This is a genomic window from Isoptericola haloaureus (assembly GCF_036689775.1).
GTDB classification, from domain to species: Bacteria; Actinomycetota; Actinomycetes; order Actinomycetales; family Cellulomonadaceae; genus Isoptericola; species Isoptericola haloaureus.
Genome location: NZ_JBAGLP010000117.1, coordinates 168,440 through 224,873, shown reverse-complemented (window position 1 = coordinate 224,873; position 56,434 = coordinate 168,440). Strand labels below are relative to the sequence as shown.

Here is a 56,434-nt window from a genome sequence, read left to right as displayed (position 1 = left end):
CTCGACCCCGACTTCCCGGCCGAGCCGACGCCCGTCGTCGACTACCTGTCGGCCAAGAAGGGGCTGCCGGTCGAGCAGGCCCGGCAGATGGAGGACCAGGTCGCCGACCTGGCCCGCGCCGAGGGGCTCGCCTACGCGCCGAACCACCCCGTGCAGAACACCCTGGACATGCTGCGCCTGGTGCACCTGGGCAACGAGCACGGCGTCGGCTGGCAGTACATGACGGCGATGCAGGCGGCCCTGTTCAGCGGCGACCCCGAGGCCTTCGCCGCCGACACCCTGGTGCGGCTCGGCACCGAGCTGGGCATCCCCGAGGACGAGATCCGCGACGTGCTCGCCGGCGACCGCTACGCCGACGCGGTCCGCGCCGAGCACGACGAGGCGATCGCGCTGGGCGCCCGCGGCGTGCCGTTCACGGTGCTCGGACGCCGCCTCGGGATCCCCGGCGCCGTGCCGACCGAGGCCTACGGCCGGGCGATCGCGCAGGCGTGGGAGCAGGTCGATGCCTGATCACGCCGCGGGACCGCTGACGTTCGTGGCCGCCGACGGCGCCGCGGTGTGTGACCCGGTCACCGGCGTCTGCTCGCCCGTGGCCGGGCAGGAGAGCGAGGTCGAGACGGCCCCGGGTGCGGCGGACGGCGACGACGGCGACCCCGGTCTAGATACCCCTAGGGGTATCTAGTAGACTGCTCCCGGGACGGAGGCCGACTCCGTCCGACGACAGACGGGAGCAGTGAGCATGGTCAGGATGTCGATGCTGGGAATCGGGCTGGCGCTGGCGGGGACCGTGGCGCTCGCCGCGTGCGCGCCGTCGGGCGACGGCGAGACCGCGACGCTGGAGACCGGGACGGTGGTGATCGACGTCCGCACGCCGGCCGAGTTCGCCGGCGGCCACCTCGAGGGTGCGCTGAACATCGACGTGCAGTCGCCGGACGCCACCCAGCAGCTCGCCGACCTCGACCCGGACGGCTCGTACGTCCTGTACTGCCGCTCGGGCAACCGCGCCGGTGCGGCCCTCGACTTCCTGCAGGCGCAGGGCTTCGACGACGTCGTCAACGCGGGCAGCGTCCAGGAGGCGGCCGACGAGACGGGCCTCGCGATCGTCGACTGACGGCGCGGGCTGCTCAGTCGTCCCGCGACGGCCGGGACGAGCGCATCCGCTTGGTCGCGGACCGCTGCTTCTTGGCCTTGAGCCGGCGCTCCTGGGACCCGCGGGTGCGCCGCGTCGCCCGACGCCGGGGGCCGGGCGGTGCGACAGCGTCGGCGACGAGCGCGGCCAGTCGATGGGCTGCCGCGTCCCGGTTGCGCCGCTGCTCGCGGTGCTCGGACGCCGTGACCGTCAGGACGCCGTCGACCAGCCGGTGACCTGTCCGGGCGACGATCCGCTCGCGCTGGACACGGCTCAGCACCGCCGAGCGGTCGACGTCCCAGGACAGCTCCACCCGTGAGTCGGTGGTGTTGACGCCCTGACCACCGGGGCCGGAGGACCGGGAGAACCGCTCGGTCAGCTCGGCCCGGGGGATCGTCAGGGACGGGCTGACGACGAGTCCGTCGCGGGTCGGTGAGGGCATGCCTCCATGGTGCCGCGGCCGCTGGCCCGGTTTCTACAGGGTCACCAACAGCAAGGAACCCGCGAAGAGACCGAACCCGAACTGCAGCCAGTCGTTGAGGATGTGTGCGCCGGCGCTCACCCAGAGATTCTTGGTGATCAGGAACGGGATGGTCAGGATGACGCGCGCGATGCCGATGACGACGAAGCACTGCACGAAGTTCCAGTCGTAGGTGGGCAGGTGGACCGCCCCGAAGAGCAGCGCCGTGCCGAGCCACGCCACGATGATGGTGGCGCGCCGGGAGCGGCCGAGCTTGGTCACCCCCAGGTACAGCAGCGCCAGGAACGGCAGGATCGTCAGCAGCTCCTCGCCGATGAGCTGAGGGACCATCGAGGCGAACATCAGCACGCGCTCGCCGGTCCCCATGTCCTGGAGCGCCCCGCCTACGGGGTTGGCGTCGGCGCCCGCCGTGGAGATCACGATGGAGCCGACGACGAGGCTGACCACCGTGTTGAGCACGGCGAAGCCGACCATCATGCCGACGTCTTTCCACCCCACACGGTGGAAGAGCGCCGTCCAGTGCCGGCCGGCGACCAGCGCGAGCGCGGCCAGCGGCACCGCCACGAACAGCAAGGCGCGGACCCACTGTCCCAGCAGCGGCGGACCGGGCACGGGCAGCAGGGAGAGCAGGGCGAAGGCGACGGCGACGCCGAGCAGGACGACCGCCCACTGTCGCCCGCGCAGCAGAACAGGGTTTCCGGCGTAGAAGGGGAAGTCTCGCTTCGTGGCAGCCTGTGCCGTGGTCGGTTCGGTGGGCTCCGTCGTCGCCATGAGTTCCTCGTCTCCTCAGAATGCGGCAATGGCATACAACTACCATTGATTCACTATGGGTGCGACAGAAGATGTCGGTTCCCTCAAGTCCGAAAGAGCAGATTCTGTTGTCGCGGTAGACAGTGGGGGCGATTCTCTTTCGTCGGGCCTAGGTGTCTGATCGTTGATAGCGTCTTTTCCAAGGTCATCCCTGTGGAGAGGCGTGCTCATGATCGAGGTGTCCGGACTGACCAAGACCTACGGCCCCAAGCGAGCCGTCGACGACATCTCCTTCCAGGCACCACCAGGTTCGGTGACCGGGTTCCTCGGACCCAACGGCGCCGGCAAGTCGACGACGATGCGCATGATCATGGGCCTCGACCGGCCGGACTCCGGCACCGCGACGATCGAGGGCAAGCCGCTGGCCGACCACGTGGCGCCGATGCGGGCCGCGGGCGCGCTGCTCGAGGCCAAGTCCGTCACCCCGGGCCGAACCGCCCGCAACCATCTGCGGGTGCTGGCTGCCTCGCACGGGATCGGACGCCGACGCGTCGACGAGGTCATCCAGATGACCGGCCTCGACACCGTCGCGAACAAGCGCGTCAAGGGATTCTCGCTGGGGATGGGCCAGCGGCTCGGGATCGCGACGGCGATGCTGGGCGACCCGTCGACGCTCATCATGGACGAGCCGGTCAACGGCCTCGACCCGGACGGTGTGCTGTGGGTGCGCAACCTCGCCCGTCAGTTCGCCGCCGAGGGCCGCACCGTGCTGCTGTCCAGCCACCTGATGAGCGAGGTGCAGCTCACCGCGGACCGGGTGGTCGTGATCGGCAAGGGCCGGATCCTGGCCGACGCGTCCATCGCCGAGTTCACGGCCCAGGCGGCCTCGGGAGCGGTCACCGTGCGCACCTCCGACGACGAGCAGTTCGCGGAGATCGTCGGGGCCGAAGGAGCACGAGCCACCCGCACGAGCGAGGCGCTGGTCGTCGACGGCCTCGAACCTCCTCGCATCGCCCACCTCGCCGTGGGAGCCGGACTCGACCTGCACGAGCTGGTCAAGACCAACGCCACCCTCGAGGAGGCGTACCTCAGCCTCACGGCCGACGCCGTCGAGTACCACGCCACCGCGCAGGAAGGAGCGGCTCGATGAGCGCCACTCTCGCCGACGCCCGCCTGACATTCGGCCACGCCGTGCGTGCCGAGACGCTCAAGCTGACCACGGTGCGCGGCATGTGGTGGGTCGCCGTCGCATCGATCGTGCTCGGCCTGATGATGGTGGCCACGTCCAGTCGTACCGTGCCCGAACCGGGCAACGAGCTCGACTGGACCATGGCGAGCATCGCGAGCGCCATCGTCACACCCTGGGTCATCGTCTCGGTGTTCGCGGCGCTCCAGGCCACCGGCGAGTGGAGCTCGGGCATGTACCGGGTCTCGTTCGCCGTCGTGCCGCGCCGTGGCCTGTGGCTCGCGGCCAAGGCGACCGTGCTCGGCATCTATGCGGGCGTGGTGTCGATCGTGGTCGTGGCGGCCTCCACCGCCATCATGCTCGCCCGCTACGGCAGCGACGGCGCCGTCGTCGACCTCGGTGCGGCCCGCACCTGGGACGTCTTCATCGGAGTGCCGGCGGTGTGCATCGCCACGGCGGTCATGGCGGTCGGCATCGGTGCGCTCGTGCGTTCGAGCGGCGTCGCCGTGACGGTGGTCGTGGCGCTGCTTGTCGTGCTCCCGTTCGCCGGCATCATCGGTCTTGACTGGCTGGCGCACATCACCTCCTACCTGCCCAGCGGCGCCGGCGACTCGATCGTGCGCAGCGGGGCGTTCGGCGCCACGACCGACGACCTCGGCGTCGCGTTCGGCTCCGTCGTCATGCTCGCCTGGGCCGTCGGCGCCTGCCTGATCGCCGCCGTCGCGATGAACCGCCGCGACGCCTGAACCCAGCTTCCTCGACGCCCCGCCGGGACTCCCGGCGGGGCGTCAGCGCGTGGACCGAGCGGCGGCGACCAGGTCCCTGGCCCGCGCCTCGGGCAGGTAGCACCGCACGAGCGCGATGCCGACCAGGGGCAGGGCGGCGGGGTCCGGGACCACCAGGTAGAGGGGGACGGAGCGCGGCTGGAACTTCAGCTTGAACCGGTGCAGCGAGCTGAACCCGTAGAGCGGTTCCAGGGTCGTCGAGAGCTGGTCGAGCACGGCGTCGATCCCCTCCGGCTCCTCGTCGCCGGACCGTGCCAGCGGGCTGCCGGACAGCGAGACCTCGAGCGCCCCCTCGTCGCGGAAGGCCGTCAGCGCCGACGCGATGAGCAGCTCCATCGTGTAGCGGAACGAGTCCGGGGCGCGGCGCATGACGTCGAGCGTCCAGCCGACGACCTTGCCCCCGGGGGCGTGCACGGGCAGCCAGCTCGTCACGCCGTGCACCCGGCCGTCAGCATCCACGGCGAGCCCGATGCGCACCGCAGGGTCCGAGGCCTCACGGAGCCCGCCGAGCGTGAACGCCATCTCCGGCAGGTCGCTGTCGCCGAGCCACGCCGCGGAGATGGCACGCAGCTGGTCCCGGATCTCCTCCGGCTCGTCGGCCCACCGGGTCATCCGGTGCTCCACGCCGTGCTTGCGCGCCTGGTTGATGGCCGTGCGCACGTCCTGCCACTTCTTGCCACGGAACTCCAGTCCGGGGAGGTCGACGACGGCCTCCTCGGCCACCTGCACGGTGGTCCAGCCGCGTTCGACGGCCAGGTCGGCCAGCTCGGCGCTGCAGGAGAAGAAGCAGGCGGTCAGGCCGGAGTGCCGAGCGGCGGCGACGAACGCGTCGGCCAGCTCGCCGCGCCCCTGCGGCCCGTCGCCGACGGGGTCGGTCAGCCCGACGGCGACGCCGGAGTGCACCTGGTGGGTGACGTAGCCGTCGGGAATGCCCGGTGCCCAGCGCTGCGAGCCGTCCCACGTCGTCATCCACGCCAGCCGCTGGCCGGCGCCGAGACGGACGAGTGTCTCGCGGGCGTCCTCCTGGTCGAAGGAGTCGTCCGTCCCGGCGAGGCCCGCCCCGCGGCGGTTGCGGAAGGCGTGGCGGCGCACGACGAGCAGGACGAGCGCGCCGGCGTCGAGCAGCAGCATGACGACGACGAGCGGGAGCTCGTGGGGTTCGGCGACGACGGCGGCCACGAGCAGCAGCGAGAGCAGGACGAGCGAGATCGTGGTGAGCACCAGCGCCACCCGCCACCAGAGCCGTCGGCCGCGCAGGAGTCCGACGGCCAGGACCAGGTCCACGACGACGCTGAGCAGTCCGGTCGGCCAGTCATCGCCGCCGACGGTGCCGAGCGGGCCCTCGGCGGCGGTGGCGAACCCGGCCAGCACGGTGATCAGGGCGGAGATCCCGAAGTATCCGGCGGCATGGACGCGGGCCAGCCGGACGCCTCCGGCCGGCGCGCGCACGCCGAGGGCCGGGTGGACGACGACGGGCACGAGTGCGAGCGCGGCGAGCCACCCCACCAGGTGCTCGACGTCGGCGATACCGCCGAAGAACACGACGGAGACCAGCACGTAGGCGGCGACGACGGCGGACAGCCGCCCGCGCCAGGGCGGGCGCAGCGTCCAGAGCGCGACGGTGACGGCGCCGACGGCGCCGGCGCTGAACCCGACGTCGAGCACCTGAGAGGTCTGCTGGGCCCAGGTCCAGGTGGTCCGGCCGAGGAGCCCGAGCAGCAGGGCGGAGCCCACGACGCCGGCGAGCTGGCAGACAGCGGTGACGAGCGCGGCACGGCGGGTGCCGAGCCGGAGCTCGGCGAACCCGACCAGCACCAGGAAGCCTCCCGCGACGGGGACGTACTCCCACGGCACCCGCGCGAACAACGACCCGGTGACCGGTGTCCACCAGTGCCCGTCCGCGAACGCCGGTGCGCCGAACGCGACGGAGGCGAACCAGTCCGAGTCCTCGAAGGGCGACCACAGGGCCTGGCTCACCAGGCCCAGCACGAGCATGGTCGCGACCACACCCAGAGTGAAGGGAAGACGGCGCGCTGTCCGGCCGAGCCAGCTCACGACGGGCCGCTCAGTCGCGCTCGACCCAGCGGTCGATCGCCCACACCACGGCGAGCGCGAGGCCGACGTCGATGCCGTCGGCGACGTCGAGGGTGTACGAGTCCCGGATGGTCACCCACTTCTGGGTGATCTGGACGACGTGACGTCCGCCGGCGCTGACCGAGTAGTTCTTCTCGATGAAGGACCCCTCGAGGCTCCACGGCTCGCCACCGGGGACCTCCATGGTCATCTTGTCCTTGATCATGGAGAAGGCCTTGGCCCGCAGGGAGGCGACCTCGCTGCCGTCGGCGGTGGCGATCGTCATCTGCTTGGGGATGCCGAACATCTTGCCGGTGACGGTGTAGACGACGTTCCCGGCAGCGTCCTGGACATCGGCCTTGGGGCGCATGCCGACCTTGCCGTCGACGAACCAGACCTGTTCCTCGGTGTCCGGGTTGAGGACGGCGAAGTCGCGCCCCATCCCGAACTTGCTCTTGAGGATGTAGCGGGACCAGCCGGCGGGGGGCGGGGGGAGCGGCATCGGAACCTCCGGGTCGACGTGCCAGCAACGTAGCGCAGCGCACGTATCACAGCACGTGGAGGGCCACGCAGCCCGCGACCGGAGCGACGGTCAGGCGCGGAGGAGTCGACGCAGGTCCTCGATGGCGGCGGCCTCGGCGTCGGACACCTTCTCGGACCCGCCCTTGTCCTTGGACGCCCCGGCGACCTTCTCGGCGATGCCGATCAGCCAGGCGCGTACCTGCTCGGCGACGTCGGCCGGGAGCGCGGCGATGACGGGCAGCGACGACTCGACGAGGCGCTGCCCGTCGGCGCGGAGGGCGTCCTTGTCCTCGGCGTCGATGGTGGGGCCGGAGTCCGACCGGTCCGACAGGTGCTGCCGGGTGGCGCTGATGAGGTCGTGGCCGGGGCCGTGCGGCACGTCGCCGGCGGCGCTGCGCATGGCGAACACCTCCTTGATCATGCCCCACTTGCCCGCCAGGCTGTGCGCCATCACGTACTCGGTGCAGCCCATCGCGGCGTCGGCCAGCTTGTCCACCTGCTCGGTCGTCACGCTCACAGCAATCGTCCTCCGGGTCATCGACAGCGATACGTCCGTCGAGAAGGATGCTGGCACGGCGCCGACGACCCGGCGACCGGAGGTCGTCCGGCTACTCCTCGATCGCCGAGCCCAGCTCGTGCAGGACGGCGGCCCGGGCGTCGCGTCCGCGTTCGCCGCGCCGGGCGACCAGCACCTCGACGAGCGCCTTGATCATGAGCATGTCGGCCAGCAGCTCGGCGGGTCGGCCGCGCGAGCTCGCGGGCGACGGCGACGCGCAGCTGCGGGTAGCCCTCGTAGCCGAGGGTCTGCGCGGCGCGCACGACGGTCGGTGGCCGTCGTGCAGCCGACGACGGCCACCGGTGTCCACGCCGGTGCGGAGCGGTACCCCTACAGGTGGATCGCACCCGTGGCCAGCAGGACGACGCCGACGACCGCGCACGCGAGGACCGTCAGGAAGGTCGCCAGTGCCGGGCCCGTGAAGACCCTGTTCCGTCGCTCGCGTCGAGCGACGACGTACAGCACCGTGGCCGGTGCCAGCAGGAGGCACGCCAGGAAGAGGAACACGTAACCCGCTGCCCAGAGGAGGAACACCGTGTAGACGGTCGCCACGCCGGCGATCGCGAGCTCGAGGCGCCGGGTCCCTCGGGGGACGCCGTCATAGCCGTCACGGCGGACCGCGATCTTCACGGCGTAGGCGGCCGCCAGCGCGAACGGTGCCAGCGAGAGCGCTGCCGTGAGGTCCAGCGTGAAGTCGAGGGCGTTGTCCACGAACTGCACGGCGAACAGGATGAGGGTGACGAAGACCGAGGTCCACAGCACGGCGTTCTGCGGGGCCCCGCGGCGGTTCTTCCGGGCGAAGTACTTGGGCAGGTCACCGTCCTCGGCCGCGGCGTACACGACGTCTGCCGCCAGGAGCTGCCAGGCGAGATAGGCGCCCAGGACCGAGACGATGAGTCCGATCCGGATCAAGGTCCCGCCCCACGGCCCGACGGCGGACTCCAGCACGCCGCCGATCGACGGCTGCTGCAGCTCGGCGATCTCGGCGCGCGGGAGGATCCCGAAGGACAGGATCGAGATGCTCGCGAACAGCGCCAGCACGGACGTGAAGCCCAGCACGGTGGCGCGACCGACGTCGCGCCGCTTGGTGGCGTACCGCGAGTAGACGCTCGCGCCCTCGATCCCCAGGAAGACGAAGACGGTGATCAGCATCGTGCCCTGTACCTGGGAGAACAGCGAGTCGCCTCCCGGCAGGTCGTACCCGCCGGTGAGGTTGCCGGTGAACACGTTCCAGTCGAAGGCGAAGACCACCAGGACGAGGAAGAGGACCAGCGGGACGATCTTGGCGATGGTCACGACGAGGTTGACGACCGCGGCCTCCTTCACCCCCCGTCGGATGAGGGTGTAGAAGCCCCACACGGCGGCGCCCGACAGACCGAACGCGAGCCAGGTGTTCCCCTCGCCGAGAGCGGGCTCGAGTCCCGGGAAGAGCTGGGACACGGTGGTCATGATGAGCACCCAGTAGAACGCGTTGCCGGCGCAGGCGGACGCCCAGAAGCCGAACGCGGAGAGGAAGCCCGGGTAGGCGCCGAAGCCTTCCCTCGCGTAGACGTACACGCCGTTGTCCAGCGTCGGCTTGCGCAGCGCGAGCTTCTGGAAGACGAACGCGAGCGCGAGCATGCCCAGACCGGCGATGCCCCAGGCGATCAGTGCCCCGTAGACGCCGGTCTCCCCGGCGAATCTCGAGGGCAGCTGGAACACTCCCGCGCCGACCATCGAGCCCACGACCATCGCGGTCAGTGCGGGCAGGCCGAGGGTGGCGGTGCGAGAGGTCGTCGAGGCCCGGCCAGCACCCTCGATGCTGTCGGCCGGCCGGATGTCGGTCGTCGTCATGGTGATCTCCGGTCAGGGTGGCGCGTCAGACGCGCGGGAGCGGGTGGGTGGGAGCGAGCTCGCGCACGAGGTCTGCCAGGTCGATCTCCTCGCCGAGCGAGTCGAGATCGAGATCCGCCTCGGGCGGCAGGAGACCGCAGTCCATCTCGCGGACGAGACGGAGCGCCGCCTCGATCTGGTGGAGCTCGGGGAGGTCGTGGAGCGGGTCGAGGTGCAGGGTCATGGGTCTCTCCGTGTGGTGGGGGGCGCTCGGTCGGCGCGCTCGGTCGTGATGACTGCTCCAGCCTGCTGTCCTCGAGGGCGCCCGGGAGGGGGTTCCCGGTGGATTCGCCCCCGGCTTCACCCCGCGGGGCGGGCGAGGCCCCGCGGGACGGTCGGATGCCGGTGACGCGCGGTGCGGCGGGCCGTCGGTGGGGCGCTCGTGGGGCGCTCGTGGGGCGCCGGTCAGAGCTGCCGGGCGCCGGCAGCACCGTCGACGGGGCGGCGGCGGACCGCGGGGGCGAACCCCGGGGTGAGATCGCCGTCGGTCGGGGTCGGGCCCTCCCCGAGGCGCGGAACCTTGAGGTGTCGGACCGGCGATGACGCGTTCGGAGCCCGGTCCCGACAGTCCCTTCCCTTCGCATCCTCGTGAGGTACCCCGTGACCAGCTCCCTGATCGACCAGTCCGCGGCCCTGCCGCTCGTCCCCTCCGCCCTCGGCGCGGACGCCTCCGCGACCACGGTCGGCGTCCACTCCGAGGTGGGGCGGCTCCGCAAGGTGCTCGTGTGCCGCCCCGGCCTCGCGCACCGCCGGCTGACCCCGACGAACTCCGACCAGCTCCTCTTCGACGACGTCCTGTGGGTCGACCGGGCGATGGAGGACCACGCCCGGTTCGTCGGCGACCTCGACTCGCTCGGCGTCGAGGTCCTCGAGCTGCACGACGTGCTCGCCGAGACGATGGCCGCCCCGGGGGCCCGCGACTGGCTCCTGGACCGACTCGTCGTGCCCGACGCGGTGGGCACCGGCCTCGTGGACGCCACCCGTGAGCACCTCGAGCGGATGGCGCCCGACTGGCTCGCCGAGCACCTGATCGGAGGGCTGGCCACCAGCGACGTCCCGGACCTGCCGGCCGGGTACCGCGCGCTCGCCGAGTACTCGCCCGACTCGCGCGAGTACCTGCTGCCGCCGCTGCCCAACACGCTCTTCACCCGGGACACGACCACGTGGCTCTACGGAGGCGTCACCCTCAATCCCCTGTACTGGCCGGCCCGGCACGGCGAGACGATCCTCATGAAGGCCGTCTACCAGTTCCACCCCGAGCTCGGCGGCTCCACGGTCTGGTGGGGCGACCCGGAGACGGACCACGGCCAGGCGACCTTCGAGGGCGGTGACATCATGCCCGTCGGCAACCGCACCGTCCTGATGGGGATGAGCGAGCGGACCTCCCGCCAGGCCATCACGCAGGTGGCCTCGGCGCTGTTCGACGCCGACGTGGCCGATCAGGTGGTGGTCGGCGGCATGCCGAAGCTGCGCGCGGCGATGCACCTGGACACCGTGATGACGTTCGTCGACGTCGACGCCGTCACGGTCTACCCGCGCATCGTCGACGCGATCCACCCGTTCGTGCTGCGTCCCGGCGGCCGGCCGGGGCAGGTCCACGTCAGCGACGAGGGGAACCGTCCCTTCCTCGACGTCGTCGCTCGAGAGCTCGGCCTGGGCTCGCTGCGCGTGATCGAGACCGGCGGGGACGTCTACGAGGCCGAGCGTCAGCAGTGGGACTCGGGCAACAACGCCGTGGCGCTGGAACCTGGGGTGGTCTTCGCCTACGACCGCAACACCACGGCGAACGCCGCGATGCGTGCCGCGGGGATCGAGGTGCTCGAGATCGCCGGAGGCGAGCTCGGCCGCGGCCGCGGCGGCGGGCACTGCATGACCGGCCCGATCGTGCGCGACCCCGTCTTCTGACCCCTATCCCGCCCCGTCGACATCCCGGAGACCACCATGAACACCCCTGACCGCACGCATCCGCCCACCCGCCGACGCCGACGCGCCCGCTGGCGCCGACGCCTGGCCCCCGCGGTCGTCACCACCATCGCCGGAGCCCTGCTGGTCACCGGCGGGGCCGCCGTGTTCGCCACGGGCGACACGCCGGACGCCGATCCCCTCGTGGGTCGGTCGTTCACGGCCGTCCCGGCACCCGGAGCCACGGGCCCGGCCGAGCCGGTCACGATCCGCTTCGAGGAGGGCCGCGTCGCGGCGTCGGCGGGCTGCAACACGCTCGCCGCGCAGGCGCGGTGGGACGGTGGCCGGCTGGAGCTCGAGGGTGCCCTCGCGACGACCGGCAAGGCCTGCAGTCCCGCGCAGGAGGAGGCCGAGCAACGGCTCGCGACCTTCCTGCGGTCGGCCCCGGCGCTGCAGGTCGACGGTGAGACGATCCGGCTCGGCGATGCGCACGAGATGGTCCTCACCCGGCCACGCGCTGACCGGCTCGGCGGCGTCGTGTGGCGGGTCACCCATGTCCAGCGGGACGGACGCGAGACGGCCGTTCCCCGCACCGTGCAGGCCGAGGTCTGGTTCACCGAGGAGACGATGCGCCTGCGCACGGGCTGCAACAGCGGCGTCGGGTCCGTGACGGTCACGCCCGACGTCGGCGCGGACCGGGGCACGCTCGACGTCGACCGGTTGCTCACCACGACGGGCGCCTGCACCCCGCAGGAGACGCCCGTCCAGGCCGCGGTGATCCGCACCCTGCAGGGGGCGTCGTCCTTCGAGGTGTCGGGGGAGGAGCTCCGCCTCGACGGCGGCGCGGACGGGCTGGTGCTGACCCGGCTGGGCTGAGGATCCGTCCCGGCCGCACCGTGTCCGCGGGCCCCGACGCCGGCGGCGTCGGGGCCCGTTCGCGTCGTCAGGCGTCGACGTCCTCCAGCAGCCCCAGGTCCACGGCCCGTGTCAGCGCCTCGGCACGGGTCCTGGCGCCGAGCTTGGCGTAGAGCGTCCGGAGCTGTGCCTTGACGGTGTTCACCGAGACGACCAGCTCGGCGGCGATCTCGGTCCGCGAGTCCGTCCCGGCCAGCGCGTGCAGCACCTCCCGCTCCCGGGGTGTCAGGGCAGGAGCCTGGGCGCGCTGCCACAGCCGTCCGTCGACGACGGCGGGCACCCGGGCGAACGCCAGCGCGAGCGTCGTCGCGGCGTCCTGAGCACCGTCCTGCTCGAGCGCCGCGAGGACCCCGGCACGGTCCTCCTCGGCCAGGAGCGTGACGGGCCAGTGGATCCCGTGCTGGTCCATCAGCGCGGCGAGGGTGGTGCCGAACGCCGTGGCGCTCACGGCGGCGTCGGTCCGCTGCGCCACCGTGACGCCGGCCACCGCCACGAGCGCGTCCTGCAACGGGGTGCCGATCGCGCCCTGCGCCTGCGCCAGGAGGGCGACGGCGTCCTCCTCCTGACCGCGGGCCGCGGCGATGATCGACCGCAGGGCGCTGTCGGCCGCCTGGCCGCGACCGCGCAGGCGCTGGCGGGACTCCTCTCGCGCGGCACCGGTGGCGAGCCGCAGGATCGTGCGCATCGCTCCCAGGCGCCCGACGACGCTGGGCAGCGTCGTCGGGCGCACGCGCTCGCGGCGCACCTGTCCCAGTCGGCGCTCGGCCTCGGAGGCGTGCCCCTGGAGCGCCTGGGCGACGGCACCGGCAGCGACGGCGAACTCCCAGTGCTCCAGGGTGTCCAGGTGCGGGGCGAGGGGTTCGAGCTCGGCGAGGGCGGCCTCGGCGTCGCCGTCGTCGATGTGCACCCAGGCCTGGGCGATGCTGCGGAACGCGCCCTGGTAGCCGTCGACCCAACCCGTGGGCCAGGCATCGGGCTGCACGACGGCGAGCTCGGCACGGGCCGCGACGAATCGCCCGTCCAGGACGTCGGCCATGGCGCGGCCGCACGCCGCGACGTTCGCCAGGTGCGGCCAGTCCCGCTCGGCGGACAGCGCGGTCAGCGCGTCGTACGCCTCCCGGGCCGCGGGGAGGTCGTCGCCGAAGAAGAGGCTCGTGGCCGCCTGGGAGACGGCCAGTGCCGCGGCCCCGTCGATCGACGGGGCGCCGTCCAGGTCGTCGTCCTCCCGGGCCAGGGCCAGCTCGCGCACGGCGCGTCGGGCCGTGTCCAGCATCCGGGTGCGCTGGCCGAGCAGCCGCCAGGCGGCGGTCTCGAGCCCGTACAGGACGACCCGTTCGGCCGGTGGCGCCGAGGCGATCCGCTGGTGCGACGCCTGCACGGCCGCCGCCAGGAACTCGGTCGCCCGCCGCTGCGTGCCCGGCCGGGCGTTGAGGACCAGTGCCAGGAACATCGCCAGGAACGGCTGGGAACGGACCTGGGCCGCGGGCATCGCCAGGAGCATCCGTGCCAGCCGTGCCGACTCCTGCGGCGGCAGGGGGAAGACCCGCACGAGCAGGTGGTCGGCGAAGCCGAGGTCCCCCGCGCGCAGCGCGTACTCGACGGCGGTCGCGGCGTCGTGACGCTGCTCCCACAGCCAGTGCGCCGCGGTGTCCAGGACCCGTGGCACCAGCGTCGGGTTCGTCTCCGCGAAGCGGGCCGCCGCCACCGCCCGCACCTGGTCGCTCAGCCGGAGCACCGGTGTGCCGTCGGGCTGCGTGGCCCAGTACCCGAGGCCCAGGCGCCCGAGGGTCGCCAACGGGTCGACCGCGGTCTCCGGGTCGGCGGGGGCGGCGACGACGCGCTCGAGCCGCTGCGCCAGCGCGGCGTCGGCGTACGGTGCCAGGGACACGGCCCCGAGCAGCTCGAGCAGGTGCGGGTCCCGGACACGCGCCGACAGGTCCTGTCGCACCCCGGCCGCCAGCGCCTCGGCGGCCTGCGCCGCGGTCAGGGGGCGGCCGGGCGTCCGCGAGGCGCTCGCGGGGAGGCCGGCGAGGACGTCCAGCGCGTAGCGCAGCTCCAGGACCGACCGCCGTGCGGTGGACCGCAGCAGCACGTCGACGGCGGAGTCGTCGAGCCGGACGTCGCTGCTCGCCACGACGGCCCGCGCCTCGTCCACGGTGAGGGCCAGGTCGTCGTCGGCGAGGACCACGGCCCCGAGCGTCCTGCGCGCGGCAGGGCCTTCGAGCACGGTCGGGAACCGGCCCGCCACGGCGCACCGTGCCGTCCGGACGCCCTGCAGGACGGCAAGCAGGTCGAGGCCGACGTCGTCCCAGAAGTCCCCGGCGGACGCGAAGTCGTCGAGCACCAGCAGCACCGGAGGCGCCGACGACAGGCTCCGGGCGATGGCGTCGCGCACGGAGGCGGCCGCGTCGGCGACGGTCACCAGCTCGCGGTAGAAGGTGCCGTCGTCGACCAGGCCGGCGCGATGCAGGCGGGAGAGCACGTGCACCCAGAACCCGGCCCGCGACCGGATCTGGGCGTCCAGGGTGATCCATACGACGGCCTCGTCACCGTCGTCGTGAGCCGTCACCCACTGGGCGAGCAGCGTCGTCTTGCCCGATCCGCCCGCGCCCCGCAGGACAGTCAGGGGCGCGCCGTCGTCGAGGCGGCTCAGCAGCCGGGGCCGGGCGGCGAGCCACGGGGGGAGGCGTGGAACACCCGAGAGGTCGCCCATGCAGCACCTCGCTCCCGGTCGCCGAAGCCCCCCGGCTCCACGGTACGTCGCGGAGCCCGTGCACGGGCGTGCAGCGCGCGAACCGCCCGGGTGCCGCGCCGACGACCCGGCGACCGGAGGCCGGTCGCCTACTCCTCGATCGCCGAGCCCAGCTCGTGCAGGACGGCGGCCCGGGCGTCCCGCCCGCGTTCGCCGCGCCGGGCGACCAGCACCTCGACGAGCGCCTCGATCATGAGCATCAGTGCCGCGCGGGAGGTGTGCAGCAGCTCGTCGCGGAACGACTCGTTGACCGGCGGGACGACGAGCACGGTGTCGGCGAGCTGGGCGACGGGGGACTGCGCGAACGAGGTGATCGCCACGACCGGGGTGCCGCCGTCGTGCGCGGCCCGCATCACCTCCAGCGTGGCCTCGTTGGCCCCGGAGCCGGACACGACGAGGCAGACGGCCTCGGGGCCGAGCTGCCGGGCGGCGATGCGCTGGGCGAGGGCGTCGGCCAGCAGCTCGGCGGGCCGGCCCGCGGACGTCAGGCGCAGCACGAGGTCGAGGCCGAGCGGGGAGGAGAGCCCGTTGGCGACGACGAGCACGCGCCGCGCGTCGTCGAGGACGCGGACGAACTCCTGCAGGCCGTCCTCGGTCAGCCCGGCCACGGTGTGCCCGAGGCGGGCGGCGAACCGGTCGACGGACTCGCGCACCGCGCCGAGCATGGTGCCGTCGGGCGAGTCGTCCGACGCCGGGCGCAGCGCGAGCTCGCGGGCGACGGCGACGCGCAGCTGCGGGTAGCCCTCGTACCCGAGGGTCTGCGCGGCGCGCACGACGGTCGCCCGGCCGACCCCGACGTCGTCGGCCACCTGCTGGGCGGTGCGTTCGACGGCGGCGTCCAGGTCGGCGGCGATGGCCTCGGCGGCGCGGCGCTCGCCGGGGTGCATCGACGGCGCGAGCGCCACGATGCGGGCGGTCAGGGGTGCGTCGGCCGAGCCGGTCCAGGTCACCTCAGGCCCCTTCCATGATGCGGCGGCGCAGCGCGCCCGAGACGGCGTCGACGGCCATGGTGGTCACGACGACCACGATCAGCAGCATGCCGACCGTGTCCCATTCACGATAGTTCGTGTAGTTGGCCAGCATGCTGCCGATGCCGCCGGCGCCGACGATGCCGAGCACCGCGGACATGCGGATGTTGATCTCGAACCGGTACAGCGCGAAGGACAGCAGCGCAGGCAGAGCGGCGGGCCACAGCGCCCAGCGGACGACGGCGGTGCGGCCCCCGCCCGCGGCTCGGACGGCGTCGGCGGCGCCGTCACGCAGCGTCTCGACGGTCTCGTAGGTCCACTTGCCCTGCGTGCCGATCCCGGCGATGCCGAGGGCGAGCGCGCCGGTGAACGGCGTGAGCCCGGTGACGGTGAGCAGCACGAGGGCGATGATCACCTCGGGCACGGCGCGGATGACGGCGAAGAGCCCGCGCAGGGCCAGGCGCAGCCAGGCCGGCCCGACGCCTTGGGCGGCGAGCATGCCGAGCGGGATCGACACGACCACGCAGAGCATCGCGCCGAGCCAGGCCATGGAGATCGAGCGCCACATCTCGAACAGGGCGCGCGGCAGGCGCGACCAGTCCGGGTCGGCGAACATCAGCGCGGCGTACTCGGCCACGGCGGCGGGCAGCCCGCGCAGGTCGGACCACTCGACGTCCAGGGTCGCGGCGGAGACGAGCAGCACGAGGCCGACGACGGCGGTCGCGACGGTCTGCCCGAGCCGCGACGGGCGCGGGGGCAGGGCCGAGGCGGGCCGCTCGCCGGCGGGGCGTGACGTGGCGGTGCGGGACCGTGAGGCTCGGTTCTGCAGGATGCCGCTCATGCGAGCCTCCGGCGCAGCACGTTCGAGGCGGCCTCGATGAGGAGCACGACGACGAGGATCTCCAGGATGATGACGGACACGTCGCCGTAGGCGAAGAACCCGAACCGTTCGTCGAGCAGCCGGCCGATGCCGCCGGCGCCGACGATGCCGAGGATCGCCGAGATGCGGACGTTCAGCTCGAGGGCGTAGAGCCACTGGTTGCTGAACAGCGGCAGGCTCTGGGGCAGCGCGAGGGCGCGGTTCATGCGGCCCTGGGTGGCGCCGCCGGCGCGGGCGGCCTCGAGGTAGGGGTGGTCGGTCGAGTCGATCGCCTCGGAGACGAGCTTGACGACGATGCCGACGTCGAACAGCACGAGGGTGAGCAGGCCGGGCAGCGCGCCGACGCCCACCATCGCCACCAGGATGGTCGCCCAGACGAGGTCCGGGACGGCGCGGACGACGTTGATGACGGCGCGCACCGCGGTGCGGGTGACCGAGTTCGGGTTGGTGGGTCGGGCCGCCCACAGCGTCAGCGGCACGGACAGCGCGGCGGCGATCGCGGCGCCGACGAACGCCATCTGCAGGGTCTCCAGCATCGGCTGGATCGTGCGCGGGAGGAACGACCAGTTCGGCTGCAGCAGCGCGGACAGGTTGGCCGCGCCGTGGCGCCAGTTCCGCGCGATGGCGCCCAGGTCGATCTCGACGCCGCCGATCGCGGGCAGGCAGGTCGCCACGGTGAACGCCGCCAGCGCCGAGACGACCAGGGTGCGGCGCGGCCAGGTGCGCGGGCGCGGCGGGACGTCGAGGCGCGGGGCGGGTTCCGCCGTCGTGCCCGGGCTCACGTGCGGTCCCCGAGCCGGTCCTGCGGGCGGATGCGGCGGCCGTAGATCTGCTCGAAGTCGGCCTCGGTGGCCTCGGCCGCGGGGCCGTCGTAGACGAGCTCGCCGTCGCGCAGCCCGATCATGCGGCGGGTGTACTGCCGGGCGAGGTCCATCAGGTGCAGGTTGACCAGCACCGTGAGGTGGCGTTCGGCGTTGATGCGTTCCAGCTCGGACATCACGGCGTGCGCGGTGGGCGGGTCGAGGCTGGCGACGGGCTCGTCGGCGAGCATGATGCTCGGCTCCTGGGACAACGCCCGGGCGATGGCGACGCGCTGCTGCTGCCCGCCGGACAGCGCCCCGGCCCGCGACCAGACCTTGTCGAGCATGCTGACGGTGTCCAGGGCGGTCAGGGCGACCTCGCGGTCGCGGGCGCTGGTGACGCCGAGGAGCGTGCGCAGCCGCCCGGCGCGGGCGAACCGGCCGACCAGCGCGTTGCGGTAGACGTCGACCCGGGTGGCCAGGTTGAAGCCCTGGAAGATCATGCCGACGTGCCCGCGCACCTCGCGCAGGCGGCGACCGTGCAGACCGGAGACCGTGTGCGGGCCGACGGTCACGGTGCCGGAGGTGACGGGCACGAGGCCGTTGATGGTGCGGATCAGGGTCGACTTGCCCGAGCCGGACAGGCCGACGATCGAGACCATCTCCCCGGCGTCGATGTCCAGGGAGACGTCGCGCAGGGCGGTGGTGCCGTTCGGGTAGGTGACCGAGACGCCGTCGAGGCGGATCGGCCACGCGGCGGAGGCCGGGGCGTGCCCGGCCTCCGCCGCCTGGCTGTCGTGAGTCATGGCAGTCAGCCGGCGAACTGCTCGAGGATCTCGCCGTAGCGGGCGATCTCGTCGTCGGCGGTCTCGGCCGTCCAGTCGGACAGGCCGACGAGCTCGAACATGACGTCGGCGGCCTCGTCGGAGGAGTCGGCGTAGTCGTCCATGAGCTGGGTGAGCTCGGCGACGAGGTCGTCGGGCAGGGTGTCGGTGACGGCGACGCCGCCGTTGGGGATCATGTCGGTGTAGGCGAAGGCCACGGCCTTGTCGGCGATGTCGGGGACCTCCTCGGTGACCGTGGTGCGGGCGTCCCAGTAGGCGAACCCGACCTCGGCGTCGCCGTTGGCGACGGCGAGCACGGCGTTGTTGTTGCCCTCGACGGGGATCTGGGTGATGTCGGCGTCGGTGTCCAGGCCCGCCTCGCGCATAAGCACCACCGGGTACTGGTAGCCGGCCGGCGAGGTGGCGGCCTGCAGCGCGACGTCCGCACCGGCGAGGTCGCCGAAGACGTCGGTGGCGGCCGGGCCCTGACCGGTCGCCGCGGCGCCGGCCTCCTCCAGGCCGTTGCAGTAGGACAGCTCGATGCCGCTGGCCTCGTAGGTGGCGAGCACGGGCTCGTCCTCGCAGTACTTGTCGGGGTTGTTCGTGTACGCGACCGACGCGTAGGACGTGGCGCCGAAGCGGACGTCGCGCAGGACGAGCTCCGCGCCGTAGCGCTCGGTCGCCTGGTACAGCGAGCCGGCGTCGGTGATGATCACCTGCGCCTGGTCGGCGCCGAGCGCCTCGACCGTGGCCGTGTAGTCGTTCGCGACGACGCCCTCGACCTCGATGCCGAGACCGTCCGAGAGGTAGGTGGTCAGCGGGTCGAGCGCCTCGGCGAGGTTCTCGCCCTCGACGGACGGCACCAGGGACATGGTGATCGACTCGGGCCACTCGGTGCCGGCGTCGGTCGAGTCGGCGTCGGCGCTGCTGCCGGCGTCATCGGCTCCGGCGCAACCGGCGAGCGCGAGGACGAGCGCCGCGGCGGCACCGGGAGCGAGCAGGGACTTGCGCATGGGGAGGGTCACCTTTCGAGGGAGTCGGCCGTGCCGGTCGGCACGGACTCGGGGTGGTTCGCGGGGGTGGCTTCAGTGGGGGCTGTGGTGGTGGCTCGGCGGGCCCACGCCGTGATGTCGGGGGCGAGGGCGTCGAGCGTGCGGGCGTGCATCGTCACGCTGGCGGGCGGTGTGTCGGCCGTGGGGCCGACCAGCGCCGTCGCGGCGCCGAGCGCCGTGGCGGGTGCCAGGTCGTTCTCCACGATGTCTCCGACGGCGAGCACCGGGCCGTCGGCGAGGGCGGCCTCGACGATCGGGGTGAGTCCGGCGGGCTTGCCGACGTCGTAGTGCAGGGCGGCGAAGCGCTCGCGGACGCCCCAGGTGGTCAGGAGGCGTTCGACGCCGACGCCGGGGGCGTTGGTGGCGAGGACGACGCGGACGGCGTGGGGGAGTGCGTCCAGGAGTTGTGCCAGTCCGGGGGCTGCGTCGACGGGCGCCTCAGGGGTGCCGAGGACGCTACGGCTGGCGAGGTAGGCGTGCTGCAGGGCGGTGGGGTCGACGCCGTCCTGGCGGGCCAGGGTTCCGACGACGTCGTACCCGTCGCGGAACTGGGTGGCCGTGCCGGCGTCGTGCTCGCGCAACGTGGCCATGACCCGCTCGAGGTACCCGGGCCCGGCGTGCCCCGCGACCTGCCGGGCGAACGCGAGCACGGGGCCGTCACCGACGGCGAGCGTGCCGTCGAAGTCGAACAGGATGGTCGGGGTCACGCGGGCTGCCTCCTCTGGTGGACGATGCGTTCACGGTAACCAGGCTGTGTGAACTGTTCGGTCACGAGGAGGTGAACAGCGGATGTCGACGTCGACGCCGCAGTGGTGCCCGCCCTGACTTCTCACCAAACCCATGTACCGCGCCGGAGCGTGCGCCAACAGTTAGTAGAGCCATCAGAGGGGATGATGTCCTGAGCAAACTTCACCCCCTCAGCGACAGCACTGAGCCACAGAGATCGATAGCATCCAACAGATGAGTGCAGTCCGGTTTGCATCCCATGCGCGAGTTGAACCGCGCATTGTGAGCGTCGCGAAGTTGGTCGTCGAGCGTCCCGCGAGCGTGGACCCGGCACGAAGCCCGGGTCAGGGTTCTTTGCTGTGGTGACCGTCCAGCAGGTGCGAGTACAGGACCTCGCGAAGCAACCTCCGCTTACCGCAATTTGTCCAGGGTACGAGCTTGGCCAGTGGCGAACGGAAGAGATGGCTAGCGATGTATTCTCACGCCATCTACCTTCGTTTGCATTGAGCTTCACGGACTGGAGTTCAATCACTGGTGATACTGCTGCAAGGATGCTGAAGAAGGCCGCGCAGGCGGTCTATGGTACCGAAAAATATAAGCGGCGCGGCGAATTTGGCGAGCTACTCCTGCATGGCGTGGTCAAAGACTTCTTCCATGCCGAGCCGGCCATCAGCAAGATACATTTCAAAGATAGCGCGAACGACACCGTCAAGGGATTCGATTGTGTTCACCTGATAGAGAACGACGGGGAAGTCGAGCTGTGGCTGGGTGAAGTAAAGTACTATACGAGCGTCAACTCCGCGATTCGTGACTGCGCCGCGGAGCTCCGCGATCATATTGAACAGGGATTCCTGAGGAACGAGTTTGTAGCGATCGTCAACAAACTTGACCCGAATTGGCCATACTCGACGCAGGTCGCCTCAATGCTTCATCAGAACAGGTCGCTAGACCAGATCTTAAATCGCATAGTGATTCCGGCAATGCTTACTTATGACAGTAGAGCAGTGTCAAGTCATTCCATCCTAGATGAAGCCTATATCAAGGCGCTCGAAGCGGAGGCTGAAGCGGCTTGGGAACGTTTTTGCGACGCGCTTCCTGAAGACTTCCCGATTTCGCTGCATCTTATTCTTTTGCCGCTCGACGACAAGAAATCCTTGACCGATGCTCTGCATGAGAAACTGCGAACATGGCAGGGAATCTAGAGGCGGGGAGGGTAGTTTTGGATACGTTTGAGCAGATTCGCGAGATCTCGCTCCTTGCGCTCGATCCCGGGCGAGAAGTAGAGGGCCGTGAACGGCTAATCCGCTTTCTAGACGCTTATGACGGACTATCGAATCGGCCAACGGTCGACACTCTCTGCGCCCGTTTCGGGCTCTACCCGTATATGGGACCTTCGGTAGATGAGCTGGGTTCCTGGGAGGCGTTCGCGGTCGAACTGCACACGCCGCCGGAACTAGCGGAAGAGGGCTTCACGTTCCACTCGGAGCAGCAGCGCGTTTATCAAAGGCTCATGGACGGGGAGTCTGTAATTCTTTCGGCGCCCACGTCGTTCGGGAAATCGGCCCTGGTCGATGCACTCGTTGCATCTGAGCAATGGTCCACCTTCGTTCTGATTGTTCCCACAATCGCGTTGGTCGACGAGACTCGACGTCGCCTTGCTAAGTTCAGAAACGAATATAGGATAGTAACGCATCCCACTGAAGAGTTCGCATCCAAGAATATTATTGTCATGACGCAGGAGCGCTTCCTGGAGGTCGACTCGTTGCCCGAAGTTGACTTCTTCATGATTGACGAGTTCTATAAACTCGGTTCGGGTGCGCAAGAGGACCCGAGGCGAAGCCTGTTGAATCTGGCTTGGCGCAGATTGAGCGCAACGGGAGCTCAATACTACCTGATTGGGCCAAACGTCGATCGACTCGACGAGCGTCTACCTGCCCGGCTTCGAGACAATCTTGTCAGGACTGATTTCCGGCCCGTTGCGGTCGATGTCGTTGACCGATCTTCGATTGAGGACCAAGAGTCAGACCTTGTTGAACTGGTCTCGCGGGATTTGCGGGGTTCAACCTTGGTGTTTACGGGTACCCCAAAGAAGGCCGTCACATTATCCCGCCTACTCGAGTCGGCGGTGAACGTCAGTCCTGATGGGACCGGCGTCAATGTGGCAGATTGGATTGCCGACAACTACTACGCGGATTGGGATGTCCCCCACGCTTTGCGCGCAGGCGTAGCCACACACACCGGCCCGCTGCCCCGCAGTCTTCAACGGATAATGATTCGACTCTTCAACGACGGGCTTGTGCCTGCAATGGTGTGTACTTCCACACTCATCGAGGGCGTCAACACATCGGCTCGAAATGTTGTGATATTTGAGAAGAAGATCGATGGCCAACTGATTGACTTCTTCACGTTCAACAACATTCGCGGTCGGGCTGGGCGCATGTTTCGCAACTTTGTGGGCCAGGTGGTGACATATATGCCCGTTCCGCATATCGAGGAGACGGTTGTTGATATCCCGGTTGAGAGTCAGTCGGAGTTGGCCGCGGACGCAGATTTGGTGCACATTGATGAGTTGGATCTGACCGCGGAATCGAGGGAAAGGGTTGGTCCAGTTCTGGCCCAAGATATCCTCTCGTTACGGGCTATTCGCGCTAATCGTGGATATGATCCTGAACTGCAATTGCTTGCGGCACGTCAAATGGCTGAGATGTCGATGGCTGACGCCGAGGCGATTTCGTGGTCGGGCAATCCACGAGTGGAGCAAGCCAAGGCGACTTTGGAGTTTGCTTTCAAGTTCTTGCTTTCAGGTAGGCAGAGACGATTGATGAGTTTTAGTGCGCTCTGGGGAAAGTTGCAGAATGCGCGAATTAATGCTGGCGACATGAGAGCACAGGTGGAGCAGCAGGCACGGTATGCCTTCAAGAATCAATCGACCAGCGACATCGTCGATGATGTATTGAAGTTTCAGCGCAACTGGATGGGTTTCACGATCCCGTCAATGCTGCGTGCGATGCAGGTCATCCATGCAGAAGTGCTTGCGGATCGGAGAGGTCTGTCGCGGGCAAACTATGAGTACTTGATTCGCGAGATCGAAGGGCTCTATTTGCCTTCGGGAGTCGCACAACTCGAGGACTATGGTATCCCGATTCCGTTGGGCCTGCGCTTAAGAGAGCTCGGGTTGCGCGGTAGTGACGTGCATCAATTGCTTGAGGGCTTGGTCGATTTCGCAGGCGACGCGCGCCTTGTATCGCAATTGTCTTCCGTTGAGCAGTGGATACTCGAAGACGCGGTAGTTGGGATTGCTGGACCGCATTCGGGACTGTTTAGCCATTAGCACGTGCAGCCCGAGCGGATTTTTTCGTGTTTCATCGATTTGAAGGCGATCCGCGTTGGGTTCATCGATCACACGCTGTAGTACTTGGCCTCGGGGTGATGCAGCACGAACGCGTCCGTCGACTGCTCCGGGTGAAGCTGCAGCTCGTCGCTGAGCGTCACGCCGACCCGCTCCGGCCGCAGCAGCTCGACGACCTTCGTGCGGTCCTCCATGTCGGGGCAGGCCGGATAGCCGAGTGAGATGCGCGCCCCGCGGTACTCGAGCTTGAACATGCCCTCGACGTCGTCGGGGTCCTCGTCGCCGAACCCGAGCTCGGAGCGCACGCGGGAGTGCCAGAACTCGGCCAGCGCCTCGGTGAGCTGCACGGACAGCCCGTGCAGCTCCATGTACTCGCGGTACTTGTTGTCGGCGAACAGCTTCGCCGTGTACGCGGACACCGGGTCCCCGACGGTGGCGAGCTGGATGGGCAGCACGTCGTAGCGGCCGGTCTGCTCGACCCACGACTTGGGGCGCACGAAGTCGGCCAGGCACAGGTGCCGGTCGCGCTTCTGGCGCGGGAAGGTGAAGCGCAGCCGCTCGGTCCCCGGCTCACCGCCGGATCCGCCGTCGGGCGCCCCGATGCCGGCCAGGCCGGGCCCGTGGTGCGCCACGACGATGTCATCGCCCTCGGACCAGACGGGGAAGTAACCGTAGACGACGGTCGGGTCCATGATCTGGTCGGTGCGGATCGTGTCGAGCCACTGGGCCAGGCGCGGCCGGCCCTCGGTCTCGACGAGCTCCTCGTACGAGGCCCCGTCCTCGCCGCGACCGGGCTTCAGGCCCCACTGGCCCATGAACGTCGCGCGCTCGTCGAGGAACGCGGCGTAGTCGGCGAGTTGGATGCCCTTGACCACGCGCGTGCCCCAGAACGGGGGAGCGGGTACCTCGTTGTCGGTCGCGACGTCGGACCGCTCGGGCAGGTCCTCGACCGCGGTCTCGGTCACCTTGACGACATTGTGGCGGCGCTTGCGCAGCGCCGGCAGCCCGACCGCCTCGGGGTCGGCGCCGCGCGCCACGGCCACCAGCGGCTCCATGAGGCGCAGCCCCTCGAAGGCGTCGCGGGCGTACCGCACCACACCGGGGAAGGCGGAGGCGAGGTCGTCCTCGACGAAGGTGCGGGTCAGGGCCGCGCCGCCGAGCAGGATCGGCCAGCGCTTCTCCAGGCCGCGCGAGACGAGCTCCTCGAGGTTCTCCTTCATCACCACGGTCGACTTCACCAGCAGCCCGGACATGCCGATGACGTCGGCGCCGTGCTCCTCGGCGGCCTCGATCATGGCCGAGATCGGCTGCTTGATGCCGATGTTGACCACCGTGTAGCCGTTGTTCGTCAGGATGATGTCGACGAGGTTCTTGCCGATGTCGTGCACGTCGCCGCGCACGGTCGCCAGCACGATGACGCCCTTGGACTGCTCCTCGGCGCCCTCGACCTTCTCCATGTGCGGCTCGAGCAGCGCCACCGCGGTCTTCATGACCTCGGCGGACTGCAGCACGAACGGCAGCTGCATCTGCCCGGACCCGAACAGCTCGCCGACGACCTTCATCCCGCCCAGCAGGTGGGTGTTGACGATGTCGAGGGCCTTCATGCCGTCGGCCAGGGCGGTCTCCAGGTCGTCCTCGAGACCCTTGCGCGCGCCGTCGATGATGCGCCGCTCCAGCCGCTCGCCCACGGGCAGCGCGGCCAGCTCGGCGGCCCGCTGGTCGCGCATCGCGGCGGCGTCGACGCCGGAGAACACCTCCAGCAGGTGCGACAGCGGGTCGTGGGTCAGGTTGCCCTCGTCGTCGTACCGCCGCCGGTCCCACACGAGGTCCTCGGCGGCCTGCCACTGCTCGTCGTCGATGGCGGTGCGCGGCAGGATCTTCGCGGCGTGCACGATCGCGGAGTCCAGGCCGGCCTGCGTGGCCTCGTGCAGGAACACCGAGTTCAGCACCGTGCGCGCGGCCGCGTTGAGACCGAACGACACGTTCGAGACACCGAGCGTGGTGTGCACGCCGGGGTAGAGCCGGTTGATCTCGCGGATCGCCTCGATCGTCTCGATGGCGTCGCGCCGCGTCTCCTCCTGCCCGGTCGCGATGGGGAAGGTCAGGGCGTCGACGATGATGTCGTCCACCCGCATGCCCCACTGCTGCGTCAGGGTGTCGATGAGGCGCGAGGCGATCGCGACCTTCTTCTCCGTGGTGCGGGCCTGGCCCTCCTCGTCGATGGTCAGGGCGACGACGGCGGCACCGTGCTCGCGCACGGCCGGCATGATCCGCTGGAACCGCGACCCGGGGCCGTCGGAGTCCTCGAAGTTCACCGAGTTCACCACGGCGCGCCCGCCCACCAGCTCCAGGCCGGCGCGGATCACCTCCGGCTCGGTGGAGTCGATCACCAGCGGCAGCGTCGAGGCGCTCGCCAGCCGCGAGACGACCTCCCGCACGTCCGCGACGCCGTCACGCCCCACGTAGTCGACGCACACGTCGAGCAGGTGGGCGCCGTGCCGCGTCTGGTCGCGGGCGATGTCGACGATGTCGTCCCACCGGCCCTCCAGCAGCGCCTCGCGGAACGCCTTGGAGCCGTTGGCGTTGGTGCGCTCACCGATCGCCAGGTACGAGGCGTCCTGGGACAGGTCCGTGTGCGAGTACAGCGACGCGACACCGCTGGTGCGCTCCACCTCGCGCTCCGGCAGCGAGCGACCGCGCACCGCCTCGACCACGCGCGCCAGGTGCTCCGGCGTCGTGCCGCAGCAGCCGCCCACCATGCCCAGGCCGAACTCGTCGACGAACTGGCTGTGCGCCGCCGCCAGCTCGTCCGGGGTCAGCGGGTAGACGGCGCCGTGCGGGCCGAGCTCGGGCAGACCGGCGTTCGGCATGCACGTGACCGGCACCTCGGCGTGCTTGGCCAGGTAGCGCAGGTGCTCGCTCATCTGGTCCGGGCCGGTGGCGCAGTTCAGGCCGATGGCGTCCACGCCGACGGCCTGCAGCGTGGTCAGCGCCGCCCCGATCTCCGAGCCCATGAGCATGGTGCCGGTGGTCTCCACGGTCACCGAGGCGATCACCGGGACGACGCGGCCGACGCCGCCCTCCTCGACCGGCCGCATCGCCTCGTGCGCGCCCGTCACCGCGGCCTTGGTCTGCAGCAGGTCCTGGCTGGTCTCCACCAGGATCGCGTCCGCGCCGCCCTCCAGCAGCCCGGCGGCCTGCTCGGCGAACGTGTCGCGCAGGTGCTCGTACGTGGTGTGCCCCAGCGAGGGCAGCTTCGTGCCCGGACCCATCGAACCCAGCACCCAGCGCGGGTGGTCCGGCGTCGCGTAGACGTCGGCGCGCTCACGGGCCAGCTCCGCGCCGACGCGGGCCAGCTCGCGGATGCGGTCGTCGATGCCGTAGTCCGACAGGTTCGACCAGTTCGCGCCGAACGTGTTCGACTCGATCGCGTCCACGCCGACCTCGAGGAACCCGTCGTGCACGCCGCGCACGATGTCCGGGCGGGTGACGTTGAGGATCTCGTTGCAGCCCTCGAGCTGCTGGTAGTCCTCCAGGGTCGGGTCGGCGGCCTGGATCATGGTGCCCATGGCGCCGTCGCCCACCACCACCCGGGTGCGCAGCGCCTCGCGCAGGGCGGCGGAACGGGCGTCGGCAGCGGCGATGTCGAGCGTGGAGGTCACCACGACAGCCTAGTTCGGCCGGGCCTAAACAGGGTGCGGCGCACACCTGGTGAGACCTACGCTCGCCCCATGGCCACCGTGGAGACCTCACCGGACCTCGCCCCGATCGCCGAGCGCGCGGACGCCCCGGCGACCCTGCCCACGCTCACCGCGGGCGGGCTGACCTGGCGCGCGGCCACCGCCGACGACGCCCCCGCGCTGCTCGAGCTGCGCAACACCATCGCCGCGGCCGACGCCGAGCCGTACCGCGAGACCCTCGAGGAGATCACCGACCTCTTCGACGCCCCGTGGCGCCGGTTCGACGTCGACTCCGTGCTCGGGTTCGACGCCGACGGCGCGCTGCGGGCCTACGGCCACGTCGAGACCATGCCCGGCGACACCCGCACGCTGCGGGCGTTCCTGTTCGGCGGGGTGCATCCGTCCCGCCGCGGCGAGGGCATCGGCCGCGAGCTGTTCGCCTGGCAGGTCGCCCGCGCCCGGCAGGTGCTCGCGGCGTCGGGCAAGGAGCTGCCCGCCCGGATCGGCGTCTTCGCCGAGGACGACGGACCGGCCTCGAAGCTGCGCCTGTACGAGCGGGCGGGCTTCGAGCCCCGCCGGTTCTACTCCGACCTGCGCCGCGACCTGCGCGACCTGGAGGCCGCCCCGCTGCCCGACGTCGTCCTCGACGGGTCGCTGCGACTCGTGCCGTTCAGCACCGCGCTCGACGAGGCCACGCGCCTGGCGCACAACGACGCCTTCCGCGACCACTGGGGCAGCGAGCCCAACACCCGCGAGCAGTGGCAGCGCGGGCGCACCGGCTTTGCACCGCAGTGGAGTCACGTCGTGGTCGATGACGCCCCCGACGTCGAGGCGCTCCTCGCCGACTCCCGCACCGACGACGAGACCGCGGCCGCGCTGCGCGCCGGGGAGCCGCTCGTCGTCGGGTACGCCGTGAACCTCCGGTTCGAGGAGGACTTCGCCGTGCGCGGGTACACCTTCGGGTACACCGGCGTGCTCGGCACCCGGCGGGCCTACCGCGGCCGCAAGGCCGGGCTCGCCGCGCTGCTGGCGAGCATGCGGTCCTTCGCCGCCGACGGCATGGAGTACGCGTGCCTCGACGTCGACACCGCCAACCCGTCCGGCGCCGACGGGCTGTACGCGAGCCTCGGGTACACCAAGACCCACGGGTCGCGGCTGCTCAGCATCGAGCTGTAGACGCTGCCGTCGTTGTGCGCTCGGGTCTTGCCCTCTCACATGCCTGTTGGGGCGCTGGGCTCGGCGCTATCCTTGGTCCGAGGGTGAAGGAGGTGGTCCAGATGGCCAAGATCATCAGTTCGAAGGGCGCGGCCCGGGTCGCCGCCCGCTCGACGAAGGCATCGGCGAAGCTTGAGGGACGCGTCGTCAAGTCTGCGCAGCGATCGGAGGCCACCGGTCGCTATGTCGCCGCCCACCCTGCGCGCACGAGCCGCTCGGTGTCCGGCACCGGGTCGGTGCGCAGCCGCCCGTAGGTCGCGACGTCGACCCGCCGACCGTCCACGAGGAACTTCTCGCGCTCGGTGCCCTCGCGGACGAACCCTGCGGCCCGTGCCACCGCGCCCGACGCCGGGTTGTTGACCCGGTGCCCGAGCTCCAGCCGGTGCAGCCCGCCGTCGGACAGGGCCCAGTCGGCCACCGCCGTCGCGGCCCGTCGGGCCAGCCCGCGTCCGCGGTGCGCGGCGTGCACCCAGTACCAGAACCAGCCGTTGGCGTTTACCGCGTCGATCGTGACGGCGACGAGCCCGACGCAGGTGCCCCTGTCGTCGACGGCCCAGGCGCGGTGCGGGCCGTCGGCGTCCGTCAGCCGGTCGACGTACCGCTCGGCCTCCTGCGGCGTCGTCACCGCGCCCTGGCGTGCCATGTCGGGCGCCGAGCAGAACGCCGCCAGCACCGCCTCGGCGTCGTCAGGGGTGAGCGGGCGAACCACGGGTGCGTCGGTCATGGCGGCAGGATCGCACCCCGGCCGCCCGCTACGCTGCCGCGCATGACCGACGTCGTTCACACCGACCGCCCCCTGCTCAGCCCGGGCGCAGCCCGCGTCGCGGCGGGCGCCTTCGCCGCCCTCGCCGTCGTCCACCTGGCCGCACAGCTCCTCGACGCCGCCGCGGTCGCGAACTCGACGCAGTGGCTGGTCATGCCGGCGCTCGCGGTCGTGCTCTGGTGCACGACGGCGGCACCCCGGCCGCGCCTCGTGCGGCTGGTGCTGGTGGCGCTCGGCTTCTCCTGGGTCGGTGACACCCTGCCTGACCTGTTCACCGGCGACGCGGCGTTCCTGGCGATGGTCGGCGGGTTCCTCGTCGCCCAGGTGGCCTACGCCGTGGCGTTCTGGCCGTACCGCCGCGAGTCCGTCCTGCACCGGCGCCGGGGAGTCCTGCTCGCCTACGTGGCCCTGGCGGTCGTCCTGGTGGCGCTGTGCCTGCCGGGCGCTCCGGGCGTGCTGGCGGCCGCCGTCGTCGTCTACGCGGTGTGCCTGGCCGCGATGGCGGTGCTCGCCACGGGCGTGCACCGGCTGGCCTGGCTAGGCGGTGCGCTGTTCCTCGTCTCGGACGCGATGATCGCGCTGGGTGCGTTCGCTGACGTCGTGCCGCCGCAGTCCGGGTTCTGGATCATGCTCACCTACCTCGCTGGCCAGGCGCTGCTCGTCGCGGGCGTCGTCGCGCGGCAGGCGATGTCAGCCCGGGCCGCCTGAGCACTTCTTAGCGCAGGCGGCGGCCCAGCCAGGTCTCCGGCTCGTCGAGCGTGTCGAATCCGGCCTGCCGGTAGAGCTCGTGGCCGTCGGGGGAGGCCTTGAGCAGCACGCGCTTGAGCCCGAGGCTCTCGAGGTCGGCCATGAGTCCGTCGACGATCCGGGTGCCGAGTCCCTGGCGTCGGTGGGCCGGGTCGACGATGACGTCGGCCACCCAGGCGAACGTGACGCCGTCGGTCACGGCGCGGGCGTAGGCGACCTGCGTGCCGTCGGCGGCGTAGATCCCGTAGTTGCGGCTGCCGGCGACCGCGGACTCCTGGACCGTGCGGCTGCGTCCGCGGGCCCAGAAGGCCTGCGTGGACAGGATCTCGTGGATCCAGTCGACGTCGAGGCGGTCGCGGTCGGTGGAGAACTCGTAGGCGGTCACGGGGGAGATTTCATCATGCTGACCGTCACCGTCCCGTGCCCGCGTCGACGAGCTCGACCGAGCACGCGCCGAACTGCTCCGCCGCACGGACCAGGCGGGCGTCGGCGGTCAGGAGGGTGGCCTGGACTCCTTCGGCCAGGGCCACGTAGGTCGCGTCATCGGCGCTCATGGTCGACCGCAGCGCCCAGAGGCGTGGAAACAAGGGCTCGGCGGACCAGCGGGCCGCGGGCAACGCCGCGAGGTCGTCGAGGGCCCCGCGCGCCCGAGGCTCGGGGAGGTGGCCGCCGAGCACCCAGCCTCGGACGACGGACGCGACCTCGACGACCGCCCGGTGCGGGATGTGCAGGTCACGGTCCGCCAGGATGCGAGGCGTGGCCCGCCGGCCCGCCGGGCTGCCGACGAGGAACTCGGCCAGGACCGAGGCGTCGAGGACGAGTGTCACTCGCGCTCGGACCGCGCTGCGGCGAGCACCTCAGCCGCATCGACCCCCGGCGTGTAGCTGCCGCGGTCGCGGATGCGGTCGGTGAGCTCGCTGATGGTCGGCCGACCGGCGAGCTCGCTCAGCTCCTGGAGGACGAACTCGGACAGGCTCTGGCCCGACCGGGCGGCGCGGGCCTTGAGCACCCGCTTGACGTCGTCCGGGACGTCCCGGACCTGCAGTGTGGACATGGATTCCAGGTTCGCAGCATGCAGAATGCATGTCACCGTCAGCCTGTGTCAGGGGTCACACCTACGCTCGGCGGCATGGACATCTTCCTGGTACCCGGCTTCTGGCTGAACGCGTCCGCCTGGGACGCCGTCACCCCGCCGCTCGTCGCGGCCGGGCATACCGTGCACCCGATGACGCTGCCCGGCATGGACTCCGTCGAGGCCGACCGCAGCGGCATCACGCTCGCCGACCACGTCGACGCCGTCGTCGCCGCGATCGACGCGCTGCCCGACGACGCCGAGGTCGTGCTCGTGGGGCACTCCGGAGGGGCAGCGGTGATCCACTCCGCGGCCGACCGCCGCCCCAGCAGGATCACCCGCGCCGTCTACGTCGACTCGTTCCCCCTCGGCGACGGGGGAGCGGTCAACCCCGACCTGCCCGTCGTGGACGGCGAGATCCCGCTGCCGGACTGGTCGGTGTTCGACGAGCCGGACCTCGTCGGCCTCGACGACACCCTCAGGTCGCGGTTCCGGGCGACGGCGATCCCGACACCCGCCCGCGTCGCCTCGGACCCGGTGCACCTGACCGACGACCGCCGCTACGACGTGCCCACCACGGTCATCGCCTGCGAGCACTTCGACTCCTTCGACGGGCCGCGGGCCATGTACGAGCACTTCATCGCCCAGGACGACCCGTTCACCCGCGAGCTCGCCGCGATGCGGGACTGCGAGATCGTCGAGCTACCCACCGGGCACTGGCCGATGTACACGCGCCCGGTCGAGCTCGGCGAGGCGATCGCCGCCGCGGTCGCGCGCTGACCCCCCGTCCCGCCAGGACCGGTGCGCCGTCCCGGTCACGGGCGGGGTGAACCGGGTGTGCTCGACGCGTGAGCGGGGGCGTCTCCGCCTAGCCTCGCCGTATGGCCCGAGCCCAGGACGGCAGCCCCGGGGCGTCGTCGTCACCCACCACCGCGCCGCGCCGCATCGTCCTGGCGGCGTTGATCCTCGTCGCGGCCGTCGCCAACCTCAACCTCGCCGTGGCGAACGTGGCGCTGCCGGACATCGGCGAGGCCCTGGACGCCTCGCAGGTGGACCTCAACCTCGTGGCGGTGGGCTATTCCCTGGGTCTGTCGGCCTCGGTGCTCTACCTCGGGGCGGTCGGCGACCGGTACGGCCGCACCGCCCTGCTGCTGCTGGGCACCGCAGGCGCTGTCCCGTTCAGCCTCCTGGCCGCGTGGGCGCCGTCGACGGAGGTCCTGTTCCTCGCGCGCGTCGGCGGCGGGCTGTGCGCCGGCATGGCGTTCCCGACGACGCTGGCGCTCGTCTCCGCCCTCTGGTCCGGACAGGCGCGGACCCGCGCGATCGCCCTGTGGTCCGGCATCGGTGCCGCGTTCGCCGCCCTCGGACCGCTGGCCGCCGGCTGGGTCCTCACCCAGTTCTGGTGGGGCTCGGTGTTCCTGCTGACGATCCCGCTGGCGATCTTCGCCCTCGTCCTGGCCTGGGTCGTGGTCCCCTCGCACGTCAACGAGAGCACCGAGCCGGTCGACCACCTGGGCGGCGTGCTGTCCGTGCTGCTCGTCGGGTCGCTGGTGATGGCCATCAACCTCACCGTGCTCCCGGACCAGGGCGTCGTCATCGCCATCCTGGTCGGTGTGGTGCTCGTCGCGGGCACCGGGTTCGTCCTGCGACAGCTGCGCACCGCCAAGCCCCTGTACGACCTGCGTGTCGCCGCCCGGCCGACCTTCTGGGTGGCGGCCGTCGCCGGGCTCGTGATCTTCGGATCGCTCATGGGCGCGATGTACGTGGGCCAGCAGTACATGCAGAACGTCCTGGGCTACAGCACCGTCGCGGCCGGCGCGGCGATCCTCCCGGGCGCCGTCGGCATGGTGCTCGTCGCCCCGCGCTCGGCCACGCTCGTCGTGCGGTACGGCTCGCGGGTCACCATGCTCAGCGGCTACGTGTTCGTGCTCGCCGGCTTCCTCGTGATGCTCCTGCTGTGGACCGAGGACGCGGCCTACTGGCCCGTCGGGCTCGGCTACTTCCTGGTCGGCGTCGGCGTGGGGCTCTCGGGTACCCCGGCGTCCAACTCGCTCACGGGCTCGGTCCCGGTGCAGCGCGTGGGCATGGCGTCCGGGACGGCGGACCTGCAGCGCGACCTCGGCGGCGCGATCATGCAGTCGGTGTTCGGCTCGCTGCTCGCCTCCGGCTACTCCGGGTCCATCGCATCGCAGATCAGCAGCTCGCCCGACGCGTCGAAGGTCACGGCGACCACCGAGGCCGCCCTGCAGAAGTCCTTCGCCGGGGCCGAGGCGATCGCCGCCCGCTACCCGCAGTACGCCGACCAGATCACCTCGGCGGCACGCGAGGCGTTCCTCGCGGGCGACCAGTGGGCCTACCTCTCAGGCATCGCGGCGGTGCTGATCGGTGCAGCGCTGGTGGCGGTCTTCTTCCCGCGCCACGAGCGGGAGCGTGAGCTGCACGCCGCCTACCAGCCGCCGGGGACGACCGCGTGAGGCCCGCGCTGCTCAGCACCGGTCCGTGACCGAACCGGTCGCGGACCTCAGCCGATGGCGGCCAGCGGACCGGACGCCGGGGTTCCGGAGCCGTCGCGGCGCGTGGTCTCCTCGGGCAGCTCGACCGGCTGCCCCCCCGAGCCCACGGCCCGTGCCGGACCCTCGCCGACCCAGGCCAGGACGATCGCGTCCTCGCCCTTGAGGAACCGGTGGGCGCGCACGCCGCCGGTCCCACGACCCTTGCCCGGGTACAGCTCGTACGGGGTGACCTTCGCCGAGCCGCCGCCCGTGCCCGGCAGCGCACCGGCCGACCCGGCCACCGTCACCACGGTGTGCAGGTCGCGCGAGGCGGCCCGCGCCACCCCGAAGAACACCACGTGCTGGCCCCCGCCGAGGCGGATGCCGGCCATGCCGGCGGCGGCACGACCCTGCGGCCGGACCAGCGAGGCGTCGAAGTGCAGCAGGCTGGCGTCCGAGGCGACGAAGACCACCTCGTCGTCGTCGGTGGCCGGCGCGGCCCCGACCACCGCGTCGCCGTCCTTGAGCCCGATGACCTCCCAGGCGTCGCCGTTGCGCGGCGCGTCGCCCGGCGTCACCCGCTTGACCACGCCGTGGCGGGTGCCGAGCGCCAGGGGAGCGGCGTCCTCGGCCAGCGACACCACCGCCAGCGCCTGCTCGCCGGACTCCAGCGAGACCATCTCGCTGACCGGCACCCCGCCGGACAGCGACGGCGGCCCGTCCACGCTCGGCAGAGCCGGCAGCTCCAGGGCGGACAGCTTGTGCAGGCGCCCGGCCGTGGTGACCAGGCCGATCTGGGAACGCGCCGTCGTCGCGACGTCGGACCGCAGCGCGTCGTGCGCGTGCCGTCGTCCGGCCCGCTCCACCGGGGCGTCCGCGGTCTCGCCCGAGGTGCGAGCCAGCAGACCCGTCGCGGACAGCAGCACCCGGGTCGGGGTGTCCTTGATCTCCAGGTCCAGGGCCGGGGCCTTCTTGCCCCGCGCCGGCGTCGCCGCGGCCGACTGCGCAGCCCCGCCCGCCGAGTCCAGCAGGACCGTGCGGCGCGGCGTGCCGTAGGTGGCGGCGACCTCGGCCATCTCGTCCGAGACGACGCCGTGCAGGCGCGCCTCGTCGGCGAGGATCGCCTCCAGCTCGGCGATCTCCGCCTCGAGCTGGGACTTCTCCGACTCCAGCTCGAGGCGGGAGAACTTCGTCAGGCGGCGCAGCTGCAGGTCCAGGATGTAGGAGGCCTGCGGCTCGGACAGGTCGAACACCGACTGCAGGCGCTCGCGGGCGATCGCCGCGTCGTCCGAGGAGCGGATGACCTGGATGACCTCGTCGATGTCCAGGATCGCGATCAGCAGACCCTCGACGAGGTGCAGGCGGTCCTTGCGCTTGGCCAGGCGGTACTGCGAGCGGCGGCGCACGACGTCGATGCGGTGGTCGACCCAGACCTGCAGCAGGTCCAGCAGCCCCAGCGGGCGCGGCTGGCCGTCCACGAGGGCGACGTTGTTGATGCCGAAGGAGTCCTCCAGCGGCGTGGTGCGGTAGAGCTGCTCGAGCACGGCCTCCGGGTCGAACCCGGTCTTGACCTCGATGACCACGCGCATGCCGTGCGTGCGGTCGGTGAGGTCCTGGACGTTGGTGACGCCCTGGATCTTCTTGTTGCGCACGCCGTCGGCGATCTTCTCGATCACCTTCTCCGGACCCACCGTGTACGGCAGCTCGGTGACGACGATGCCCTTGCGCCGGGCCGTGACGTTCTCGATCCGGGCGGTGGCCCGGGTGCGGAACGACCCGCGGCCGGTGCGGTAGGCGTCGCGCACGCCGTCGAGGCCGATGATCTTGCCGCCGCTGGGCAGGTCCGGCCCGGGGACGAACCGCATGACGTCGTCGAGCGTCGCCTCCGGGTTCGCCAGCAGGTGCTGGGCCGCGGCGACGACCTCGGTGAGGTTGTGCGGCGGCATGTTCGTGGCCATGCCGACCGCGATCCCGGACGCGCCGTTGACCAGCAGGTTCGGGATGGCCGAGGGCAGCACCTCGGGCTGGGTCAGCTTGTTGTCGTAGTTCGGGACGTAGTCGACGACGTCCTCGTCCAGCCCGGCGGTCATCGCCATCGACGGCGCGGCCAGGCGCGCCTCGGTGTACCGGGCGGCGGCGGGGCCGTCGTCGAGCGAGCCGAAGTTGCCGTGGCCGTCCACGAGCGGCAGGCGCATCGAGAAGTCCTGCGCCAGACGAACGAGCGCGTCGTAGATGGCGCCGTCGCCGTGCGGGTGCAGCTTGCCCATCACCTCGCCGACCACGCGCGAGGACTTCACGTGCGCACGGTCGGGCCGCAGGCCCATGTCGGCCATCATGTACAGGATCCGGCGGTGCACCGGCTTGAGGCCGTCGCGGGCGTCCGGCAGGGCGCGCGAGTAGATGACGGAGTACGCGTACTCGAGGAACGACGTCTCCATCTCCGCGGCGACGTCGATGTCGACGATGGTCTCGTCGTACGGCTCGTCGGCGACGGGTGCGGCCTTCTTGCGCGCCATGCGGTGCGGCTCCCTGGTGATCCTCGGTGTGGACGTGAGTCCCGACGGCGGCACGGCGGCCGCGTACGGGCGTTCGAAGGAAGCGTAGCGCCAGCGCGAGGCAGAGCCGTGCAGGCGGGCCGGACGGCGGTGGACCCAGACGTCGGCTACTCGACACCGGTCCGACGTTCCCCGACTGCGATAGCGTCGCGTGGTCGCTGGTGCCTGGCTGAACGGCTCCCACCACCGGGCGGGCGCACGGTCTCGGCGACCGTTGTGTGCCCGCCTACGGTGACGTCGACCCAGTCGAGCAGCCTCGCAAGCCTCGAGACTCAGCCTGAGCGGCGCAGGACGGCGCGCTGCGCCGCGTAGCGCCGCCGCCCCACCGCGCGCCACATGAGCCGGACCGGCGCCGGCAGGTGCGCTCGCAGCCAGGCATCGGGGTCGTCCTGCGCCGCCATGATGCCTCCCAGCTGGGTCCACATGTGCCCGCGCGGAGTCGCGCGCCTGCCGTGCTCGCTGAACCAGTCGACCTCCTCCTGGGTGAGGGTGGTCTCCATCACCGGCACGATCTCCCGCTCCTCGTCCGGCAGGTGCACCGCGAGTGCGGCGTTGATGCCGTCGAGGGCGCTCAGCACGGTGCCGGCGGTGTCCGGAGCAGGGTTCGCCTTCCAGGCGGGCAGTGCGGTGTCGAGCTCGGTGAGGTGCCCGAGCATCTGGGCATGTTGGGCCTTCATCCGCTCGACGTGCAGGGCGCACGCCGGGGCGCGGGATGCGAGGGCGTCCCACAGGCGCTCGTCCTCGCCCTCGTGGTGGGCGTGCAGGGCGGTCGACAGCAGCCACAGCTGCTCGGACACGGCCGTCGCGTGGGAGACGTCTCCCGGTTCGACCCCGCGCACCAGATCTGGTGCCTCACCGAAGCCGGCGCGAAAGTAGCGGTGGATCTGGGCCATGCCGCTCGCGTCGCAGGTGACGGCGGGCTCCGGGGATCCGGGTGGTGAGGAGTCGGTCGGGGACATGGCAACGCCTCTCGCTGCGAGATCTCCCGTCAACGGTCGCGGGGCGGTCTCGCCGTGTCAAGGCAGGCGACGTCCGGGTGACGCTAGGCGAGGTCGGCCAGCCGGGCAGCGAGCTCCTCGCGGGAGTGGATGTCGAGCTTGGTGTAGATCTTGCGCAGGTGGTACTCCACCGTCTTGGGCGACAGGAACAGGGTCTCGGCCGCCTGGCGCGTGGTCTGGCCCTCGGCGAGCAGCAGGGCGACCTGCAGCTCCTGCGAGGTGAGCTCGGCGCGCCAGCCCTGACCTGACCGGCGCACGGACTCGCCCGTCGCGGTGAGCTCCCGGGCGGTGACGTCGGCCCAGAGGCGCGCGCCGAGGCGCTCGAAGTCGTCCAGGGCGGCGCGCAACGGCTCGCGCGCGTCCACGCGGCGTCCGGCCCGCCGCAGTCGTGCCCCGTAGGCCAGCCGGGTCCGAGCCGTCTCGAACGTGTCGGGCGTGCGGTCGTGCCACCGCAGGGCGGCGTCGAACTCCGCGTCGAGGTCGTCGTCGTCGGCCACCAGCCCGAGGGCACGGTGCGCCCGTGCCAGGGCCCACGGCTGTCCCTTCTCGGCGCAGGCCGTCCGGAACCGCCGGGCCTGCTCGCGCGCGCCGTCGAGGTCCCCGGACCGGGCGAGCGCCTCGGTGAGCTCCGGTCCCGGCCACGGGTCGGGGTCGGCCATCCCGTGCTCGTCCAGGTGCTGCTCCAGTGCGGTGAGCTCGGTGATCGCCGTGGTGGCGTCGCCCAGGGACAGGGCCAGGTCGCCCAGGGCGAACCGCACCCAGGCCGCGAAGAAGTGCATGTCGGTCTCGGCGCACAGCGCCAGCGCGTCGGCCGCGTCGGCCCGACACCGGTCGACCGCACCCTGCCGCGCGGCCAGGGCGCAGCGGCCGGCGAGCGCGGCGGCCTCCTCGGACGTCTGGCCGGTCTCCCGGGCGAGGTCCAGCGCCAGCGTGTAGTCCGCCTCGGCGCGTGACCAGTCCTGGGTGGTGGCGTCGTAGCGCGCCGTGACGACCAGGAGGCCAGGGAGCATCGACGGCGTGGCGTCGTGACGCATCGTCTGCACGGAGGGCCGTGGCACGGCTTCGCCGGAGTCGTCCCGCAGGTACAGCGGGGCGGCCATGACCCAGGGCCATCGCTGGTCGCCGGGGCCGAGCTCGGTGCCGTCGTCGAGCAGGGCCACGCCGGCGCGCAGGTCCGCGGAGCCGTCCTGGCCGGCCAGCATGCGCGCCATGCCGCAGGCGAGGAGCGGGACGGCACGGGACCCGGGTCGCTCGATCTCCGGCAGCACCGCGGTCAGCTCGTCGGCGAGGCTCGTCGCGGTCGCTGCGCCGCCGAGGAACAGGGTCGCGTAGACGGCGTCGGCGAGCAGCCGGGCGCGCTGCTTCACGTCGTCGGTGCGGTGGGCGAGGTCCAGGAGCATGTGCAGCGCGGGTCGCAAGGCGCCGGTCTTCACGGCGACGGTGGCGCGGAGCTCGTGGGCGGCGAACAGCGTGGAGCTCTCGGGACGACCGGCCTCGACGGCGTCCAGCAGGTCCGCGGCGCGTCGCGCGTCGCCGGCGCCCCAGGCGTTCTGGGCGGCGCGCAGCAGCCGCAGGTCACGGTCCGGAGGCGACGCGCTCAGGCCCGCGGCGCGTTCGTAGCTCCGCGAGGCGACGGCGAACCCCCGGCGCGCCGCGGCCCGTGCGGCGGCCGCGTCGACGAGGTCGGCGATCCCGGCGTCCGTGCCCCACACGGACTCCGCGAGGTGCCAGGCGCGCCGGTCCTCCTCGCGGGGCGGCAGGGCGTCGGCGACGGCACGGTGCGCGGCCCGCCGTCGCTCCGACGGGGAGCGGCTGTAGGCGGCGGCCCGCAGCAGTGGGTGCCGGAAGGTCACGTGGCTCGACGCGCGGCCGACGAGCCCCGCGTCCAGGGCGGGTGCGAGGTCGTCCGGGGTGAGGTCGAGCGCGGGCGCCGCCGCCTGGATGACGGCCAGGTCGCCGTCCGCGACGGCCGCGAGCATCAGCATCCGCTGCGCCGGCTCGGGCAGTCGGCCGATCCGGTGCTCGAACACGCGGGAGACGGTCTCGGGGACGGTGGCCGGCATCCCGGGGACGTCGGCCAGGGGCAGGTCGGGATCCGTCGCGAGCTCGACGAGGGCGAGCGGGTTGCCCGCAGTCAGCCGGTACAGGCCCGCGAGGCGTTCCGTCGTCAGCGGCTGCCCCGCCGTCCGCTCGGTCAGTGTGCGGGCGGACTCCTCGGTCACCCCGGCCAGCCGGAGCGTCTCGAGCCCGGTCACCGCCGCGTCCGTCTCCGGCGTGCGGCCTGCCAGGACGATCGCCACGGGGTCGTCGAGCACGCGGCGGGCGGCGAACGTGAGCGCCTGGAGCGAGGGGACGTCCCACAGGTGCAGGTCGTCGACGAGCACGGCCAGGGGCGCGTCGCGGGCGTACCGGGTGAGGAGCCCCAGGACCGCGGCGCCGACCGCCAGCCGGTCCCCGGCGTGGGCCGGACCGAGTGCGAGGGCGGAGCGCAGGGCGTCGGCCTGGCGGTCCGGCAGGTCGTCGACGAGGTCGCGCAGGGGAGCGAGGAGCTCGGACAGCCCGGCGAACGCCACCTCGGACTCGCTGGGGGTCCCCGTGGCCCGCAGGATCCGGCACGAGGCCGCCGCCCGCCGTGCCGTGGTGTCCAGCAGCGAGGTCTTGCCCATCCCGGGCTCGCCGAGGACCGCCAGCGCGCCGCCCTGGCCCAGACGTGCCGCGGCCACGACCTGGTCCAGGCGTGCGGTCTCGGCGTCGCGTCCCACGAGCATGCCCCCGAGTCTCGACCAGGGGCCCGGCCGCCGCACGACCAGGTGGGGCACCTGACGCGACGACAGTGCCGGGATTCCTAGCGTGGCGGAGCACGGGACACCTGCCGGCACCGCGCGGGCACCCGACGAAAGGCCGATCATGACCGACACGATCCACCCCACGCGGACCACGCCCGAGCAGGCTGCCCCCGACGAGGATGCCCTCATGGCCTTCGCGGGCCGGGCCGTCAGCGACGCCGGCGCCACCGTCGCCACCGCGCTGGTCGTCATGGGCGACCGGCTCGGCCTCTACCGCGACCTGGCCGCCCACGGCCCGAGCACGGTCGCCGAGGTGTCCGAGCGCACCGGCACGCCCGAGCCGTACGTGCGCGACTGGATCAACGCCCAGGCCGCCGGCGAGTACGTCACCTACGACCCGCCGTCGGGCCGGTACACCCTGCCGCCGGCGCAGGCCGCCGCCCTGACGGACCCGGACTGCCCGGTCTACGTCCAGGGCCTGTTCCAGACGGCGCTCGGCGCGCTGCACGACACCGGCGCCGTCGTCGAGGCCGCCCGCAACGGCGCGGGGTTCGGCTGGCACGAGCACCAGACGGACGTGTACGAGGGCACCGAACGGTTCTTCCGCGCCGGCTACCTCGCGAACCTCGTCGACTCCTGGCTGCCGGCCCTCGACGGCGTGACCGCGAAGCTCGAGCGAGGAGCCGCCGTCGCCGACGTCGGCTGCGGGTACGGGGCCTCCACGATCCTCATGGCGCAGGCCTTCCCGGCCTCGACGTTCGTCGGCTACGACTACCACGAGGCCTCCGTCGCCGCGGCGCGTGAGCGCGCCCTCGCGGCCGGGGTCGCCGACCGCGTGCGCTTCACCGTGGCCCCGGCCGACGGGTTCGACGGCACCGACCTCGACCTGGTCACGATGTTCGACTGCCTGCACGACATGGGCGACCCCGTGGGCGCGGCCCGGCACGTGCGTGAGTCGCTCGCCGACGACGGGACCTGGATGATCGTCGCGCCGGCGGCGGGCGACCACCCCGAGGAGAACCACCACCCGGTGGGGCGCAGCTACTACGGCTTCTCGACGATCGTGTGCACCCCCTCGTCGCTGGCGCAGGACGTCGGGTTGGCGCTCGGGGCGCAGGCCGGCCCGGCCCGGATCGGCGACGTGGCCACCGCCGCGGGGTTCTCCCGGTTCGCCACGGTCGCGCAGACGCCGTTCAACAACGTCTTCGAGGTCCGGCCATGACGTGCCGGCGGAGTCGGAGCAGACTGGAACCTGGTGGAGGTGAGTCCGATGGTGGCACCTGTACGACCTGACCGATCCGGACGCGTCGAACGAGACGGCGTCGGGATCGCGTGGGACGTCTACGAGCGCGAGGGGGCGCCCACGGTCCTGCTGCTGCCGACGTGGCAGATCGTGACCCCTCGCCGCTTCTGGAAGTGCCAGATCCCGTTCCTCGCCGGGCGGTTCCGCGTCGTCGTGTTCGACGCGCGCGGGTCGGGACGGTCCGACCGCCCGGAGGACACCGAAGCGTACGCCCCCGACGAGATCGCCGCCGACGCCGTCGCCGTGCTCGACGCCACGGGCACGGCCTCGGCCGTCGTCGTCGGGCTGTCCGCGGGTGGCCCGTGGGGCGTCGCGCTGGCCACCAACGCCCCAGAGCGGGTGGACGGGCTCGTCGCCATGGGCTCCAGCATCTGGGGGGCGGCGCCGCCGCCGGAGGGACGCGAGTTCTCCACCGACGACGTGCTCGACTCCACCGAGGGGTGGGCGAAGGGCAACGTGCACTACTGGCGCAGCGCCCCGGGAGCGTTCGAGGACTTCGTCCGCTTCTTCGCCCCGATGGTGTTCAACGAACCGCACTCGAGCAAGCCGATCGAGGACCATCTCGAGTGGTCGCGCGAGGCCGACATCGAGGTCCTCTCCGCGACGAACGTCGCGGCCGACGGCGCACCCGTCACCGCGGACCGGTGCCGGCAGGTGCGGTGCCCGGTCCTGGTGATCCACGGCGAGCAGGACGAGGTCGCTCCCCACTACTTCGGCGAGCTCATGGCGGACCTCACGGGCGGACGGCTCGTGACGATCGTGGGCGGTGGGCACTCGCCGACCGGTCGCGAGCCGGTCAAGGCCAACCGCCTCATCGAGGACTTCGTCAACACGATCCACCCGCCTCGGCTGCCGTCGCGCAGCACGTGGGAACGGGCGGCGGTGCGCCCTCGCCGAGCCCTCTACCTGTCCTCGCCGATCGGGCTCGGGCACGCCCGCCGCGACGTCGCGATCGCGGGGGAGCTGCGGCGCCACCACCCCGACCTGCAGATCGACTGGCTGACCCAGCACCCCGTCACGCGGCTGCTGGCCGACGTCGGAGAGACCGTGCACCCGGCCTCGGCGCTGCTCGCGAACGAGTCCGCGCACTTCGAGGACGAGTCCGCCGACCACGACCTGCACGCCTTCCAGGTGTTCCGGCGCATGGACGAGATCCTGCTGCACAACTTCTTCGTGTTCGACGACGTCGTGCGGGAGACCCCCTACGACCTCGTCATCGCCGACGAGGCCTGGGACGTCGACCACTTCCTGCACGAGAACCCCGAGCTCAAGCGGTTCTCCTACGCGTGGCTCACGGACTTCGTCGGCATGCTGCCGATGCCGTCCGGTGGCGCGGCGGAGATCGAGCTGGCGGCGGACCACAACGCCCAGATGCTCGAGCAGCGGGCGCGCTACCGGCGCCTGCGCGACGCGTCGTTGTTCGTGGGCAACCCCGACGACGTCGTCGACGCATCCTTCGGCCCCGGGCTGCCCGACATCCGGACGTGGACCGAGGAGAACTTCACCTTCCCCGGGTACGTCACCGGCTCCGAGGTGCCGGGCCGGCGCGAGCGCGACGCGGTCCGCCGGCGGCTCGGGTGCGGGGCGGACGACCTGCTGGTCGTGGTGACCGTCGGGGGGTCCGGCGTCGGGGAGGCGCTGCTGCGCCGCGTGCTCGACGCCGTGCCGCTCGCACGCCGTCTGCTGCCGGAGCTGCGGTTCCTCGTCGTCACCGGGCCGCGCATCGAACCCGCCTCGCTGCCCGCGACGCCGGGCGTCGAGGCCGTGGGCTACCTGCCCGACCTGTTCTCGTACCTCGCCGCCTGCGACCTGGCCGTCGTCCAGGGCGGGCTGACGACCTGCATGGAGCTCACCGCGGCACGGCGCCCGTTCCTGTACGTGCCGCTGCGCGACCACTTCGAGCAGAACTTCCACGTCCGCCACCGGCTGGACCGGTACGACGCCGGTCGGTATCTGCCGTACGAGGACGCGTGCGACCCGGACCTGCTGGCCGAGGAGATCGTCAAGAACGTCGCCACCGACGTCGACTACCGGCCGGTCGAGACCGACGGCGCCGCGCGGGCGTCGGCGATCCTGGCCGAGCTGTTCTGAGGCACGCCGGCCGTCCCGGGACCGTCTCAGGCGGCCGGTCCGGCGGGGTACTGCGCCTCGACGGCGTCGGACACGACCCCGGGCAGCGCGGCCCGGCGCTCGGCGGCCTCGTCCGCCCCGAGCAGACCGGCCTGGACGGCCGCGTCGACCCGGCGGGCCGCGGCGGACCCGAGCGCGTGGACCAGGTCGTCGCGGCCGATGCCGCGGTCGGCGGCGACGGAGGCCAGCGTGGCGCCCTCCTCGGACAGCGCGACGTCGAGCGCCTCGACCGTCATGCCCAGCGCCTGCGCGGCCGCCTGCGGCGTCACGAGCCGTTCGTCGTCGTGCGGTACCGGGGTGGACGCAGACCGGTCGACGTCCCCCGCGAGGCTCGCCAGCACCGCGTCGCGCCGTGCCGGGGTGATCGCGCCGTCGTCGACGAGCTCCTGCAGGGCCTCGGTCCAGCGCTCGGTGACGTCGGCGGCTGTCGAGGTCTCCGTGGCCGGCGCCTCCACCGTCACCGCGGGCGCGGCGACGGCCGCGGGCGCGGCGCCGAGCGTGGCGAGACCCAGCGCACCGGCGACGGCGGTCGTGCGGATCCTGCGGAACCTCATCGTCATCCTCCTCGGGCGGCGGCCCGGAGGCCGCCGCCCCTGGTCCGGTGGGCAGGGACGGCGCCGCTCAGGCGGCGAGCGACGCCGGGTCGGCGGTGGCTGCGGGCTCCTGCGTGGTCTGGCCCGAGCCCTGGTACCCGTCGCCGTCCTCGCTGCTGCCGTCGGGCCGCTCGCCCGGACCGAACGAACCGCGACCGGCACCGGAGTACTCGGACTCGATCGCCGCGCTGATCGAGTCGCCCAGCCGCGCCCTGCGCTCGTCGGCCTCGCCCTCGGTGAGGCGGCCCTCCTCGACCGCCGCGTCCAGTCGCTGCTCGGCCGCGGCGACCAGCGCGTCGACCAGGTCGTCGGTGGCGACGCCCTGGTCCTCGGCCACCGAGGCGAGCGTGGCGCCGTCGGCCGAGAGCGCGTCGCGCAGCTCGTCCGTCGTCATGTCGAGCGTCTCGGCCGCCGTGGTCATCGACACCGGTCCGCGGCCGCCCCGGTCGCCGCCGTGACCGGCAGGGCCACCGATCCCGTCGAGCGCCTCGGTGACGGCGTCACGCTGCTCGGCGGTGATCGTCCCGTCGTCCACGAGACCCTGCAGGGCGTCGTCGAGGCGGTCGGAGCGTTCGGTGCGGACGGTCTCGTCGTCGGTGTCGCCCGCGACGGCGACGGTCCCGTGCTCCGGGACCGTCGCGGCCACCGCGGCGGAGCCGATCCCGAGCACGGCGAGGCTGATCGCCCCGGCGACGGCGGAGCTGCGCAGAGTCCTGGTCTTCATGATGGTGCTCCTTCCCGCCCGGAACTCCTCCGGGCTGGTTCGAGCCTCGCCCAGCGCCCTGACGTGCTGCTGCGCCCTTGCTGGCAATCCGCTGGGTGTGCTGGGCGGAACCTGTGCCGGCGGTGGCCGGCCACGGGACGGACGAACGGTGAAGGTCGCACCCAGCCGATAGCCTGCACGGATGGACTCCTCGCACGTCGACTACCCCGTGGAGTGGGAGGCCGACGTCGTACTGCGCGACGGCAGCACGATGCACCTGCGCCCGATCCGCCCCGAGGACGCCGACGCCCTGCAGCGGTTCCACGTCGGCCAGTCCGAGCGCTCCACCTACCTGCGCTTCTTCGCACCCATCGCCCGGCTGACCGACCGCGAGCTGCGGCGGCTGGTCGAGGTCGACCACCGCGAGCGTGTCGCGATCGTCGCCGTGCGGCCCGGTCGCGACGAGGACGGGACCGACCGCGAGGACATCCTCGGCGTGGCCCGGTTCGACGTCATCACCGACGGCGAGGCCGAGGTCGCGTTCAACATCGCCGACTCCCTGCAGGGCAAGGGGCTGGCCTCCGTGCTGCTCGAGCACGTGGCCGTGGCGGCGCGGGAGCGCGGCGTGCGCCGCTTCACCGCCGAGGTCCTGCCGCAGAACGGCTCCATGCTCGGGGTGTTCCGCGACGCCGGCTACCAGATCAGCCAGCACCTCGACGACGGGTTCGTCTCGGTGGGCATCGACCTGGACCCCACCGAGAAGTCCCGCGCCGTGATGGCCGACCGGGAGCACCGCACCGAAGCGCGCTCCATGGCCGGCCTGCTCTCGGCCCGCCGGGTGCTGCTCGTCGGTCCCGGCGCCGACGACGGCACGCCCGAGTCGCTGCTCGCCCGCCGGGTGCTGGACGCCTACTCGATCGACCCTGGGGACACCGAGCTGGTCGTGCTGGACCCGCCCGGCGCGGTGCCCGGCAGCGTGCAGCAGGCCGCCGGCTGGGACGACGTCGGCGCGATCGACCTGGCCGTCCTGGCCGTCGCGCCCGAGGACGCCCTGGCGGCCGTCCGGCGGCTCGACGGCACCGGGGCGCGCGGCGTCGTCGTCCTGTCCGGCGGGTACGCCGAGTCCGGGCCGGAAGGGCTGGAGCGCCGCCGCGAGCTCGTGCGCACCGCCCACGCCGCCGGGATGCGGCTCGTCGGCCCCGTCTCCTACGGGTTGCTGACCACCACCCCGGGCTCCGCGCTGCGGGCGAGCCTGGCCGAACGTCCGCCGCCCGCCGGCGTCGTCGGCCTGTTCTGCCAGTCCGCCGCCGCGGCGGTGACTCTCACGGCCACGTTGGAGCGCCGCGGGCTCGGCGTGTCCTCGATGGTCTCGGCCGGGCACCGCGCCGACGTCTCCGGCAACGACCTGATGCAGTACTGGCAGGACGACGACGCCACCGAGGTCGTGTGCCTCTACCTGGAGTCCATCGGCAACCCGCGCAAGTTCTCCCGCATCGCGCGCCGGCTGTCCGCGGTCAAGCCGATCGTCGTCGCCACCGCCGGGCGCTCCGGCCACGTCGTCCCGCCCGGGCACGCCGTGCGCGCCACCCGTGCCCCGCGCCGCCTGCTCGACGAGCTGCTGCGCCAGTCCGGCGTCATCCAGGCCGAGAACACCCACCAGCTCATGGACGTCGCCCAGGTGCTGGCCCACCAGCCGCTGCCCGCCGGCAACCGCGTCGGCATCCTCGCGTCCTCGGCGGCGCTCGCAGCCCTGGTGGCCGAGGCCGCGGCGTCCGCCGGGCTGGAGGTCGCCACCTCCAGCGACTACCTGCCCCCGCACGCCCACGAGGAGGACATCGCCCGCACCGTCGACGCGCTGTACGCGCCGGACGCGTGCGACGTCGTCGTCGCCGTCGACGTGCCCGTGGTCCAGCCGCGCACCGGCGCGATCGCCCACGCGGTCGCCCAGGCCGCCGCCCGCACCGGGCGCACCACCGTGGCCTCGATGCTCGGTCTGCACGGCATGCCCGACGAGCTCGCGGCCGTCGGCCCGGACGGACGGGTCGTGCGCATCCCCGCGTTCTCGACCCCCGAGGACGCCGTGGTCGCGCTCGGCAAGGTGGTCGAGCACGCCGAGCAGCGCACCGAGACCCGGGGGCACGAGGTCGCCCCCGAGGGCGTGGACTCGCGGTGCGCCCGGGCGCTCGTCGAGCAGTGGCTCGCCGACGGCGAGGGCCGCGAGCTGGATGGCCACGAGGCCGCCGAGCTGCTCGCCTGCTACGGCATCCGGCTGTGGGAGTCCCGGCCCGTGCGCGCACCCGACGAGGCCGTGGCCGCCGCCGAGGAGCTCGGCTGGCCCGTCGCCCTGAAGTCCACCTCTCCCGCGCTGCGGCACCGCAACGACCTCGGGGGAGTGCGCCTGGACATCACCGACGCCGAGGACCTGCGCGAGGACGTCGGCCGGCTGCGCGCCGTCGCCACCGCCCTGCTCGGCGACGAGTCCCCGGAGTTCGAGGTGCAGTCCATGGCACCCGCCGGGGTGGCGTGCGTCGTGCGCTCCGCCGAGGACCCCCTGTTCGGCCCGATGGTCTCGTTCGGCCTCGCCGGCGACGCCGTCGACCTGCTCGACGACGTCGCGCACGGCATCCCGCCGCTGACCGACGTCGACATCACCGCGCTGGTCAGCACCGTGCGGGCCGCACCGCGGCTGTACGGCTACGGGGGAGCGCCGCCCGCCGACGTCGACGCGCTCGAGGACGTGCTCGCCCGGGTGTCGGTGATGGCGGACGACCTGCCCGAGCTGGCGTCGCTGGAGATGTACCCCGTCGTTGTCGCCGAGCAGGGAGCCTCCGTCCTGCACGCCGCCGTGCGGCTGCGGCCCGCCGGGCGCCGGGCCGACGGCCTGCGCCGCGCGCTGCCGGGCTGAGCGGCGCCGCGACGGCGTCGCACCGGGACCGAACAGTGGGACAATGCCATGGTGCCTTCCGCGACCACACGCAAGAACCTTCGTGACGAGCTCGGTGCCCACGTCTACCGCGCCGGGTACTACCCCGACCTGGTGACCGACGTCCTGGACGTCGCGCTCGCGGACGAGCCGGTCCTGGCGCACCTGGTCCAGGCCGAGACGACGTTCGACAGCCAGGTGCGCCGCCACCTGACCGTGCTGGCGCTCACCCCCACCCGGCTCGTGGCCGCGCACGTCGACGACCACGAGGGCGACGCGGCCAACCCGTCCTCGGCCGCCGCCACCACCGAGGCCGTGCCGCTGCCCGAGATCCGCTCGGTCGCGCTGACCCACATCGTCGCCGAGCCGGCCGACCACCGCCCGGGCGACAGCGCCGCCGAGCTGAACCTCGCCATCGGGTGGGGCGCCGTCGCGCGGATCGACCTGGAGCCGGCGCAGTGCGCCGACCCGAGCTGCGAGGCCGACCACGGCCTGACCGGCCAGCTCACCCCCGACGACGTCGTGGTGCGCGTCAGCTCGGCCGCCGAGGGCGCGGACGCCGTGCGCCGCGCGGTGGACTTCGCGCGCCAGCTGTCCGCCGCCACCGGCGTCAGCGGGCGCTCCTCGCGATGACGGCGGCGATCGACCTCCCGGACTCCCTCGTCACGCCGACCTACGGCGCGGACTCGCTCGCCGCGGTGCTGCCCGCCGCGGCCGGTGCCCTGGGCCTGGACCTGTCCACGGCCACCGGGCTGCGCTCGGCGGACGCGACCGCCGCCCTCGGCCTGCCCGCCGCGCGGCGCGTCGTCGTCGTGCTCGTCGACGGTCTCGGGCTGCACAACCTCGCCGAGCGCGGGGGCCACGCACCGTTCCTGCGCGGCCTGCTGCCCGAGGCGCGGTCGCTGACCACCTGCTTCCCCTCGACGACGGCGTCAGCGCTGGCCACGCTCGGCACCGGGACGAGCCCGGGCCTGACGGGTCTGCTCGGCTACACCCAGCGCAACCCGGACACCGGCGGGCTGGCCACGATGGTGTCCTGGACCGAGCAGTCCGACCCCTACCGGCCGGGCACCAAGACCTCCGCCCCGCTCGCCGTCGACCCCACCGTCCTGCAGCGCCAGCCGACCGTCCTGGAGCAGGCGGGCGCCGCCGTCAGCGTCGTCTCGCCCGGACCGCGCAAGTTCGCCGGCTCCGGCATGACGCGGGCCGGGCTGCGCGGTCCCCGGTACGTGGTGGCCGAGACGTTCGCCGACCGTGTCGACGCGACGCTGACGGCGCTGCGCGACGACGGGCTCGTGTACCTGTACCAGGGCGAGGTCGACAAGGTCGGCCACCAGCACGGCCCCGACTCCTGGCAGTGGGGCGACGCCCTGGAGGACACCGACGCCGAGCTGCGGCGCCTGGTGCGGTCCGCGCCGCGCGGCACCCTCGTGCTCGTCACCGCCGACCACGGCCAGGTCACCTCCGACCTCGAGGCGCAGCACGACGTCGCCACGAACCCCGCGCTCGCCGCCGACGTCGCGCTGCTCGGCGGCGAGCCGCGCATGACGCACGTCTACACCACGCCGGGCGCCGACGTCGGCCGGGTCGCCGAACGCTGGGCCTCCGAGCTGGGCGACGACGCGGTGGTGGTCACCGGGCAGGCCGCCGTCGAGGCCGGGTGGTTCGGCCCCGTGGCCGACCACGTGCGACCGATCGTCGGGGACGTGCTCGCGGCCGCCCGCGGCCGGGCCACCGTCGTCGACTCCCGCCTGCACCCGGCCGCCGCGCGGCACATGCCGGGCGTGCACGGCTCGCTCACCGAGACCGAGATGGTGGTCCCCCTCCTCGTCGCGGGCGGGTGAGGATGCGCCGCGACTTCCTGCTCCTGCTCTGGGGCACGGCCGCCGCCTTCGCGGGCTTCGCCCCGCTGCTGTCCGTGGTGCCGCTGTGGGCCGCCGACGGCGGCGCCGGGTCGGGCGGCGTCGGGGCGACCACCGGCGTGCTGATGGGGACGACCGTCGCGGTCCAGCTCGCCATGCCGCGCCTGCTGCGCGTGCTGACGCTGCGGCGGGCCTCGGTGGTGGGCGCCCTGCTGCTCGGCGCGCCCACCTTCGCCTACCTGCTCTCCTCGGACGTGGCCTGGGTCCTGGCGGTCTCCGCGGTGCGCGGCGTCGGCTTCGGGATGTTCGTCGTGGCCGGCAGCGCCCTGGTCGCCGAGCTCGTCCCGCCGGAGCGGCGGGGGCGCAGCCTCGGGGCCTACGGCGTGGCCATCGGCGTCCCGCAGGCCCTGCTGCTGCCCATCGGGGTGTGGGCCGCCGAGCAACTCGGCTTCGCCGTCGTCTTCGTCGCCACCGGCGGCGTCGGCGTGCTGGGGGCGGTCGTCCTGCTCGGCATCCGCGAGAGCGGCCGCACGGCCGACACGGACGACGCCCCCGCGCCCGTCGCCGCCGACCCCCCGGAGCCCGTGCGCTACCGGACCCTGGCCGGCTCCGGTGTGCTGCTGCTGGTGGCCTCGGTGGCCTTCGGCGGTGCCACGTCCTTCGTCCCGCTGGCCTTCTCGGCCGGCACGGCCTCGGCCGTGCTGCTCGCCGTCAGCGTCACGATGACGGTCGGCCGGTGGTGGGCCGGGGTGCGGGCCGACTCCGAGGGGGTCGGCGGCCTGCTGCCCCTGGCGATCGGCGCCTGCGCGGTCGGCACGCTCGGGATCGCGCTCGCCGCCGGTGCGCTCGACGGCGGTCTCGCCCTCGTCGCCGCCTCCGCCGCCGGGCTGCTGTACGGGCTCGGGTTCGGCGCCCTGCAGAACGACACGCTCGTCCTGATGTTCCGGGACGCGGGCCCCGGCGGCACCGGCACGGCCAGCGCGGCCTGGAACATCGCCTACGACGGCGGCACGGGCGCCGGGTCGCTCGGCGTCGGGTTCGTCGCCCAGGGCGTCGGGGTCAGCGCGGGGCTCGGCGTCGCGGCCCTGCCCCTGCTGGCCGTCCTGCCGCACGCCGTGCGCCGGGCCCGGGCCGCCCGGGACGCCGTCGGACCCCGTTGAGCCCCCGCCTGCCCCGCGTCTGACAGGATCGGGGCATGGCCGAGCTCGTCTTCTTCTCCGGGACCATGGACAGCGGCAAGTCGACGCTGGCCCTGCAGACCGACTACAACCATCGCGCGCGGGGCCGCCACGGGCTCATCTACACCCGCAACGACCGGGCCGGGGCCGCACGCATCTCCTCCCGGCTGGGCCTCGAGGTCGAGGCCCGCGAGGTCGGCGACGACACCGACTTCTGGGACGAGATCTCGGCCGAGCGCCAGCGCGGGCACCTGGTGGACTACCTGGTGTGCGACGAGGCGCAGTTCTACTCCCCGGAGCAGGTCGAGCAGCTCGCACGGCTCGTCGACGAGACCGAGATCGACGTCTTCGCGTTCGGGATCACCGCCGACTTCCGCTCCCGGCTGTTCCCGGGGTCGGCCCGGCTGGTCGAGCTCGCCGACCGCCTCGAGGCCCTGCAGGTGCAGACGCTGTGCTGGTGCGGGGCGCGCGCCACCCACAACGCGCGCACGGTCGGCGGGGTGATGGTCGTCGAGGGCGACCAGGTCGTCGTCGGGGACGTCAGCTCGGCCGCCGAGGTCGCCTACGAGGTGCTGTGCCGGCGCCACCACATGCGCCGCATGACCGCCGGCGTCGCCCGGCGCCTCGCCCCCGCCGACGGCCTCCTCGACGTGCGCTGACCCGTCGGCCCAGGTCGGCTCAGGAGGAGGGCCGGGCGCCGCCGAAGACGATCTCGTCCCAGCTCGGCATCGGGGCCCGTCCCTTGCGGGCACCGCGCCGCGGGCGCGGTGACGGGGCGTCGTCCGTCCCGGTCCCCGCCGCGGCCTCGCGCTCGGGGGCCGACCCGCTCGACGACGCGGATCCCGCCGGGGCCGACACCTCGTGCCCGTCCTCGTCCGACGTGCTGTCCGCGCGTGCCGGGTCCGGCGCGGCCGGGCGAGGTGCGGGTCCGGGGACCGCCACCGGGCGCGAGCGCGGGGCGGGCCCGTCCTCGTGCGGGTCGCCGTGGTCGGTGCCCTCGTCGTGCGCGTCGTCCTCGGCCGTCTCCGCGCCGGGCGCCGCCTCGTCGGGGGCCCCGTCCTCGGGCCTCTGGTCCTCGGCCTGCCCGTCGCCGGGCGCCGGTGGTGCGGGCACGGGTCGGTCGGGTTCGTCGGAGTCGTCGGCGTCCTCGGCGCGGCCCCGTCGCTCGGACTCCTCCGACGCCGCGGGGGTGTCCGGCGCGGAGGAGGCGCTGTCGGTCCGCGAGGAGCGGTGCGCGTCGCGGCGGGCGCGGAGGTCGACCACGCTGGCGCCGTCGTCCTCCGGCGGCCGCGCGCCGTGCTCCGGCTCCAGGCCCAGCGGCAGCTCCTGCTCACCCGGCCGCGGGGCCGGGCGCGAGCGCGGCGGCCGGTGCCCGCGGCGTCCGGCCAGGTCGTCCAGCAGCAGCGCCGTCGCCTCGGAGGCGGCGTCCGGGGTCGGGGACGGGCGGGTGCGGCGGTCGGCGCCCGCCGGGATGCCGAGGATCTCGGGGGAGACCGGGTCGTCCGGCTGCCCCAGCCACCGCGCCTCGTCGTCGACCGCGGTCACGGCGCGACCGCGCGGGTCGAAGGTCCACGCCGCGCTGCGCTCGCGACCCCCGGCCGTGAACCGGACCTCCACGTGCCAGGGGGCGGTGCCCGTGCGGCGGGCGCTCCAGACGGTCTCGGCGGTGTCCACGTCGCGCGCGGCGAGGCGGTCGTCGGCGAGGTCGCCGAGGGTCGCGTCGCCCTCCGGGTCGACGCGATGGTTGCGGACCTGGCTGATGACGTGGTCGCGCTCGGCCGCGACGGGCCACTCGTAGCGGCGCACGTGCTCCAGGGGGAGGCCCGACTCGGCGGCCAGGTCCTCGGCCGTGGCCCCCGCCCGCAGCCGGGCCTGCAGCTCGCGCGGACGCAGCGGGGTCTCCGACTGGGCCTGGAGCGCTTCGGTCCGGGGCCGGTCCCGCCGGACGGCGGCGCGCAGCGCCTCGGAGATCGCGAGCGTGTGCTCGGTGCCGTCCGGCCCGCGCAGGACCAGGCGCTCGGCGTCCTCGTGCAGCGTCACGAGCTCGAGCTCTGCCATGGTTCCTCCTTCGCCGCCCGCCCGCGCGGCGGGCCTGCTCCGTCGAGCGTGCCACCGTCGGCGCCGTGCGACGGGCAGGTGCCGCCGGTGTGCCGCGGATCGGGCAGGATGGGCGGGTGAGCATCGCACCCGCCCTGCCGTCCGCGTCCGAGATCACCGACCTGCGCGCCCTGGCCCGCGCTCTCGCCGTGGAGGCGGGGGCCGTCGTGCGGGGCGGCCGGCCCGACCGGGTCGAGGTGGCCGCCACCAAGTCCACCGACGTCGACCCCGTCACCGCGATGGACCGCTCGGTGGAGGAGCTGCTGCGACGCCGGATCGCCGACCGCCGGCCGGACGACGCGATCCTCGGCGAGGAGGGCGACGACGTCGCCGGCACGAGCGGGCTGACGTGGGTGCTCGACCCGATCGACGGCACCGTCAACTACCTCTACGGCGTCGCCTCGTACGCGATCTCGGTCGCCGTCGTCGCCGGTGAGCCCGACCCGGCCGTCTGGACGCCGCTGGCCGGGGCCGTGCACTCCGTCGTCGACGGGGCGACGTGGACCGGGGCGCGCGGCCAGGGCGCCGAGCGCGACGGGACGCCGGTGCAGGTGCGCCGCCCCGACTCCCTCGCGACCAGCCTGGTCGGCACCGGGTTCGGCTATCAGGCCGCCCAGCGGGCCGAGCAGGCACGGGTGCTCACCCACGTGCTGCCGCAGGTGCGCGACATCCGCCGGCTGGGCTCCGCCGCCGTCGACCTGTGCCTGGTCGCCGAGGGGCGGCTCGACCTCTACTACGAACGCGGTCTCAACCCGTGGGACATGGCGGCCGGAGGGCTCATCGCCGCCGAGGCGGGTGCCGCCGTGAGCGGGCTGCACGGCGACCCGGCCACCCGACGGATGACCGCCGTCGGCACGCCCGCGCGGCAGGCCGAGCTGGTCGCGCTGCTCGAGGAAGCGGGCGCCTGATCCGTCTTGCGTTCGCGCAGGGTGAACCGTACTGTTTGCGCCGGTCAGGGGGCATGTGACCGGCGCGACACGAACAGGTGTCGCGAGCCCGGCGCGGATGGTGCACAATCCGTGGGCCGAACGGGAACAAAACCTGAGCGGTGAGCATTATCAGCGCGTACCGACACCGACTCCACGGAGCGTGACACCACAGATGGCAACCGACTACGACGCACCCCGCAAGAACGAGGACGAGGGCGACCAGGACTCGATCCAGGAGCTCCAGGCCCGCCGCTCCGACAAGTCTTCGGGTGTCGTCGACGAGGACGAGACGGAGGCCGCGGAAGGATTCGAGCTTCCCGGCGCCGACCTGTCCGGAGAAGAGCTCGCGGTGCGCGTGCTGCCTCGTCAGGCGGACGAGTTCACGTGCTCGAGCTGCTTCCTCGTCCACCACCGCAGCCAGCTGGCCTACGAGAAGAAGGGTCAGATGGTCTGCACGGAGTGCGCGGCCTGATCGCACCCGCGCACTCCCGGACGGGCTCGACCCGGCACCCCGAGACTCAGGCCGTCATGTCCTCGACGTGACGGCCTTCGTCGTGCCCGGCCGCCGTCCGCCTCAGGACGCCGCCCCCGCCTGGACGAGCGCGTCCGCCAGCTCGTCCGGCCGCCGCGTGGACACCAGCCAGTAGGGGGTCGGGTCCAGCGGGTCGCGCAGCCCCACCTTCAGCCCCGTGCGCGCCCAGCTGCGCAGGCACACGTACGCGCGGGCGTCCAGCTCCGGGCCGAGGGCGGTCCGCATCTCCTCCGCGCTGAAGATCGGCTCCACCCCGCCGAGCATCGACACCGGCACCCGGGCCGGCCCGGCGCGCAGCTCGTCCTCGGTCACCTCCACCACCGGGGCCGTGGCCACGAGCGTGACCACCACGGCCGCGGCCACCAGCACGCCGGCGCCCGGGGCGACCAGCGGCGCCAGCGGCAGCACCGTGACGGCGACGATGACGCCGAGCCCGAACGCCGCGACCCAGGCACCGGGACCGGGCAGGAGGCGCTCGCGGAACAACGGGGGAGGCGCGGACCCCGCAGGGGTCTCCGAGGGGGCGGGCGCGTCGTTCATGGCCCCATCATCGCAGGTGTGCGCCGTCCGATAGGCTGCGCCAGTGCCTCATGACGCGAGCCCCCCGGTGACCGACCCGACCACGCTCGACGTGCTCGTGACGCTGCTCGACGACGAGGCGGTCGCTCCGTCGTACGCCCACCCCGGCGACGCCGGGGCCGACCTGGTCACCACGGTCGACGTCGACCTCGCCCCCGGCGCCCGCGCCGTCGTACCGACCGGCCTGGCGATCGCGCTGCCCGAGGGGTTCGCGGCGTTCGTCCACCCCCGGTCGGGTCTGGCCGCGAAGCACGGCGTGACCGTCGTCAACGCCCCCGGGACGATCGACGCCGGCTACCGCGGCGAGATCAAGGTCGTCCTGGCCAACACCGACACCGCCGAGACCGTCCGCCTGCGGCGCGGGGACCGGATCGCCCAGCTCGTCGTCCAGCGCGTCGAGCACGCCCGGTTCCTCGTCGCCGACCGGCTGCCCGGCTCGCAGCGCGACACCGGCGGCTTCGGGTCGAGCGGGGGCTTCGCGCAGGGCTGACCTGCGAGGTTCCCGACCGCTGTCGCCAGCGGTCTACCCTGGACACGAGGTACGGCGGTGCGCCGTGCCGACCGACGAGACAAGGAGCTCCCTGGTGGGTCTGTTCCGGCGCAAGGCGTCGACGAAGGTGATGGAGTCCGCTCCCGCGGAGGACACCTCGACCGCTTCGGCATCGGCCGACTCCCCGGCAGCGGCCGGGGCCGACGCGAGCACCGAGAGCCGCACCCCGAGCGGACGCGGCCCCTTCGACGCCTCCCAGGTCTCGGCCATGGGCCCGCGGGTCGACCTCGGCGCCATCTGGCTGCCGGTCCTGCCCGGGCTGCAGCTGCGCATGGAGGTCGACAAGAAGTCGCAGAAGGTCACCGGCGTGGCGGCCTCGCTCAAGGGCTCCGTCCTGCAGGTCCAGGCGTTCGCCGCCCCGAAGACGATGGGTATCTGGGACGAGGTGCGCGAGGAGATCGCCGCGTCGCTGACCAAGCAGGGCGGCACCGTCGACGACGTGCCCGGGACCTTCGGTCGCGAGCTGCTGGCCCGCATCCCCGCCAAGACGGCCGAGGGCACCACGGGTGTCCGTCCCGCCCGCTTCATCGGGTTCGACGGCCCGCGCTGGTTCCTGCGCGGCGTGCTCTCCGGCCGGGCCGCCGTCGACGCCGAGGCCGCCAAGCCGCTCGAGTCGGTGTTCGCCAACGTCGTGGTCGTGCGCGACGGCAACCCGCGCCCGCCGCGCGACCTGCTCACCCTGACGCTGCCGGAGCAGACGCGTGCCCAGGCGGCCGACGGCGCCGCCGGCCCGGTCGGGACGGCTCCCGAGACCCCGAGCTTCGACCCGCTCACGCGTGGTCCCGAGATCACCGAGACGCGCTGACATGTCCCTGCGCAGCATGGTCCGGTCCGCGCTGGCCTCCACGGACAGCGTGGTCGCGGACGAGGAACGGCACGCCGCCTCGGCGGTCAGCGGGTGCACCGCCCTGTCCGACGTCTCGCCCCGCCACCGCGCCTCCGCCGCCGGGGTCCTGCGGTCGGTGGTCCTCCACCCGCGCCAGAAGGTCCCCACCGTGGAGGCCGAGCTCTACGACGGCTCCGGGTCGATCGACCTGATCTGGCTGGGCCGCCGCGAGATCGCCGGCATCCAGCCCGGCCGGCGGCTGCGCGTCGAGGGCATGGTGACCACCCGTGAGGGGCGGCGCGCCATGTTCAACCCGCGCTACGAGCTGCGCGCCCGGGCGGGCGAATGAGCAGCCACCCGCACGACGAGGAGCACCGCGACCTCGCCGCCGACCCGGCC

General features: G+C 72.7%; 51 protein-coding genes (2 of these 51 cut by a window edge). 25 read left to right on the top strand and 26 right to left on the bottom strand.

Features of this window, described 5'->3' with window-relative positions; genetic code table 11:
* Positions 1 to 510 carry the 3' portion of a DsbA family oxidoreductase gene (locus V5O49_RS09220; protein ID WP_332901965.1) on the top strand. It extends 156 nt beyond the left edge of the window, so 510 of the gene's 666 nt are visible here — the last part of the coding sequence; its start codon lies beyond the left edge, outside the window; the stop codon is at positions 508 to 510.
* A 238-nt stretch (positions 511 to 748) separates the two neighbouring features.
* On the top strand, positions 749 to 1,111 hold the full coding sequence (locus tag V5O49_RS09215; RefSeq protein ID WP_332901964.1) for a rhodanese-like domain-containing protein: 363 nt from the start codon (positions 749 to 751) through the stop codon (positions 1,109 to 1,111).
* A gap of 13 nt (positions 1,112 to 1,124) precedes the next feature.
* Here V5O49_RS09215 and arfB read toward each other — a convergent pair whose 3' ends face one another.
* Together arfB and V5O49_RS09205 are read right to left on the bottom strand one after the other, a co-directional pair.
* Positions 1,125 to 1,571, bottom strand: coding sequence for an alternative ribosome rescue aminoacyl-tRNA hydrolase ArfB (gene arfB / locus V5O49_RS09210; protein WP_332901963.1), 447 nt, complete (start codon positions 1,569 to 1,571; stop codon positions 1,125 to 1,127).
* Positions 1,572 to 1,604: 33 nt separating this feature from the next.
* A complete protein-coding gene (locus V5O49_RS09205; protein ID WP_332901962.1) occupies positions 1,605 to 2,381 on the bottom strand; it encodes a CPBP family intramembrane glutamic endopeptidase in 777 nt (258 codons plus the stop codon).
* 208 nt (positions 2,382 to 2,589) lie between these two features.
* Between V5O49_RS09205 and V5O49_RS09200 the strand changes: the two genes are divergently transcribed.
* Together V5O49_RS09200 and V5O49_RS09195 are read left to right on the top strand one after the other, a co-directional pair.
* Complete coding sequence (locus V5O49_RS09200; RefSeq protein ID WP_332902145.1) at positions 2,590 to 3,510, top strand: ABC transporter ATP-binding protein; 921 nt, start codon at positions 2,590 to 2,592, stop codon at positions 3,508 to 3,510.
* Positions 3,507 to 4,292: a hypothetical protein gene (locus V5O49_RS09195; protein WP_332901961.1), complete on the top strand. Its 786-nt coding sequence runs from the start codon at positions 3,507 to 3,509 to the stop codon at positions 4,290 to 4,292. The genes V5O49_RS09200 and V5O49_RS09195 overlap by 4 nt, the downstream gene beginning before the upstream one ends.
* A gap of 42 nt (positions 4,293 to 4,334) precedes the next feature.
* Here V5O49_RS09195 and V5O49_RS09190 read toward each other — a convergent pair whose 3' ends face one another.
* The 5 genes from V5O49_RS09190 to V5O49_RS09170 all read right to left on the bottom strand — a co-directional run bounded on the left by V5O49_RS09190 (position 4,335) and on the right by V5O49_RS09170 (position 9,538).
* A complete protein-coding gene (locus tag V5O49_RS09190; protein WP_332901960.1) occupies positions 4,335 to 6,338 on the bottom strand; it encodes a bifunctional lysylphosphatidylglycerol flippase/synthetase MprF in 2,004 nt (667 codons plus the stop codon).
* A gap of 58 nt (positions 6,339 to 6,396) precedes the next feature.
* On the bottom strand, positions 6,397 to 6,906 hold the full coding sequence (locus V5O49_RS09185; protein ID WP_332901959.1) for an LURP-one-related/scramblase family protein: 510 nt from the start codon (positions 6,904 to 6,906) through the stop codon (positions 6,397 to 6,399).
* Positions 6,907 to 6,996: 90 nt separating this feature from the next.
* Positions 6,997 to 7,443, bottom strand: coding sequence for a hypothetical protein (locus tag V5O49_RS09180; protein WP_332901958.1), 447 nt, complete (start codon positions 7,441 to 7,443; stop codon positions 6,997 to 6,999).
* A 369-nt stretch (positions 7,444 to 7,812) separates the two neighbouring features.
* Complete coding sequence (locus V5O49_RS09175) at positions 7,813 to 9,315, bottom strand: basic amino acid/polyamine antiporter (protein ID WP_332901957.1); 1,503 nt, start codon at positions 9,313 to 9,315, stop codon at positions 7,813 to 7,815.
* 25 nt (positions 9,316 to 9,340) lie between these two features.
* On the bottom strand, positions 9,341 to 9,538 hold the full coding sequence (locus V5O49_RS09170; RefSeq protein WP_332901956.1) for a hypothetical protein: 198 nt from the start codon (positions 9,536 to 9,538) through the stop codon (positions 9,341 to 9,343).
* Positions 9,539 to 9,987: 449 nt separating this feature from the next.
* Between V5O49_RS09170 and V5O49_RS09165 the strand changes: the two genes are divergently transcribed.
* Complete coding sequence (locus tag V5O49_RS09165) at positions 9,988 to 11,259, top strand: arginine deiminase (protein WP_332902144.1); 1,272 nt, start codon at positions 9,988 to 9,990, stop codon at positions 11,257 to 11,259.
* Between the two features lie 36 nt (positions 11,260 to 11,295).
* Positions 11,296 to 12,132 carry an META domain-containing protein gene (locus V5O49_RS09160; RefSeq protein WP_332901955.1) on the top strand — a complete coding sequence of 279 codons (837 nt, stop codon included), beginning with the start codon at positions 11,296 to 11,298 and terminating at the stop codon, positions 12,130 to 12,132.
* A gap of 67 nt (positions 12,133 to 12,199) precedes the next feature.
* Here the strand turns inward: V5O49_RS09160 and V5O49_RS09155 are convergent, their stop codons facing one another.
* The 7 genes from V5O49_RS09155 to V5O49_RS09125 form a co-directional block, all read right to left on the bottom strand.
* Positions 12,200 to 14,884 carry a helix-turn-helix transcriptional regulator gene (locus V5O49_RS09155; RefSeq protein WP_332901954.1) on the bottom strand — a complete coding sequence of 895 codons (2,685 nt, stop codon included), beginning with the start codon at positions 14,882 to 14,884 and terminating at the stop codon, positions 12,200 to 12,202.
* A 128-nt stretch (positions 14,885 to 15,012) separates the two neighbouring features.
* Entirely contained in the window at positions 15,013 to 15,873 is an 861-nt protein-coding gene (locus V5O49_RS09150) for a MurR/RpiR family transcriptional regulator (protein ID WP_332901953.1), read from the bottom strand.
* Position 15,874: 1 nt separating this feature from the next.
* Entirely contained in the window at positions 15,875 to 16,732 is an 858-nt protein-coding gene (gene phnE / locus V5O49_RS09145) for a phosphonate ABC transporter, permease protein PhnE (protein ID WP_332901952.1), read from the bottom strand.
* Complete coding sequence (phnE, locus tag V5O49_RS09140) at positions 16,729 to 17,553, bottom strand: phosphonate ABC transporter, permease protein PhnE (protein WP_332901951.1); 825 nt, start codon at positions 17,551 to 17,553, stop codon at positions 16,729 to 16,731. Before phnE (V5O49_RS09140) ends, phnE (V5O49_RS09145) begins: the two co-directional genes overlap by 4 nt.
* Positions 17,550 to 18,377 carry a phosphonate ABC transporter ATP-binding protein gene (gene phnC, locus V5O49_RS09135; protein ID WP_332901950.1) on the bottom strand — a complete coding sequence of 276 codons (828 nt, stop codon included), beginning with the start codon at positions 18,375 to 18,377 and terminating at the stop codon, positions 17,550 to 17,552. Before phnC ends, phnE (V5O49_RS09140) begins: the two co-directional genes overlap by 4 nt.
* A gap of 5 nt (positions 18,378 to 18,382) precedes the next feature.
* Entirely contained in the window at positions 18,383 to 19,408 is a 1,026-nt protein-coding gene (gene phnD / locus V5O49_RS09130) for a phosphate/phosphite/phosphonate ABC transporter substrate-binding protein (protein ID WP_332901949.1), read from the bottom strand.
* 8 nt (positions 19,409 to 19,416) lie between these two features.
* Positions 19,417 to 20,154 (bottom strand): HAD family hydrolase, encoded by a 738-nt coding sequence (locus V5O49_RS09125; RefSeq protein WP_332901948.1) that lies wholly within the window; start codon positions 20,152 to 20,154, stop codon positions 19,417 to 19,419.
* A 381-nt stretch (positions 20,155 to 20,535) separates the two neighbouring features.
* On the opposite strand from V5O49_RS09125, the gene V5O49_RS09120 reads away from it, so the two are divergent.
* Entirely contained in the window at positions 20,536 to 21,375 is an 840-nt protein-coding gene (locus tag V5O49_RS09120; protein WP_332901947.1) for a HamA C-terminal domain-containing protein, read from the top strand.
* Positions 21,360 to 23,504: a DEAD/DEAH box helicase gene (locus tag V5O49_RS09115; protein ID WP_332901946.1), complete on the top strand. Its 2,145-nt coding sequence runs from the start codon at positions 21,360 to 21,362 to the stop codon at positions 23,502 to 23,504. Before V5O49_RS09120 ends, V5O49_RS09115 begins: the two co-directional genes overlap by 16 nt.
* Before the next feature lie 68 nt (positions 23,505 to 23,572).
* Here V5O49_RS09115 and metH read toward each other — a convergent pair whose 3' ends face one another.
* Entirely contained in the window at positions 23,573 to 27,187 is a 3,615-nt protein-coding gene (gene metH / locus V5O49_RS09110) for a methionine synthase (protein WP_405001159.1), read from the bottom strand.
* A gap of 66 nt (positions 27,188 to 27,253) precedes the next feature.
* On the opposite strand from metH, the gene V5O49_RS09105 reads away from it, so the two are divergent.
* The gene (locus V5O49_RS09105; protein ID WP_332901944.1) at positions 27,254 to 28,378 is read left to right on the top strand and encodes a GNAT family N-acetyltransferase; all 1,125 of its coding nucleotides are present in this window, start codon (positions 27,254 to 27,256) and stop codon (positions 28,376 to 28,378) included.
* 220 nt (positions 28,379 to 28,598) lie between these two features.
* On the opposite strand, the gene V5O49_RS09100 is transcribed toward V5O49_RS09105, so the two are convergent.
* On the bottom strand, positions 28,599 to 29,141 hold the full coding sequence (locus V5O49_RS09100) for a GNAT family N-acetyltransferase (protein ID WP_332901943.1): 543 nt from the start codon (positions 29,139 to 29,141) through the stop codon (positions 28,599 to 28,601).
* Between the two features lie 42 nt (positions 29,142 to 29,183).
* Between V5O49_RS09100 and V5O49_RS09095 the strand changes: the two genes are divergently transcribed.
* Complete coding sequence (locus tag V5O49_RS09095; RefSeq protein WP_332901942.1) at positions 29,184 to 29,888, top strand: lysoplasmalogenase family protein; 705 nt, start codon at positions 29,184 to 29,186, stop codon at positions 29,886 to 29,888.
* Positions 29,889 to 29,895: 7 nt separating this feature from the next.
* Here the strand turns inward: V5O49_RS09095 and V5O49_RS09090 are convergent, their stop codons facing one another.
* From V5O49_RS09090 to V5O49_RS09080, 3 genes are read right to left on the bottom strand one after another with little or no spacing between them, the layout of a single operon-like run.
* The gene (locus tag V5O49_RS09090) at positions 29,896 to 30,312 is read right to left on the bottom strand and encodes a GNAT family N-acetyltransferase (protein ID WP_332901941.1); all 417 of its coding nucleotides are present in this window, start codon (positions 30,310 to 30,312) and stop codon (positions 29,896 to 29,898) included.
* Between the two features lie 25 nt (positions 30,313 to 30,337).
* A complete protein-coding gene (locus V5O49_RS09085) occupies positions 30,338 to 30,754 on the bottom strand; it encodes a type II toxin-antitoxin system VapC family toxin (RefSeq protein ID WP_332901940.1) in 417 nt (138 codons plus the stop codon).
* Positions 30,751 to 30,981 carry a FitA-like ribbon-helix-helix domain-containing protein gene (locus tag V5O49_RS09080; RefSeq protein ID WP_332901939.1) on the bottom strand — a complete coding sequence of 77 codons (231 nt, stop codon included), beginning with the start codon at positions 30,979 to 30,981 and terminating at the stop codon, positions 30,751 to 30,753. Before V5O49_RS09080 ends, V5O49_RS09085 begins: the two co-directional genes overlap by 4 nt.
* 75 nt (positions 30,982 to 31,056) lie before the next feature.
* On the opposite strand from V5O49_RS09080, the gene V5O49_RS09075 reads away from it, so the two are divergent.
* A complete protein-coding gene (locus V5O49_RS09075; RefSeq protein WP_332901938.1) occupies positions 31,057 to 31,779 on the top strand; it encodes an alpha/beta fold hydrolase in 723 nt (240 codons plus the stop codon).
* 101 nt (positions 31,780 to 31,880) lie between these two features.
* Positions 31,881 to 33,473, top strand: coding sequence for an MFS transporter (locus tag V5O49_RS09070; RefSeq protein ID WP_332901937.1), 1,593 nt, complete (start codon positions 31,881 to 31,883; stop codon positions 33,471 to 33,473).
* A gap of 47 nt (positions 33,474 to 33,520) precedes the next feature.
* Here V5O49_RS09070 and V5O49_RS09065 read toward each other — a convergent pair whose 3' ends face one another.
* From V5O49_RS09065 to V5O49_RS09055, 3 genes are all read right to left on the bottom strand, one after another.
* Entirely contained in the window at positions 33,521 to 36,007 is a 2,487-nt protein-coding gene (locus V5O49_RS09065; RefSeq protein WP_332901936.1) for a DNA gyrase/topoisomerase IV subunit A, read from the bottom strand.
* A gap of 311 nt (positions 36,008 to 36,318) precedes the next feature.
* On the bottom strand, positions 36,319 to 37,005 hold the full coding sequence (locus tag V5O49_RS09060) for a hemerythrin domain-containing protein (RefSeq protein ID WP_332901935.1): 687 nt from the start codon (positions 37,003 to 37,005) through the stop codon (positions 36,319 to 36,321).
* 83 nt (positions 37,006 to 37,088) lie between these two features.
* Entirely contained in the window at positions 37,089 to 39,812 is a 2,724-nt protein-coding gene (locus V5O49_RS09055) for a helix-turn-helix transcriptional regulator (protein WP_332901934.1), read from the bottom strand.
* A 139-nt stretch (positions 39,813 to 39,951) separates the two neighbouring features.
* On the opposite strand from V5O49_RS09055, the gene V5O49_RS09050 reads away from it, so the two are divergent.
* The gene (locus tag V5O49_RS09050; protein WP_332901933.1) at positions 39,952 to 41,052 is read left to right on the top strand and encodes a class I SAM-dependent methyltransferase; all 1,101 of its coding nucleotides are present in this window, start codon (positions 39,952 to 39,954) and stop codon (positions 41,050 to 41,052) included.
* A 48-nt stretch (positions 41,053 to 41,100) separates the two neighbouring features.
* Positions 41,101 to 43,224: an alpha/beta hydrolase gene (locus V5O49_RS09045; RefSeq protein WP_332901932.1), complete on the top strand. Its 2,124-nt coding sequence runs from the start codon at positions 41,101 to 41,103 to the stop codon at positions 43,222 to 43,224.
* A 26-nt stretch (positions 43,225 to 43,250) separates the two neighbouring features.
* Here the strand turns inward: V5O49_RS09045 and V5O49_RS09040 are convergent, their stop codons facing one another.
* Both V5O49_RS09040 and V5O49_RS09035 read right to left on the bottom strand, forming a co-directional pair.
* The gene (locus V5O49_RS09040; RefSeq protein ID WP_332901931.1) at positions 43,251 to 43,817 is read right to left on the bottom strand and encodes a hypothetical protein; all 567 of its coding nucleotides are present in this window, start codon (positions 43,815 to 43,817) and stop codon (positions 43,251 to 43,253) included.
* 67 nt (positions 43,818 to 43,884) lie between these two features.
* Positions 43,885 to 44,580 carry a hypothetical protein gene (locus V5O49_RS09035; protein ID WP_332901930.1) on the bottom strand — a complete coding sequence of 232 codons (696 nt, stop codon included), beginning with the start codon at positions 44,578 to 44,580 and terminating at the stop codon, positions 43,885 to 43,887.
* Positions 44,581 to 44,761: 181 nt separating this feature from the next.
* Between V5O49_RS09035 and V5O49_RS09030 the strand changes: the two genes are divergently transcribed.
* Genes V5O49_RS09030 through V5O49_RS09010 form a run of 5 tightly spaced genes read left to right on the top strand, consistent with a single transcriptional unit; the run spans position 44,762 to position 51,181 of the window.
* The gene (locus V5O49_RS09030) at positions 44,762 to 47,464 is read left to right on the top strand and encodes a GNAT family N-acetyltransferase (protein WP_332901929.1); all 2,703 of its coding nucleotides are present in this window, start codon (positions 44,762 to 44,764) and stop codon (positions 47,462 to 47,464) included.
* Positions 47,465 to 47,515: 51 nt separating this feature from the next.
* Positions 47,516 to 48,115 carry a DUF5998 family protein gene (locus V5O49_RS09025; protein WP_278237498.1) on the top strand — a complete coding sequence of 200 codons (600 nt, stop codon included), beginning with the start codon at positions 47,516 to 47,518 and terminating at the stop codon, positions 48,113 to 48,115.
* Positions 48,112 to 49,326, top strand: a complete 1,215-nt coding sequence (locus tag V5O49_RS09020; protein WP_332901928.1) for an alkaline phosphatase family protein — start codon at positions 48,112 to 48,114, stop codon at positions 49,324 to 49,326. Before V5O49_RS09025 ends, V5O49_RS09020 begins: the two co-directional genes overlap by 4 nt.
* A gap of 2 nt (positions 49,327 to 49,328) precedes the next feature.
* Positions 49,329 to 50,504: an MFS transporter gene (locus V5O49_RS09015; RefSeq protein ID WP_332901927.1), complete on the top strand. Its 1,176-nt coding sequence runs from the start codon at positions 49,329 to 49,331 to the stop codon at positions 50,502 to 50,504.
* 35 nt (positions 50,505 to 50,539) lie between these two features.
* Positions 50,540 to 51,181 carry a thymidine kinase gene (locus V5O49_RS09010; RefSeq protein WP_332901926.1) on the top strand — a complete coding sequence of 214 codons (642 nt, stop codon included), beginning with the start codon at positions 50,540 to 50,542 and terminating at the stop codon, positions 51,179 to 51,181.
* Between the two features lie 19 nt (positions 51,182 to 51,200).
* On the opposite strand, the gene sepH is transcribed toward V5O49_RS09010, so the two are convergent.
* The gene (sepH, locus tag V5O49_RS09005; protein ID WP_332901925.1) at positions 51,201 to 52,580 is read right to left on the bottom strand and encodes a septation protein SepH; all 1,380 of its coding nucleotides are present in this window, start codon (positions 52,578 to 52,580) and stop codon (positions 51,201 to 51,203) included.
* Positions 52,581 to 52,696: 116 nt separating this feature from the next.
* On the opposite strand from sepH, the gene V5O49_RS09000 reads away from it, so the two are divergent.
* On the top strand, positions 52,697 to 53,527 hold the full coding sequence (locus tag V5O49_RS09000) for an inositol monophosphatase family protein (RefSeq protein WP_332901924.1): 831 nt from the start codon (positions 52,697 to 52,699) through the stop codon (positions 53,525 to 53,527).
* Between the two features lie 193 nt (positions 53,528 to 53,720).
* Positions 53,721 to 54,020, top strand: coding sequence for a DUF4193 domain-containing protein (locus tag V5O49_RS08995; RefSeq protein ID WP_278234612.1), 300 nt, complete (start codon positions 53,721 to 53,723; stop codon positions 54,018 to 54,020).
* A 102-nt stretch (positions 54,021 to 54,122) separates the two neighbouring features.
* Here the strand turns inward: V5O49_RS08995 and V5O49_RS08990 are convergent, their stop codons facing one another.
* Positions 54,123 to 54,620, bottom strand: coding sequence for a DUF3093 domain-containing protein (locus tag V5O49_RS08990; protein WP_332901923.1), 498 nt, complete (start codon positions 54,618 to 54,620; stop codon positions 54,123 to 54,125).
* 43 nt (positions 54,621 to 54,663) lie between these two features.
* On the opposite strand from V5O49_RS08990, the gene dut reads away from it, so the two are divergent.
* The 4 genes from dut to V5O49_RS08970 all read left to right on the top strand — a co-directional run.
* The gene (gene dut, locus V5O49_RS08985; protein WP_332901922.1) at positions 54,664 to 55,149 is read left to right on the top strand and encodes a dUTP diphosphatase; all 486 of its coding nucleotides are present in this window, start codon (positions 54,664 to 54,666) and stop codon (positions 55,147 to 55,149) included.
* Between the two features lie 94 nt (positions 55,150 to 55,243).
* Positions 55,244 to 56,014 carry a DUF3710 domain-containing protein gene (locus V5O49_RS08980; RefSeq protein WP_332901921.1) on the top strand — a complete coding sequence of 257 codons (771 nt, stop codon included), beginning with the start codon at positions 55,244 to 55,246 and terminating at the stop codon, positions 56,012 to 56,014.
* A gap of 1 nt (position 56,015) precedes the next feature.
* The gene (locus V5O49_RS08975) at positions 56,016 to 56,384 is read left to right on the top strand and encodes an OB-fold nucleic acid binding domain-containing protein (protein WP_278234608.1); all 369 of its coding nucleotides are present in this window, start codon (positions 56,016 to 56,018) and stop codon (positions 56,382 to 56,384) included.
* A protein-coding gene (locus tag V5O49_RS08970; protein ID WP_332901920.1) for a DUF3159 domain-containing protein crosses the window boundary here: on the top strand, positions 56,381 to 56,434 show its start. Its footprint extends 750 nt past the window's final position; 54 of the gene's 804 nt are visible here — the first part of the coding sequence; the start codon lies at positions 56,381 to 56,383; its stop codon lies off the right edge, out of view. The genes V5O49_RS08975 and V5O49_RS08970 overlap by 4 nt, the downstream gene beginning before the upstream one ends.

Coding starts and splice junctions, on each gene's coding strand:
- V5O49_RS09065 (WP_332901936.1), bottom strand. CDS start 36,007: ATGGCGCGCAAGAAGGCCGCACCCGTCGCCGACGAGCCGTACGACGAG.
- V5O49_RS09170 (WP_332901956.1), bottom strand. CDS start 9,538: ATGACCCTGCACCTCGACCCGCTCCACGACCTCCCCGAGCTCCACCAG.
- V5O49_RS09010 (WP_332901926.1), top strand. CDS start 50,540: ATGGCCGAGCTCGTCTTCTTCTCCGGGACCATGGACAGCGGCAAGTCG.
- V5O49_RS09035 (WP_332901930.1), bottom strand. CDS start 44,580: ATGAAGACCAGGACTCTGCGCAGCTCCGCCGTCGCCGGGGCGATCAGC.
- V5O49_RS09030 (WP_332901929.1), top strand. CDS start 44,762: ATGGACTCCTCGCACGTCGACTACCCCGTGGAGTGGGAGGCCGACGTC.
- V5O49_RS09100 (WP_332901943.1), bottom strand. CDS start 29,141: ATGACCGACGCACCCGTGGTTCGCCCGCTCACCCCTGACGACGCCGAG.
- V5O49_RS09075 (WP_332901938.1), top strand. CDS start 31,057: ATGGACATCTTCCTGGTACCCGGCTTCTGGCTGAACGCGTCCGCCTGG.
- V5O49_RS08990 (WP_332901923.1), bottom strand. CDS start 54,620: ATGAACGACGCGCCCGCCCCCTCGGAGACCCCTGCGGGGTCCGCGCCT.
- V5O49_RS09020 (WP_332901928.1), top strand. CDS start 48,112: ATGACGGCGGCGATCGACCTCCCGGACTCCCTCGTCACGCCGACCTAC.
- V5O49_RS09160 (WP_332901955.1), top strand. CDS start 11,296: ATGAACACCCCTGACCGCACGCATCCGCCCACCCGCCGACGCCGACGC.
- V5O49_RS09040 (WP_332901931.1), bottom strand. CDS start 43,817: ATGAGGTTCCGCAGGATCCGCACGACCGCCGTCGCCGGTGCGCTGGGT.
- V5O49_RS09205 (WP_332901962.1), bottom strand. CDS start 2,381: ATGGCGACGACGGAGCCCACCGAACCGACCACGGCACAGGCTGCCACG.
- arfB (WP_332901963.1), bottom strand. CDS start 1,571: ATGCCCTCACCGACCCGCGACGGACTCGTCGTCAGCCCGTCCCTGACG.
- sepH (WP_332901925.1), bottom strand. CDS start 52,580: ATGGCAGAGCTCGAGCTCGTGACGCTGCACGAGGACGCCGAGCGCCTG.
- V5O49_RS09200 (WP_332902145.1), top strand. CDS start 2,590: ATGATCGAGGTGTCCGGACTGACCAAGACCTACGGCCCCAAGCGAGCC.
- V5O49_RS09105 (WP_332901944.1), top strand. CDS start 27,254: ATGGCCACCGTGGAGACCTCACCGGACCTCGCCCCGATCGCCGAGCGC.
- V5O49_RS09070 (WP_332901937.1), top strand. CDS start 31,881: ATGGCCCGAGCCCAGGACGGCAGCCCCGGGGCGTCGTCGTCACCCACC.
- phnE (WP_332901952.1), bottom strand. CDS start 16,732: ATGAGCGGCATCCTGCAGAACCGAGCCTCACGGTCCCGCACCGCCACG.
- V5O49_RS09060 (WP_332901935.1), bottom strand. CDS start 37,005: ATGTCCCCGACCGACTCCTCACCACCCGGATCCCCGGAGCCCGCCGTC.
- V5O49_RS09115 (WP_332901946.1), top strand. CDS start 21,360: ATGGCAGGGAATCTAGAGGCGGGGAGGGTAGTTTTGGATACGTTTGAG.
- V5O49_RS09195 (WP_332901961.1), top strand. CDS start 3,507: ATGAGCGCCACTCTCGCCGACGCCCGCCTGACATTCGGCCACGCCGTG.
- phnD (WP_332901949.1), bottom strand. CDS start 19,408: ATGCGCAAGTCCCTGCTCGCTCCCGGTGCCGCCGCGGCGCTCGTCCTC.
- V5O49_RS09185 (WP_332901959.1), bottom strand. CDS start 6,906: ATGCCGCTCCCCCCGCCCCCCGCCGGCTGGTCCCGCTACATCCTCAAG.
- V5O49_RS09155 (WP_332901954.1), bottom strand. CDS start 14,884: ATGGGCGACCTCTCGGGTGTTCCACGCCTCCCCCCGTGGCTCGCCGCC.
- V5O49_RS08975 (WP_278234608.1), top strand. CDS start 56,016: ATGTCCCTGCGCAGCATGGTCCGGTCCGCGCTGGCCTCCACGGACAGC.
- V5O49_RS09175 (WP_332901957.1), bottom strand. CDS start 9,315: ATGACGACGACCGACATCCGGCCGGCCGACAGCATCGAGGGTGCTGGC.
- phnC (WP_332901950.1), bottom strand. CDS start 18,377: ATGACTCACGACAGCCAGGCGGCGGAGGCCGGGCACGCCCCGGCCTCC.
- V5O49_RS09095 (WP_332901942.1), top strand. CDS start 29,184: ATGACCGACGTCGTTCACACCGACCGCCCCCTGCTCAGCCCGGGCGCA.
- V5O49_RS09015 (WP_332901927.1), top strand. CDS start 49,329: ATGCGCCGCGACTTCCTGCTCCTGCTCTGGGGCACGGCCGCCGCCTTC.
- V5O49_RS09215 (WP_332901964.1), top strand. CDS start 749: ATGTCGATGCTGGGAATCGGGCTGGCGCTGGCGGGGACCGTGGCGCTC.
- V5O49_RS09080 (WP_332901939.1), bottom strand. CDS start 30,981: ATGTCCACACTGCAGGTCCGGGACGTCCCGGACGACGTCAAGCGGGTG.
- V5O49_RS09045 (WP_332901932.1), top strand. CDS start 41,101: ATGGTGGCACCTGTACGACCTGACCGATCCGGACGCGTCGAACGAGAC.
- V5O49_RS09055 (WP_332901934.1), bottom strand. CDS start 39,812: ATGCTCGTGGGACGCGACGCCGAGACCGCACGCCTGGACCAGGTCGTG.
- V5O49_RS08995 (WP_278234612.1), top strand. CDS start 53,721: ATGGCAACCGACTACGACGCACCCCGCAAGAACGAGGACGAGGGCGAC.
- V5O49_RS09050 (WP_332901933.1), top strand. CDS start 39,952: ATGACCGACACGATCCACCCCACGCGGACCACGCCCGAGCAGGCTGCC.